This is a genomic window from Ascidiimonas meishanensis, assembly GCF_037782385.1.
GTDB lineage: Bacteria > Bacteroidota > Bacteroidia > Flavobacteriales > Flavobacteriaceae > Ascidiimonas > Ascidiimonas meishanensis.
The window spans coordinates 1-57671 of sequence record NZ_JBBEXD010000009.1 but is presented as its reverse complement, the minus strand read 5'-3'; the positions used below and the strand labels follow the sequence as shown (position 1 = coordinate 57671).

Below are 57671 nucleotides of genomic sequence, written 5' to 3'. Positions count from 1 at the left end.
GGAATTCTTAGAGCTGTTGCAATTTTAACCGGAATTGCACTATTAATAGTCTTTCTTTATAAAATTGGCATTGTATTAACTTATATCGCCATCGCTTTTGTAGTTTCTCTTATAGGAAGACCTATGGTGCTTTTTCTTAGGCGAAGAATTAAATTTTCAAATACGCTTGCAGTTGTTTTTACAATGATTCTCATGGTTGCTTTGCTCTTAGGAGTTATTTCACTTTTTATTCCTTTAGTTATTGAACAAGGAGAAAATTTATCCTTATTAGATATAGATGCGCTACAAATTAATATCAAAAATCTATATTATGAAATTTCAGACTATTTTAATATAACTCAAAAAGATATTGAAGCAGAAATTAAGGATACCATTAAAGAAGCCGGATGGTTTGGTAACATAGATTTTTCTGCAATACCAGACTTTCTAAATTCTATTGTTGCCTTTCTTGGAAACTTTAGTGCTGGTTTATTTTCAGTACTATTTATTTCTTTTTTCTTTCTTAAAGACAGTCGCCTTTTTATGGATGGTATAAAAATTTTTATTCCAGACTCTAAAGAAAATCAGCTGTCTGCTTCTTTTGATAAGATAAAGGATTTATTGTCTAGGTATTTCCTTGGATTGATCATTCAAATCTTAATTTTATTTGTTATTTACACCACAGTTTTACTGATTGTAGGCATTGAAAATGCGATAGTGATTGCTTTTCTCTGCGCTTTGCTAAATATCATCCCCTACATAGGTCCTTTAATTGGAGGAGCATTAATGATTTTACTTGTCATGACCAGTAATCTAGGAGCAGATTTTAGTACTTTTATTCTGCCAAAAACGCTTTATGTATTTCTTGGATTTGTAATTGGTCAGTTAATTGATAACTTCTTTAGCCAACCTTTTATTTTTTCAAATAGTGTAAAATCACATCCCTTGGAAATTTTTCTAATCATTATTATTGCAGGTATTCTTTTTGGCGTTGTAGGAATGATTATTGCTGTGCCGGGATACACAGTAGTAAAAGTGATTCTAAAAGAGTTTATCTCAGACAATAAAATTGTAAGGTCATTGACCCGAAGGCTTTAATGGTTTTAAATTGAAAAGTATACTTCTACAGCCAGAGATTCAAGACTATATTCAACATCATTTGGATACAGATCCAGATACTCTTGTGTTTAAAAAATCACCATTTCCTGAGGTTTCAATGCCACAACTGATTCAGCAAATAAAAGCAAAACAAAAAATAAAAAAGAAGTTGCCTACCTGGTTTGGCACTTCAAAAATTTATTATCCTGAAAAAATTTCATTAGAACAAACTTCATCAGAGAAAACAGCTACCTATAAAGCTTCTTTGATGAGCGGAAAATCTGTTATAGATCTTACAGGAGGTTTTGGTGTAGACTGCTTTTCTTTTGCTAAAAAATTTGAGCGTGTTACACATCTTGAAATAAACAAATCGCTCTCAGAAATTGCAGCCTCCAATTTTAAGCAACTAGGATTAACGAATATAGCTTGCGAAGCTACAGAAGCTATTTCATTTTTAAAAAGAACGACAGAACGTTATGACTGGATCTATGCAGATCCCTCCCGAAGGGATCACCAAAAAGGTAAAGTCTTTCTGTTGTCCGATTGTACTCCAGATATTCCTAAAAACCTTTCTTGGATTTGGAATAAAACCAATCAATTATTTTTAAAAACTGCTCCCCTATTAGATATTCAACAAGGAATAAATGAACTCCAAAATGTAAAAGAAGTGCATGTGGTAGCACTTAAGAATGAAGTGAAAGAATTAAACTGGATATTAAAAAAAGCATATGAGGGCCCCATTCTAATTACTTGTATTAATCTTGATAGTAAGAGTAAACTTCCATTTTCTTTTGAATATCATACTGAAAAAGATATGGATATCGCTTTTTCGAATCCGCTATCATATCTTTATGAACCTAATGCAGCCATTCTAAAAGCGGGCGCTTTTAAAACTATTGCCCATCAATATAACATAGCGAAAATAGCCAGACATTCTCATTTATATACCTCTATGAAAAACATAGCTTTTCCTGGGCGATCCTTTTTAATTAAAGAAGTACTTCCATTTCAAAAAAAAAGTATCAAAAAACGCTTAGCTAAGGTAAAGGCACACATAACTACACGTAATTTCCCATGGTCGGTAGCCAAACTGCGTAAAGAGTTCCAGATTCACGATGGTGGAGATCTTTTTATTTTTTTTACTACCAATCTAGAAGACAATTACATAGCTATTATTTGCAAAAAAACTATTTAATCTTTCAGGAGTTTTTAGCTTTTGATTGTTTTATTAGAACAAACACCTCTTAAAAACAATTAAAATGAAACTAATGAACAAGAATTTTTGGAACCTACTAGCACTAATAACCCTACTTTTCTCAATGAGTTGCTCTAATACTTCAAATGACGACATCAGCAGTGAAAGAGGTCGGTTGAATTTGGCAGCAAATGTAATTTACACAGATACCAATGCAGCAAGTATTAATAACAGATCTTTTAATGGTGAGGTAATCTTGTCTGAATTTAAAGTTAATCTTTCGGAAATTGAATTTGAAGTAGATGATGAATACTATGATAATTCTGATCATAAAAGTTCTGATGATGATTGGGATAATGATGGTAGCTATGATTCTGAGGATGACATAGAATTGGAAGGGCCTTTTGAATTAGACCTTTTAAGTGAACAGGTTACTTTTGCTCAGATAAGCTTGCCAAATGCAACTTACGAGGAAATTGAATTTGAATTTGATAAAAATGAAAATCCTTCAAGCGACCTATTCAATAAAACTGTACTGATTAAAGGTACTATTGGTGGAACTCCTTTTGAGTTTTGGACAGCATTTGAAGAAGAATTTGAATTGGATTATGAAGATGCAAGTAAAAATATTGTGGTGGATAGTAATTCCAGTACTATAGTAATCACATTTAATTTAGACCTACTTTTATCGGTAATTGATTTTTCAACTGCTGTAGATGGAAATCAAGACGGACTCATTGAGATTTACAACAACGATCCAGATAATAATGATGCCTTAGCAGACCAGATTAAAAATAAGCTCAAGGATTATATTGATCTTCTTGACGACTAACACCCATATACTATATACGAAGACAAGGAGCTCCTAAATTGGGAGCTCTTTTATTTTAAAGTCTCGCAATCCCATTTAAAATTAGCCACAGAATAATTAGAAGCGGCACTTAAATTATAATGCCACCACTCTGTCCTAATTGACCAAAAACCATATTTCTCCATCGTTTCTTTTAATAAAAGACGATTCTTTAAAATAGTTTCTGGATAATCTCTATAATCGTGATGTGCTTTTCTTCCGAAAAAATCAAAACCCGTACCCATATCCAATTCATTTCCTTCCATATCTACCAGCGTAATATCAACTGCTCCTCCTTTATTATGAATAGAGCCTTTTTCTGGATTGGCAACATATTGCGGATTTGGCACTAATTCCCACATTTTCCATTGTACAGAATTAGGGCGATAACAATCAAAAAACTTAATTCGGTATCCCTTCTTTAAAAGATCATTGTTAGCCGCAATCAAAGCTTTTGCAGTAACTGCTCTTGTATAACATTTTGCACATTCATAAACCGCTGCACTCAAAAAATTATCATCTGTAGCATACTTAAGATCATACTCAAAATCTTTGCTGTAATCTTTTAAATTAACAAAAATCGTATCGTTTAGTTCGCTCAAATTTAACAATACAGGAGCTTCCATACGAAGTATACCCTTATTTACAATAACTGAATCTTTGATTTCTATAGTGCCTTTGGTAGATGCATTTCTTACCGAATAGGAATCTGGATCTCTGCACCACTTGCAAGATATAATACACAGCATCAAGAGAATTAATAACAGATTCAGTAGTCTCATTAGCTAAAGTTACAAAATATTGCAGGTTTACGGTTAATTAAACTTCCAGATCAAAGAAGATTCTTTAATAATTGTGAATAGAAATTATTTTGTCCTTTAACCTGTCTTCAATCAAATACATTAATTTTCTGACTGTTTTTTTTAATAAATAATCCAATTACTTGAAATTTGCGGCAAACGTTCTGTACTTAAGTACTGCAACAAAGACAACGCCTCCAAGAGCGTTCCCAATTAATGCAGTAATCTGAAAGGAAAAATACGCACCAAATGAAATCTCTTCAGAAATTAGTAATCCGGCAAAAACCTCTATGTTGCCAACAATACTATGATGGAGACCTGCTAATCCTATAATAGTTGTAATAATATAAATAATGGTAATTTTACTTATGGTATCATCTGCCGAAGTTATTAACCAAGATAATAAGCCCATAAGCCATCCTGCAAGCACAGAACTGCCTAAAATAATGGGCATGCTATAATGAGAAACATGCTTTGCAATAGCTATAATACTCTCATTAGATATAACGGATAAGCTAGTACCTACCCATACTACTAATAATGCAATAATATAACCTCCAATTAAGTTACCAAGAATTACCAATCCCCACAAACCAGCCAGTTCTTTAAGAGAGCGTTTTTTATGCAACACGGGAAGCGCAAGAAGTGAGGTTTGCTCTGTAAACAAAATAGATCTTCCTAAAACCACTAGAATAAACCCTACGGGATAGGCAAAAGCGCCAATATAAGATAAACTTTCATCTTGTACTTTTCCCTTAAAAAAAGTATATACAATGGCAATTAATAAAAAACTAAAGCCTATTTCAAGACCGGCAGAAAGTGAACTAAGAAAGACTCTGCCAGACTTTTTTTCATATGTTTCCATCCCTTCACAAAGCTGTTCAACCAGTATTTCCTCCTGAGTTTTAGAAGAAGATGCATGCTTTTCTAGATTGTCTACTTCCTTTTCTATTTCTGTTTTTTTGTTTGTCATTCTAATTTTTTGAAACCTTATGAAGCCAGTATAATCCAATTACGGCTGATAAAAAAGATCCTGTTAATATCCCTGTTTTCGCAATTTCCAATAAGGTTTCGTCCTTTAATGCCAGTTCTGCTATAAACAGAGACATGGTAAATCCAATACCAGCCATCATTGCTGCACCTGCTATACTTTTCCACCGCACACCTTCCGGCAGGATTCCTAATTTAAGCATTACGGCTCCTTTAGAAAACAGCAGAATACCTATTAATTTACCAATAAGCAAACCTATAATTATTCCTAAACTCACAGGGTGTAGTACAATGTTAAAATAATCAGAGGTAATCACAACTCCTGCATTGGCCAAAGCAAATAAGGGTAGAATAAAATAATTTACAAATGGTTTGATATTTTCTTCCACCCGTTGAAGAGGCGTAAGGGCACGCTTACTGTCTTTAATAGTATTTTGAATTAACTTTACCTGATTATGCGTCAGAAGCTTATCATCTGTAAAACATGTTTTTTCAAATTCATCTTGTCTTCTAGAAATTCTTTCAAGATAGGCACGCTCAGATAATTTAGTTCTTGCTGGAATGGTTAATGCTGCTAAAACACCTGCTAGAGTTGCATGAATCCCAGAGAGTAAGATTGCTATCCATAAGCCAAAAATACCCAGAATAAGATAAAACCACATATTACGCACTCCAAGTAGATTTCCTGAAAGCATCAATATAAAATATGCGCCACCTACTGCAAGACTTATAAGTTGAATATCTGTTGTGAGAAAAATAGCAATTACCAAAATAGCTCCTATATCATCAGCAGTGGCTAACGCCGTTAAGAATGTTTTTAATGAACTGGAAATTTTACTCCCCAAAAGTGAAATCAAGCCAATAGCGAAGGCAATATCTGTTGCCATAGGTATACCCCATCCACTTGCACCTTCACCCCCAATTGTAATTAAAACATAAATACCTGCTGGAACCAACATTCCTCCTATCGCAGCAGTAATGGGTAGTGCAGCTTTTTTAAGAGAAGATAATTCCCCATTCATAAATTCTCGCTTTACTTCCAATCCAACCATAAAGAAGAAGTAGGACATTAATCCATCATTAATCCAATGGTGCAAAGTTTCTGTGATTGCGAAATTTTCAAATCCAATTGTTAGTTTTTGATTCCAAAGCCAATGGTAACTATGCCCCCAAGGAGAATTAATCCAAATCATAGCCACAAGAACCATTACAAAAAGAGTAATTCCTAGAGCCGACTGACTTCCAAAAACCCCTTTTACCATATTCACAAATTTATCATTTGGAGTATGTTTCATTTAAAGCTAAATTTGAATGAATGGCAATTTAAGAAATTATAAAGAATAAAATGTGCCTTATCAAATATGGTAATATTAGTAACAGATTATAGCATGCGTTAATACTAATAGGGATTACGTTAAAACCTTTCAGAATTTAATTGCATCTTTATTTCTAATTCTAAAAAATTGATAGTATATGCCTTTATTAACCATTATTCTTAGCTTACTTGTACCGCCGTTGGCAGTTTTTTTAAAACACGGGCTTGGAGGAGCTTTTCTTATAAACTTACTTCTCACTATCTTGGGATGGCTTCCAGGAGTTATTCATGCCTTCTATGTAAATAGATAATTAGATAGTAAATAAATCCCCTAGAAAATTATGCAGAAAAAAAGTAATGCAAAAAATTCCTTAAGATATTATTTTTAACAGGCGTCTGAATAAATTTTAATGCATTTATGACCAAAAAAAAACTTAAAACATCAATTTCAATAGTCATAGAAACCATTAAGTCTTGGAATGCAGATAATCCTTGGCGATTGAGTGCGGTGGTCGCTTTTTATGCTGTTTTATCTTTGCCCGCTTTATTGATTATTCTCATTAATGTAGTGGGTATTATATGGGGAACAGAGGCTGTACAGGGCAAGTTAACCAATGAATTTTCACAGGTATTGGGAATGGATTCTGCTAAATCAATTCAAACCATGATTGCCAGTGCTGAAAAATCAAATCAAAGTTATATGGCCACCGTTGTTGGAATTGGTACTTTGATCTTTGGAGCTACAGGTGTTTTCTATCAATTAAAAATTTCTCTAAACGAGATTTGGAAAATAAATCCCATTCCTAGAACTCAAATTATTAAAATTATAACAGACAGAGTGATTAGTTTTGGATTTATTTTAGTTATTGGCTTTCTTTTATTAGTTAGTTTGGTGCTTACCGCAGCTATTTCCTTGCTAAACGACTTTATAAGAGAATTGTTTCCAGATATTGTCTTATATATTGGTTATACTTTAGACGCTGTAATTTCTATGGGGATTATTACAGTTCTGTTTGCACTTATATTCAAGTATCTCCCAGACGCAAAAATTCAATGGAAAACCGTTTGGCGAGGTGCTACTGTTACTGCTTTTTTATTTGTTGCTGGAAAATTTCTTCTAGGAATTTATTTTGGACAAGCTTCACCTGATTCTACTTATGGAGCAGCTGGATCTATTATACTTATTTTACTTTGGGTCTTTTACTCTTGTCTCATTCTATTATTAGGAGCTAAATTTACAGCGGTGTATGCAGAAAAATATGGATTGGGAATAAAACCGGCTTCTAATGCAGAACTTAAAAAAAGTCCTTAGTTTTAGAATCATCTTATAAAGCGTACTTACTATTAATCTAATGAGGCAACTTCTTTTGTAACCTACCGTATACATAAGTACCTGCTAATGCAGAAACAATAACTATTAGTATAGGTAAATACCCTGCTCCAACAAGTGTAAACATAGGACCGGGGCATGCACCCGCAAGTGCCCATCCTAAACCAAAAATAATGCCTCCATAAAGGTAGCGACTGAAACTTTTTTGCTTTGGAGCAAAGACTATCTTTTCTCCATAAAACGATTTAATCCCAAATCTTTTTATGACCTGAATTATTAAAATCCCCGTAATTAATGCAGATCCCATGATGCCATACATATGAAATGCTTTAAATTGAAACATCTCATAAATTCTAAACCATGAAGCTGCCTCAGATTTAAACATTATGATCCCAAACAAGATACCTATAATCAAATAAAAAATTGATCTCATAATTAGAATATTAAAGGGAATATTAAATGAATCATCACTAAGCCACCTATAAAAAAACCTATTACCGCCAATAAGGAAGGTAGTTGTAAATTACTGAGTCCCGAAATTGCATGACCCGATGTACAACCACCTGCATAACGAGCACCAAAACCTACTAAAAAGCCTCCAATAATTAATATTGCCAGACTTTTTACATTGGTAAATGCTTCCATACTAAAAAGAATTTCGGGGAGATACGCTTTACCTGCACTTGTAAACCCTTTTTGCTTTAAGTCTGAAACTACAGCCTCATTTATAATTACGGCTTCACTGGTAGTTAAAAATTGAATCGCTATGAAGCCTCCAATAATAGCTCCTAAAACTACAATCAGATTCCAACGTTGCGCTTTCCAGTCAAATCTAAAAAAATCAGTGGTTTTATCCGCACCGCAAATGGTACAAAGTGTTCTCAGATTAGAAGACATTCCAAAATTTTTACCCATTAGTAAAAGTAAAAACATGACAAATGCAATCAAAGGCCCTGAAACATACCAAGGCCAAGTTTCCATTATCCATTTCATGATTGTAAATTTTTGGATAAAAATAAGCAGCTTTTTTATTAGATGTACTAACTTTTGTTAACTAAGCCCAACTTTTAATTATCTAGGTAAAAATCTTCCTGTTTTTTTGATATAATTTTCATAATCATGGAACTTATTTCTAAGAAGCTGTTCTTCATATCTTACCTTAACATCAAATAGTAGTAACAATAGAAATCCTATGCCTATTTTATATATTGAACCAAGATAAATAGCTATGCCAAAAACGGTGAAAAGAATACCCGTATAAATAGGGTGACGGATATGAGAATACAATCCATTTTTAATAAGCTTACTACCCTTTTTGGGTGTAGGAAAAGGAGAAAGGTTGGTGTTCAACTGCAAGAGTGCAGTACTTAACACAAAAAAACCAGAAAAGGCAATCACCAACCCTAATGTATTAATGATCCCCAAGTCTTCTACTTTAAATACTTTAAAATCTAAAAAGTAAAATACAAAAAACAATACTTGCAGCGCAACCAATGCTAAATCTCTCTTCTTAAGTTTCATAAGCCAAATATTAATAAAAACGAAAACTGTCTTTAAATATTTTATAATTTAAAAACTATTATTAGGTAACTAGCGTAACTCAACAAAAGACGCTAACAAAAATAAATACTAGCTTGATAACTCCTAAGAGCTTAAAAGAGCCTGTTTTAAATAAAAAAATAATTTAACCCAAGTGTTTTCTATTCATACAGTTTATATAAAAAACTTACAATGTGGTTGGGCAAATATAATCGGTAACAGTGATTCCCGCTTCTTTGATTGCCTTAAACCCTCCAGCTACATCTTTTAAATTATGAATACCTCTACTTTTCAAAATAGATGCTGCAATCATAGAGCGGTATCCTCCTGCACAGTGGATGAAGAAACTATCAGCATCGGGATAATCGCCTAAATACTCATTAATAAAGTCCAGAGGAGTATTTTGAGCATTTTCCATATGTTCAGAAATATACTCACCTTCTTTTCGTACATCAAAAACTGGTGTTTGATTATTCTTTTTAAGGATTGCTTTCAATTCTTCTGCAGCAACAGAAGTCACCGTATCGTATTCTTTTGATGCCTTTTTCCAAGCTTCAAATCCACCATCCAAATAACCTAATGTATTATCAAAACCAACTCTTGATAATCGCGTAATGGTTTCTACTTCACTGCCTTGGGGCGTAACCAGTAAAATAGGTTGCTTTACATCTGCAATCAATGCTCCAACCCAAGGAGCAAAACTTCCTTCAAGTCCTATAAAAATAGATCTTGGTATATGGCCTTTGGCAAAATCATCTTGGTTTCTTACATCCAAAACTACCGCACCGGTTTCATTGGCGACTTGCTCAAATGCTTCTGGTGATAACGCTTTGGTACCACGATCTAAAACCTCATCTATATCTTCGTAACCCTCTTTATTCATCTTGACATTAAGCGGAAAATATTGAGGGGGTGGTAATAAACCAGAGGTTACTTCTTTTACAAATTCCTCCTTTGTCATATCTGCTCGAAGTGCGTAATTCATTTTCTTTTGGTTTCCCAAGGTATCCACCGTTTCTTTCATCATATTCTTTCCACAGGCAGACCCTGCACCATGCGCAGGATATACAATTACATCATCAGCCAAGGGCATTATTTTGTTTCTAAGGCTGTCAAAAAGGGTCTCAGCCAGTTGCTCCTGTGTCATGTCTGCTGCCTTTTGCGCAAGATCTGGTCTTCCCACATCCCCTAAAAACAAAGTGTCTCCACTAAAGATTGCATGATCTTTTCCATTTTCATCTTTAAGCAAATACGTAGTACTTTCCATGGTATGCCCAGGTGTATGTATTGCCTTTATGGTGATTGATCCAACTTTAAACTCTTCTCCATCACTAGCAATTATAGCGTCAAATGAAGGATTCGCTTGAGGCCCAAAAACAATAGGAGCATTGGACTCTCTAGACAAGGTGATATGCCCACTCACAAAATCAGCATGAAAATGAGTTTCAAAAATATATTTAATAGTTGCATTATCTTTTTTGGCTTTTTCAAGATAAGGTTTAACTTCTCTTAAAGGGTCTACAATTGCCACTTCACCATCGCTTTCTATATAATACGCTCCTTGAGAAAGACAGCCCGTGTATATTTGTTCTATTTTCATCTTTTCATCTTTGTTTTGGTTTGTAAAATTAAGACTCCATCTTCAATTAATTGGTAACCTTAGTTACAAATAAAAGAGTTTGTTAATCTTTAATTCTGTGATTGCTGTGATACTTTTTGCTGTATAGGACTATGAACAGATCTACCTTCAAAACTCTCTACAGCCTCAAAAGTCCTCACAAAAAGGTTTTCACTCCCTACAAGTTCAATTAATTCACTTCTAAAGATAATATCCCTAGTGGGGCCTATGGCGCCAGCAATCATAAATCTTATCCCCTGTTTTTTTAAATCTTGTATTAACTGTATGAGCATTAAAGTTGCACTGCTATCCATATAATTAATAGCTTCTGCATTTAAAACAATTGCTTTGAGTGATGGCCCCTTGAGAGCGATTTGCTTTCGCAACTCTTTTTTAAAATAATCTTTGTTGCCAAAGAACAATTGGGCATCAAATCTTACCACTAAAATATCTTCACGAATTTCAATATCTTCATTAAATCGATTGATATTTTTATAATAATCAGTTCCAGCTATTCTGCCAAGAACAGCAATATGAGGTTTAGAAGTTCTGTACACTAGTAGTAGAAGAGATAATAAAACACCTAACAAAATTCCCTCCTTGATTCCCAAAATCAGGGTGATTAGGAATGTACAAATAAGTAAAATAAACTCATCCTTTCTTTTTCTATAAAGACGTATAGGGTATTTTATATCTATTAATCCATATACCGCTACCATTATAATTGCTCCTAAAATAGCCTTTGGCAAATAGTAAAATAAAGGGGTTAAAAAAATAAGCGTAATCCCTACCAAAAAAGCACTTATTAAAGATGCAACTGCTGTATTGGCACCTGCATCATCATTCAAGGCTGTTCTTGAAAAACTTCCTGTAACTGGAAAGGATTGAAAAAAACCTCCAATTAAATTTGCGCTGCCTATAGCTCTTAATTCCTGATTTGCATCTATCTCTCCATCTCTGTGTTTATCATCTAATGCTTTGGCTACAGAGACTGCTTCTAAAAAACCTATCAAAGCAAGTGTTATTGCAATGGGGGTTAAACTATAAATAGTATCCAGACTAAACTTGGGTATTTTTAAGGAAGGGAGTCCTTCTGGAATACTTCCAACAATGGCTACCCCTATTTGATCCCATCTCATAAAATAAATAAGACATATACCTAATATAACCACCAGTAAAGAACCTGGAATCTTTTTGTGGATTTTCTTTAAAAGTAAAATAACCAGAATAGCAGCCACACCAATTAACAGTGTTTTTAAATGGGTTTGGTCTAACGCTATAAAAATTTCTTTCAATAATTGATGCAACTGGCTACTCCCTTTAATCTCTAACCCAAATACATGTTTTAACTGACTCAATCCAATAATAATAGCTGCTGCCGAGGTAAAACCACTAATCACAGGTTTTGATAAAAAATTTACCATAAAACCCATATTGATAAATCCTAAGCCAAGCTGAATTACACCAATAAAAAGTGCAAGAAATGCCGCCATGGCTACATAAGATTCAATTCCAGAAATAGAGAGTGCTCCTAAACCAGATGCCACTAGCAAAGAATCCATAGCAACAGGTCCTACAGATAATCTACGGGAAGTACCTGTAATACTGTACACAATTGTAGGCAACAAGGCCGCATATAAACCATATATAGGGGGAAGACCTGCAATCATTGCATAAGCCATTCCTTGAGGAATAACCATTACCCCTACAGTGATCCCTGCAGTAATATCACCAGAGAGATAAGACTTCTTATACTGTGGTAACCAAGTTAAAATAGGGAAAAATCGCTTAAGCATCGGACACTATTTTTTATATAGTATTTATAAAAGTAAGCTAAGATTACTAATAATTTTAATTTAAATTAATTATTTTGATCTGGTTTCTATACAATTCAATATTACCTCTGGTTTCCAGTGTTTTCAATAAACGAGAAACTACCACTCTGGAGGTATGAAGATCATAAGCAATGTCCTGATGGGTATTGTTAATATAGTTGCTATTATTTATTCTTGCTTTTTCTTTTAAATATTTAAGTAAACGCGCATCCATATTCATAAATGCAATACCGTCTATAGTTTCTAGCATTTCATTGAGCCGTTGGTTGTAACTTTGCAACACAAACGTGCGCCAACTTTTATACTTCACCATCCAATCATCCATCTTTTGTACGGGGATCATCATTAACTCAGTATCCATCTCTGCAATGGCTCTTATTTCACTTTTGGTTTGCCCCATGCAACAGTTGAGTGTCATTGCACACGTTTCTCCACTTTCAAGAAAATACAACAGTAATTCATCTCCATCATCATCTTCCCTTAGTACTTTTATAGCACCCGAAATCACCAAAGGCATAAACCTGATATAATCACCTATCTCAATTAATTTATGACCTTCGTTAATTTCTTTAAAAGTTCCCGTTTCATTAATCTCATTTAATAGATTATTTTCAAAAAGATGGCCGTATTTTTTTTGAAGTGTTGTAATCATATTTCAAAGTTACTACATTTTAAAAAAGGAAATGATGAAATTAGTTCTTCAAAACTTAAGATTCTCAAAACCCATTTTGAAACTTTTCAAATCATTTACCACAATGCACACTTTAAAAATTACAAATAAAATATTTCTAGGGTTCGCATTTTAAGTTCCCAATTTAACTTTTGAAGGTATTCTGTAAAAAACTATCTTTATCTGGTAGTAAATTCTCCATTTAGATTTTCCTTAAAACTTATATTTGTGTTTCTAATACTAAACTTATAAGCCAATTGGTTGATATTTATATAATTTAAGAATATTTTGTAATCCCTTTGTCCTGCAATGCTTTTTAACTCCATTGACTTTGCCATATTTCTTCCCATCGTTTTTCTATGCTACTGGTTTGTTGTTGGAAAGCAATTGAAATGGCAAAACCTATTATTAGTAGCGGCAAGTTATCTGTTTTATGGATGGTGGGACTGGAGATTCTTGTCCTTAATCCTCTTTAGTACCTTGGTTGATTATTCCGTAGGTATTGCCTTAAAAAATCAAGAAAATCAACAAAAACGCACTGCTTTATTATGGATTAGCATTGTAGTCAATTTAGGGTTTCTTGGATTTTTTAAATACTACAATTTTTTCCTTGATAATTTTATTCAGGCATTCTCTTTTTTCGGAACCGATTTCCAAGCATCTTCGCTTCAAATAATTTTACCAGTAGGCATAAGCTTTTATACTTTTCAAACACTCAGTTATACCATAGATGTTTACAAGCAAAAACTAGCTCCCACTCAAAATTTTGTGGCATTCGCTGCCTTTGTAAGTTTCTTTCCACAGCTAGTTGCCGGACCTATTGAAAGAGCTACTAACCTGCTACCTCAATTCTATAAACAACGTACCTTCTGCTATACCAAAGCTGTAGACGGCTTGCAGCAAATTTTATGGGGATTGTTTAAAAAAATGGTAATTGCAGATAATTGTGCAAAATATGCCAATGAGATTTTTAATAATTCTGCTGATTATTCTGGAAGTACTTTGGCTTTAGGAGTATTCTTCTTTGCATTTCAGATTTATGGTGACTTTAGTGGCTATTCTGATATCGCTATAGGAACCTCCCGTTTATTTGGTTTTAATTTGATGAAAAATTTTGCTTTTCCTTATTTCTCTAGAGATATTGCAGAGTTCTGGCGTAGATGGCACATTTCACTTTCTACTTGGTTTAGAGACTATTTGTACATTCCCTTAGGCGGAAGCCGGGGCGGCACCCTCATGAAAGTACGCAATACTTTTATCATTTTTATAGTAAGTGGTTTTTGGCATGGTGCTAATTGGACTTTTATAGTTTGGGGAGCACTAAATGCTATCTATTTTCTACCCCTTTTGTTACTTAAGAAAAATAGAATTCATACAGATGTAATTGCTCAAGACAGATGGCTTCCATCCTTTACAGAATTTTTTAAAATGACACTCACTTTTTTGTTAACTATGGTAGCATGGATTTTTTTCCGAGCCCAAAACGTGCCACACGCATGGGACTATTTATATGGCGTATTTTCAGGGTCATTATTTAGTATTCCCCAAATATTTCCTCCTAACTTAATTCTTATGATTGTCTTCTTTTTAATAATTGAGTGGTTAGGTCGTGAAGAAGCCTACGCTATAGAAAAAGTGGCTACAAAGAAAAGCAGATCATTTAGATGGACTATTTATTTAGGGATTTGTTATCTTATTTTCTTATTTCAAGGTAGCCAACAAGAATTTATATATTTTCAATTTTAAATGAAAAATTTTTTAATTCATATAAGTCTATTTATCCTTTTATTCATTGGGGTAACAACTCTATTATTATATGGAACCAATTGGCTCATCGCTAAAAAAGCGAGCTTTACATTTGATGAAGATATCAAATATCTAGTCGTAGGTCATTCCCATCCACAATGCGCTATCAATGATTCTCTAATCCCTGAATTAAAAAATATTGCCAATGCTGGAGAAGCTTATTTTTATAATTATGTCAAACTAAAAAAAGTGTTAGCGCAAAATCCGCAGCTCACCACAATTTTCATAGAATTTTCCAACAATCATATAGATACCTTAATGAATAGATGGACTTGGGGTGATATGTACATAGTGCGATATAGCAATCTCACTCCTTTTATTTCTGCTGAAGACAAAAAACTTATCCTTAAACATAATTTAATAGGATATCAAAAAACACTTTCTCCTTCGCTCAAAGGCAATTTAATACGGATTGCAAAGAATGATTACGATCTTACAGATGAAATTGGCGGATATCGAAATCTAAAGAGAAATATCATTGATTCGCTGCTCAACAATCTGGGGAGAAAACCACTGGAAGCGGTAAAAACTGATTATCCGATTTCTAATTACAGTATCCAATATTTGCAAAAAATGATTGCCGAATGCCACAAATATGGGAAGGAAGTAATTCTAATGAGAAGTCCGCAACACCCTAAACTTGAAATACGTTTAAATGAAGCGCATTTTCAGCGAATTAGAACACAGTATTTTGCTGATTTAGTTTTTCTGGATTTTGATAATTTTCCTTTAACCAAAGAATCTTTTGGAGATCTGGAGCATCTCAATTACAAGGGAGCAAGTACTTTTTCATTGTGGTTTAAAGACTTACTAGATCAAGGTTTGCTAGAAGAAAAAGACAAAATTTCTTTTGTAAAAAACCGGTATCCAAATTAACGTATCCACTTTAATGCATTCTTACTTTAAGAACTATTTATCGCATAAAAGATAATATTTATCATTAAGTATTTCTCAAAAGTGAATACCTTTGCAGGAGTTTTTATTGGTATGAAAAAAGCAATTAGCTACCTACTCATAATACTTTTCGCAAATTCAATTCTTCGTCCTGCACTTCCGTACATGGAGTATTTTTTTAATTATGAGTACATTTCTACGATTCTTTGTATTAATAAAGAAGAGCCCACTTTAAATTGTGATGGTAAATGTTATTTAATGACTCAATTAGCAAAAGCCACCGAAGAAAAAAAACCAGAAAATCAAAGTATCCCATCTATTGAATTTGAAAAATTCCCTGTATTTATTCATTACCTGAACAAGATGGAAATCTCTCACAATCTTTTCCATACTAATACGAAAAATTGGAATTATAAAATTCTTGAAAAAAGTGATTTAGATAAGCCCAATACTCCCCCTCCAAAATTAATATGTACTTAAAATCTAAGTTTCTTTAGAGAGGCTATTTAATTACATTATTTAAAATCAAATATAACTATCGTGAATAAAAAAATATTTTCCCTTTTGGGAACCATACTGCTATGCCTTTATGGTAAAGCGCAAAACAACCATTGGACCTCTTCAAGACCAGATGGTCATGCTCCTATAAGTATAATGGGTGATCATTATCATAAAAAAGGCGAAATCATGATTTCTTATCGCTATATGAGGATGCAAATGGAGGGTAATTTATCAGGATCTGATGATATCAATAACGAGACTATTTTTCAAGATTTTGCTATCGCTCCCCAAGAAATGCAGATGAGTATGCATATGCTTGGTGCCATGTATGCGCCAACAAATAGACTTACTTTAATGCTTATGGGTACCTATATAAATAACTCCATGGATTTAAGAACGAGAATGGGAATTGATTTCAATACAGGATCTGGTGGTTTCGGAGACATTTCTATGGCAGGCCTAGTTAAAATTCTTAATAGGAATCGTCAATCATTGCATACTACAGTAGGGATATCAATACCTACGGGAAACATAGACCAACGAGACAATACGCCAACGGCAACGAATGCACCATTAGCATACCCTATGCAATTAGGTAGTGGCACTTTTGATCCGTTTTTAGGGGCAACTTATTTAGGCCAGTCTGATCTTTTTTCATGGGGAATTCAATCTACTTATAAATTAAGAATGGGAAATAACTCCGAGGGATATTCTTTTGGTAACCAATTTGATGCTTCAGGATGGGGGGCTATCAAAGTTTCAGATTATGTGAGTTTTTCAACTAGTCTTAACTATTTTGACCTAGAAAAAATAGACGGTGTAGATCCTGATTTTAATCCGATGATGATGCCATTGCTCAATACAGATAATTCTGGCAGAAGTCAATTAGATCTAGGAATAGGCTCTAACCTATTAGTTCCAAATGGTTCAATTAAAAATTTAAGACTCGCACTAGAAATAAAATTTCCTGTGACACAGAATACCTATGGAACTCAAATGAAAAATCAATGGATGGGAACTTTTGGAATTCAATACAGTATTGGACATCATAAAAAGCATATAGAAGAAGAATAATCATAAGATGATAGGAAAAAAACACTCAACAGATTCTTGCTTCCAGAAATAAAACCCCTTAAATAGACAGTGTCTAAAATAAAGGTATGGGTAATGCAAAAAGAACTCAATGCTGTTGGTGAATTTCATGAATTAAAGCCCTTTCATTCCTAAATAATCATTCTTCAAAAGCGGTTCAGATATTTATCTAAGCCGCTTTTTACCACTAATAATAGTGCATGCTAGCTGGATTATTTTAGTTTGAAAGTGTGAACACAATTTTACACAATTAAAATCTTAACATTTCACCGTAATTATTTCTCCTAAACTTGGTATTGTGGCTTCCCAACCATATACATCTTTTATTTTTACACGAAAAGCATCAGCACTACCTGGTTCTCCATGAGTCAAAAATATTTTTTGGGGTGCTGCCCTTAATTCAGACATCCATTCTAATAATTCTTTTTGATCTGCGTGTGCGGACAAAGAATGCAAATGTTTAACCTGTGCGTTTATCTCTACATACTTTCCAAAAATATATAGCTCCCTAATTCCTTCTTGTAGCTGACGACCCCGAGTTCCTTCGGCCTGATATCCCACTAACAAAATAGTGGTGCTTTCTTTTTTGCCTAATTGTTTAATATAGGTTAGTACCCTTCCACCAGTAACCATGCCACTTCCAGCAATAATAATCTTAGGTCTGGGATCGTCAATTATTTCCCAGGTTTCTCTGTAAGAAGATACCAGATTAACATGCTGATGCATGGATTGGTATTCATAATTACTTAATTGATGCCAATTACTATAGGTCTCAAATACGTCTAATACATCAATTCCCATTGGAGTATCAACAATAACAGGAATATTAGGTATTTTGTTTTTATTATAAAGCTTCCAAAGTGTATAGATCAACATTTGCGCTCGTTCTACTGCAAAGCTGGGTATAATAAGATTACCTCGTTTATGAATGATTTCATTAACAAGAGAAATTAAAATAGTTTCTAAATCTTCTTTCGGATGCAGCCGGTCTCCATAGGTAGATTCTATAAATAAAAAATCTGCTTTTTTTGGTCTCTCGGGTGCCAAAAGTAACGGATCTTTTTGACGACCTAAATCTCCTGAAAAAACAAAATTTTTAGTAAACAACTTCATTTCTATATAACTTGAACCTAAAATATGTCCGTTTTGCCGAAAACAAAAAGAAATATTTGCTGAAAGTTCAATGTCATAATCTTTAGGCTGTACTTCAAAAAGTGAGATTGTATTCGCAACATCTTTCTCTGAATACAAAGGTAGCGCTGGATGATGTTTAGAGTAGCCTTCCTTATTGGCGTTATCCGCTTCTTCTTCCTGTATTTTAGCACTATCCTCCAAAATAATCCGGGCTATAGCTAAGGTAGGTCCTGTGCCTATTATTTTCCCATTAAAACCTTGTTTTACTAAACAGGGTAAATAGCCCACATGGTCTAAATGTCCATGTGTTAACAAAACCATATCAATATTTTTAGCAGGAAAAGGCAGCTCTTTCCAGTTTAAAACTCTTAACTGTTTTATCCCTTGAAAAAGTCCACAATCTATCATATAATTGCCTTCTGGTGTTTCTAGTAGATATTTAGAACCCGTAACTGTGCCAGCACCTCCCAGAAAATGTATCCTAATTTTAGTGTCCATAATTGGTAAATTCGCATAATTGCGTTGTTTCTAATAAAATTTTTTCTTTTCGTTTATCAGAAATACCCAAATGATCCAGTAAAAATGCCTGCTCTTTAAGTTCCCTACAAAGTACGATCCCTTTATCTAGTAAAAATTGTTTTTCCCTTTGAGTTAGTAAAGTAGAAGACGTTAGTGGATGCAATCCTAAACGGTCTATGCGCTCTCGAATACTATCTCCTTTTGGTTTATCCCAACTAAGTAAATAAAGGCCTGCACAATTGCCGTATTGAACAGCGTCTTTGGTAAAACGCGTATTAGTGGCTACCCAGCACTCTTCTAATCTTTTGTGAGTATTTTTAAGATTCCAATGTGCTTTTATATCACCATACCTACTGTTAATATATAAGGGAACTTTTACATTGCATTTTCTACCCTGATCACTATGAAACTTACATTCAATCATAACCGTATGCTCATTCTTATGCGCCAGTATATCTACTTCGTGAGTTACACATACTCCGGGGATCAACTCACCTACTTTGGTTTTATATCCTGAATATTTTAACAGCGAGGCAATAAACTTTTCAAACGGAAAACCAGTAGGTCCCAGTTCATAGATTGCCTTTTTAAGCTTATACTTAGAAGCGAAAATGGGGCGTTTCTTTTTCAACAAGGCAAAAGCACGATTGTAGATTTCTTTGGTGGAAATACCTTGATAAAGCTCATCACGAACCACATCTAAAATTTGATTTACAATCTTCGTTTCTGCTCCGCTTCTTAATAATGATGCCCTCAACTTATTCATAGAAAACTTCACTTTATCTCCAGAAGACTTGATGATTTCTATGGAAGGCTCCAACCGGTTATTATGCTCATTCATTTTGCTCAAAATAACTTCTAATTAAGGCTTTTGTTTGATTAAGGGTCATACTATCTGCCTTTTCAACCCCGATAATTCTGGCAGCTATACTTTTATGATTCTGATGAAGTTCTTCAGCAAGTTTTGAATTTGTACTAGCTGGGCCAAAAATGGCAATAACATCTGCCTCCCTTACTTTTTCGGCAATTTTTCTGAAGTAGTTTTTGAACTGGTGTTTTTCACGTTCTGTATACTTACTATCTTGAACTACATCTTGTGGTCCCCACCTAACCTTACTCCTTGCACCTCCGGAAGGTTTGTAATTTTCAATTTCTGAATGTAGTGTTTCTATCTGCTCTTTTCCATCTTGCAAAGTTACAAGATGTGCTTTCTCCTTATCGATCCAAATACCTGTTTTTTTCATTGGTTATTTTTTTTTAAAATTTATTAAAGTAATTGAGTTAAACCCTATGCATAACTAACATGGGTACATTGGTATGGTACCCAACTTCACGTAATACTGGTTTTTTAAAAAGTGTTCTTAGAAAATTATGTTTTTTACTTATCATGGCAATCATATCAATATCTCTGCTCTCTACAAAACAACGAATAGCAGTCTCAGGATCCATATTTGTAAGCGTGTGAAAACTATACCTTATTCCTTCCAAGGCCTCAGAAAAAATTTCTTTATGGTTTTGTTGATCTGCGGTCAGTTGATCTTCCTCAGAAATGTGCATTATTCTTATAATACTATCAAATTTTCTAGCAATCTCTAGTAACGGCTGTAATTGCCTTTTTCTATATAAGTGTTTGAAAGAATTTGGGAAAATGATCTCTTTGGGGGTATCTGGTTTTGCGTTTTCTGGAATAGCCATAACCGGACATTGAACTACATGCTCCATCACAGAAACCGCATTGCTTCCAAACCATACTTCCCTAGCTCCAGTTGCTCCCTTTGTGCCCATAATCACCATATAAATATCATTCTTTGCAATCAGATCTTTAACAGCATCGGTAAGAAAGTTGTACGCTGCTTTCATTTCAAAATTATGACCTTCATGAACTTTTGATGTATTTAAAATATCATAAAGTCCTTTTAATCTCTTTTGTGATTTTATCAATGCCGAATCAAAAGCCGGATTACCAGCCTCAAGCACCATGAGATTGGAAGTTGTATAACCTTCAGCACCAAAAGTGTTCAATAAGATAAATTCGCATGGTTCATCTTTAAATAGTTGTATGGCATAATCAATTGCGTTTCTCGCATTCGATGAAAAATCTGTGGGTAAAATAATTTTTTTCATGATCTTACTGTTTAAGTTGAATCTATTTTTAATCAATTATACACAACTCCGGACTTCTATTTAAACAGCCTTTACCTTGAATTTATTCTTGTATTTCGGGTAAGACTAAAAAAGGTACATCTGTTTTAAAGGCCACCTTCTTAACCACTGCCTCTCTAAGTTGTTTCTCAATAAAACTGTGCTTATTGTTTACCATAGCCACCATACCAATATATTTTTGATTTGCATATTTCATAATTGCTTTGGCAATACTTCCTTTATGATTTAAAAGTTCTTCTTCTATAAATGGAATGCCTACAAGCAATTGCTCCAAAATAAACTTGTTTTTTTTCTGCGCAGTATTGAGTGTTCCCATGTTAATATGTAAAATACGTAAAGTTGTGTTCCATAGTAAGGCGATATCTTTCAGAGGTTTTATCTCCGCCTTTTCAAAGTATCTTTTAAAATCAGTAGCAAAAAGAATTTCATCTGGCAAATCATAAACATATTTACCCGGCACTGCCACTACAGAGCAATAGTCTATATTCTTAATTACTGCAACGGTAGAACTTCCCATGAATATTTCTTTTGCAGCAGTTGAACCCTTGGTCCCCATAAATATGTAATCAATTTTTTTGCTTGTAGTGAAGTGAAAAATGATTTGTACAAGATTTCCCGGTTTACAATATGTTTTTATGCGATGATTGCTACTCAAATTTTTATTTTCTAAAGCCGTGCGAAGCTTTTTCATTTTGTAAATAGATTCTTCTTCTGTAATTTCAAAAAGCCTCGTATGTCTTTCCTGGTTAATCTTACTGCTTAATGGAGATGGACTCACTTGATATGCATTTAAGAGATAAAAAACACAATCTTCTTTCTCAAAAAGATACAGGGCATACTTAATAGCGTTTAAAGCATTGTCTGAAAAATCTGTTGGAAGAAGAATTCGTTTCATAAGCAGTTGGTTTTGTGATCTTATAGTTAAATTCTTTATAATTCTGGTAATACCAAAAATGGAACATCAATATGAAATGCTATTTTTTTAATAATTGGTTCACGCATTAATTTCTCAAAGAAACCGTGTCTGTATTTTATTAAAGCAATCAAATCTGCATGGTTGGTGTTCATAAAATGGCTAAGCGTATTTTCTATAGACCCCTTAACGGGTATTTTGCGAAAAATACATGCTACCTTTTGCAAATAATTTTTTAATAATTCTTTATGATACTTCTGCAAATCTGTTAGCTTATTTGATTCATCTATGTGCACTATGCTAATAGTGGCTTGCCATAATTCTGCAAGCTCAATTAACGGTTCTAATTCTATAATATCTATGAGTCTTGTATAATCCGTAGCAAAAACAACATGTTTTAATTCTTTAAAATCTTTTCCTTTTGGTACTAAAAGAATTGGACATTTTTTGATACCTTTTACAATCCTTGCAGCATTGCTCCCTATAAAAATTTCTTTGGATCCAGTAGCACCAGTGGTACCCATTGCAACCATATCAATACTTTTTTCATCAATGATCGTTTTTGTAGCATTTACAAAATCGTCTAATCTTGAAAGCGCCTGAAAACTATGCCTTTTGTTATGAGTGTTTTTTTTAAGATAGCTCAATGCATTTGCCAGTGCTTCTTTTGAATTCTTATCTGCCTGCTCTAACAATGTTATTTTTTCATTACTCTCAAGAGGAGCCGCAAAACTGAAAGATTCATCCTGGAACGTATTTAACAAATAAAAACAGCAGTCTACATCCTTATACATTTTTAAAGCGCCAAAAATTGCATTCCAAGAATTTTCAGAAAAGTCTGTGGGTAATAATATGTGTTTCATACGTTGTTCTTAATCAGTTATTCTTGAAGTATCTGGAAGTACTAAAAACGGAATGTCAATATGAAAACCTATATCGTCTACATTTTGTTTCAACAATACTCGTTCCAGAAAAGAATGTTTACGATTCATCATGGCTAACATTTGATAATCATTCACACTCAAATAATCATAAACTGCCTGAGGCATTAGCTGCTTATACAACTCTTTACATTTACATTCTACTCCTTCAAGAAAGTCCTTCAAAGCCTCGCGATGCCTTTTCTGAGCTTCTGTTAGTTCTCCTTCTGAAGTTACATGCAATGAAGTAATAGAGGCATGATGGCTTTTAGCCAAGTTTACCAAAACCTTAAGCTCTCTGCGCTTATAAAGTGTTCTATAATCTGAAGGAAAAAGAATTTGCTTGATTCCTTTGTAATGATAATTTTCAGGTATTACCAAAACCGGTACTTTTGCCTTTCGCAATACAAAGACTGTATTGGTTCCTAAAAAAATTTGTTTAGCCCCAGTAGCTCCCTGAGTTCCCATAACAATGAAATCTATATTTTCCCGTTCTGTTACCTCATTTACCTCATCACTTAACATATTGAATGAAGCAATTTTTTTAAAAGTATGTTTCTCGTTAGGAAATTCTTCTTGAACATCTTTCAGCGTTTTATCTAAACCTGTAAGGGAAATATCAAGCATTGCATCTGGGAGACCACTAAATGCAGGACCGCCAACCATATAATCCATCCTGTAAAATGGAGGTACATAAGTGTGTAAAAAATAGAAAGTACATTCCTCGTCTTTTAACAATTGTAGCGCATACGAAATAGCATTCCAAGCATTTGCTGAAAAGTCTGTTGGCAATAATACTTTTTTCATGATTGTGATTTTAGTTCTCATAAAACTAACGCAAACACGCTTTATAAACTATGACAATTATCAGACACAAAAATCCCGTTTTAATCTTTAAGGAATTCTTAACAAGATGTACCCTTTATATTTAGTATCTTATCAATAAAAATGAAAACTTCAGCTATATTTTGGGTAGGTATTACTACTATTTTACTTGTTTTGGTCACTTGTCTGGCTACTTTAAATGTTTCATTCAGTTGGGTGTTTTACATTACCGTTATTGGTCAACTAGCAGTATTAATAATGGTATATAAAGTTCTTACAGATAATTATAAAACAGATAAAACTTTTGATGATTTTTATGAAGATTATCCTATTGGAAAAGATCATTTTAAATCTTCTTAAAAATCCAAATTTCTTTTTTAGGATAGTTGTTTAGCTAACATCAATAATTAATTTAAATTATTTGTATCTCTTATGCTCTAATTTGGATAACTGACTTTCGTCATATTTTTTAAAGCTTTGCTATAGCACCTTTGTAACAGGTATTAATGAGCAAATAAACATATGTCTGAATGTTATCATTGCGGTATTGCATGTAACCAAAAAGAAATTGTATTTGAGGAAAAGAAATTTTGTTGTACTGGATGCAAAACGGTTTATGAAATACTTGCGTCAAATGGACTTACCTCTTATTACGATCTGGAAAACACTCCCGGAATTTCTCCAAAAAGTATTTCCGACAAGTTTGATTTTTTAGAGAATGATGAAATCATTGAAAAACTGGTAGAATTTGATGATGAACATACACAAGTAGTTATACTATCCATTCCTTCAATTCATTGCAGTTCTTGTATTTGGATACTTGAAAATCTTCATCAGTTAGCTGTTGATATAGTTACCTCGCAGGTAGATTTCCCCAAGAAAACAGTTAGAATTACCTATCATAAAAATAAAATTCATCTAAAAAATCTGGTAAAACTATTAAGTAGTATAGGTTATGAACCCTATCTATCTCTTAACGATGTTCAAAAAAATAAAAAAAGTATTAACCGCGGTCTTATTTATAAACTAGGAATTGCCGGGTTTGCCTTTGGTAATGTAATGTTCCTTAGTTTTCCTGAGTATTTTGAGGTAGAAGAATTCTGGCTAGAACAGTACAAACATGTATTTAGGTGGCTTATGTTTTCTTTTTCGCTTCCGGTGATCTTTTATGCAGCATCAGATTATTTTGTCGCGGCGTGGAAAGGGCTTCGGCATAAAATTTTAAATATTGATGTGCCTATTGCCATTGGTATAATGGTCCTATTTATAAGAAGTACTACAGATATAATTCTCAATAGTGGTTCTGGTTTTTTTGATAGTCTTACAGGGCTGGTTTTCTTCTTGCTCCTAGGGCGGTTTTTCCAACAAAAAACATATAATTATCTCTCCTTTGAACGTGATTATAAATCTTATTTCCCCATTGCGGTTACCCGATTGAATTCTAAAAATAAAAAGGAAGAAAGTGTTCAGGTAAATGATCTTGTCAAAGGAGATCATATCCTTATTAGAAATGAAGAGTTGATTCCTACAGATGGAATTCTGTTGAAGGGTAATGCTTTAATTGATTATAGTTTTGTAACCGGCGAATCACAAGTAGTGGAAAAAGAAAAAGGCGATTACCTCTATGCTGGTGGAAGACAGGTTTCTGGTCTTATTGAACTAGAAGTACTTAAAGAGGTATCTCAAAGTTATTTGACACAACTTTGGAGTAATGATATTTTTCAAAAAGATAAAATAGCAACTTTTCAAAACCTCACTAATTCTATTAGTAAACGGTTTACCATCACAGTACTTTCAATAGCAACCATTGCAACCATATTTTGGTTATTCAAAGACAGTTCTATGGCACTCAATGTATTTACTGCGGTGCTCATTATTGCATGTCCATGTGCCATTGCACTGGCTGCGCCCTTTACCCTTGGCAATATGCTACGGATTTTTGGAAAACATAAATTTTATCTAAAAAATGCAAGTGTTATAGAACGTCTGGCAGCTATTAATTCTATTGTATTTGATAAGACGGGTACTATTACAACCCATCATAAAAATGACATAAGTTATAAAGGCATACCACTTACCAATGAAGAATGCAGTCTTCTAAAAAGTACGCTTAGAGGGTCTGGGCATCCTTTAAGTAGACAACTTTATAACATTCTTAATGCAAACGAAATAATTACATTAGATGAATACCATGAAGCTACAGGGCAGGGGTTGGAAGGCTCTGTAAATAAACATTCTGTTAGAGTTGGCAATGCACTTTATGTAGGTGCCAAGGAGGAAAAAAGAGAAGAAACCAGTGTTTATGTTAGTACAGACAATGCCTATAAGGGAAAATACATATTTCACAATATTTATAGAGATAAGGTATCCAGTGTGTTTCAAGAATTGGCAATTAATAATTCGCTAACTATTCTGTCTGGAGATAATGAAGGTGAGAAAGAAAGATTAACACATATTTTGCCTTCTGTAACTAATTTACATTTCCATCAAAAACCCAAAGATAAATTAAACCACATTAAAAAATTACAGAAGGAAAACAGGCATGTTATGATGGTTGGCGATGGATTAAATGATGCAGGAGCACTTGCTCAAAGTACTGTAGGTATTGCTATTTCAGAAGACGTGAATGTTTTCTCTCCTGCATGTGATGCTATTTTAGACGCTTCCAGTTTTCAAATGCTTCCGGCTTTCATGAAAGCATCTTCTTATGCAATCAGAGTAATTAAATGGAGCTTTCTGCTTTCTATTATTTATAATATAACAGGACTTTATTTTGCAGTGACCGGTCAATTACAACCAGTAATTGCGGCAATTTTAATGCCCTTAAGCTCCATCAGCATAGTGATTTTCACCACAATTGCAACTAATTATTACGAAAGAAAATTAAAATCAATTCAAACCTGATATATGTCATTTTATAAGAATCTCGTCACAAATACTTTTACATCAACTTTCAAATAGGTATGAGCGTTATTTACATTTTACTTTCTGTAAGCATTCTGGTTGCTATAGGCTTTTTTATTGCTTTTGTTCTTTCTGTAAAGAACGGCCAATATGATGATACTTATACACCTTCTGTAAGAATGCTTTTTGAAGACGAACTCGTCAAAGAACCCTTGGAAAAAAAACAAACAACAACTTCAGATAAACAAGAATAAATTATGGAAGTACAACAGTTTTATTACGATAATAAAATCGTTAAAAAATTCATCTATGCAACCCTTATTTGGGGTATTGTAGGCATGAGTGTTGGCCTGTTGCTAGCATTCATGTTTCTATTTCCCAATGTAACCGATGGTATCTCATGGCTTAGCTTTGGAAGATTAAGACCACTGCATACCAATGCAGTTATCTTTGCCTTTGTGGGAAATGCGATTTTTGCAGGGGTCTATTACTCATTACAACGCCTTTTGAAAGCAAGAATGTTCAATGATGCCTTAAGCAATATCAACTTTTGGGGTTGGCAACTCATTATTGTAGCAGCAGCACTTACCTTGCCATTAGGATATACAACTTCCAAAGAATATGCCGAGTTAGAATGGCCAATAGATATTGCTATAGCACTTATCTGGGTAGTTTTTGGTTGGAATATGATAGGAACTATTCTCAAAAGAAGACAACGGCATCTTTATGTGGCAGTTTGGTTTTATCTAGCCACTTTTGTAACTGTTGCAGTACTTCATATCTTTAATAGTTTTGAACTACCCGTAAACATGCTAAAGAGTTACTCTGCTTATGCAGGTGTTCAGGACGCATTGGTGCAATGGTGGTACGGCCATAATGCGGTAGCTTTCTTTTTAACTACCCCTTTTTTGGGGCTAATGTACTATTTTGTTCCAAAGGCTGCTAACAGACCTGTATACTCATACAGACTCTCTATTGTTCACTTTTGGTCACTGATATTTATTTATATCTGGGCAGGCCCCCACCACCTACTCTATTCCTCTTTACCAGATTGGGCTCAAAATCTTGGAGTAGCATTTTCTGTAATGCTTATTGCACCTTCATGGGGAGGTATGATTAATGGTCTCTTAACATTAAGAGGTGCCTGGGATAAGGTGAGAACAGATCCTGTGTTAAAATTTATGGTAGTTGCTATTACAGGCTATGGTATGGCCACGTTTGAAGGTCCAATGCTTTCTTTAAAAAATGTAAATGCCATTGCTCATTTTAGTGATTGGGTAATTGCTCACGTACATGTAGGCGCTTTGGCATGGAATGGTTTCTTTGCATTTGGTATGATCTATTGGTTAGTTCCAAAACTTTTTAAAACCAGACTTTGGTCTCTAGGTCTTGCCAATGTACATTTCTGGGTAGGGACTCTGGGAATCATTATGTATGCTTTGCCCATGTATGTAGCTGGGTTTACACAAGCTTCTATGTGGAAACAATTTAATCCTGATGGTACCTTAGTGTATGGTAACTTTCTAGAAACGGTTACACAAATCATTCCCATGTACTGGATGCGTGCCATTGGTGGTACCCTATACATAGTTGGTGCATTGGTGATGCTTTATAATATGGTTATGACTATAAGAACTGGTAGTAAAGTAGCTGACGAATTGGCTGAGGCAGCTCCTTTACAAAGAGTAACCAGTAAAAGAGTTGCCGGAGAAGGGTATCACACTTGGCTAGAAAGAAGACCTGTAAAACTAACTATTTTTGCTACTGTAGCTATTTTGATTGGTGGAGCTGTACAAATTATCCCTACCCTATTAGTAAAATCTAATATCCCAACCATAACGAGTGTTACTCCTTATACTCCTCTGGAACTGGAAGGACGTGATATCTACATCAGAGAAGGCTGTGTTTCCTGTCATTCCCAAATGATTAGACCATTCCGAAGTGAAGTAGAACGCTATGGCGAGTATTCTAAAGCTGGAGAATATGTATACGATCATCCATTTTTATGGGGTAGTAAACGAACAGGACCAGACTTAATGCGTATTGGCGGTAAATATTCAGATAACTGGCATCTAAATCATTTCTACGATCCGCAAACTACCTCGTACGGTTCTATCATGCCTTCCTATAAATGGCTTATTGAAAGTCCTTTAGACAAATCTGAGACCGAAACAAAGATGGAAGTTATGGTGAGTCTTGGAGTTCCCTACACACCAGAAGACATTAAAAAAGCACAGTTATCAATGACACAGCAGGGAGAACGTATTGAAAAGAGTCTATACAGTGATCCCGATTTTGTGAGTGCGTATGAAGCTGACAAGAAATATGCTGTAGAAAACGGAATCCCGTTTACAGATATGAAAGATCGCGAAGTAGTAGCACTTATTGCTTATTTGCAAAGGTTGGGCACCGATATTAAGATCAAAAATAATTCTAATTTAACTGTTGAAAACAAATAAATATGTTGAAGTTTATTAAACATCATATGACAACTATAGACGGGATAGAAATCTATCCTATCATTTCGCTGATTATCTTCTTTTTATTCTTTGCCGGACTTTATTGGTGGGTATTTACTGCCAAAAAATCGTATCTGAATGAAGTAAGCCAGCTACCCCTAGAGAAAGACGAACCAAACAACTCCATTTTATGAGAACAATAGCATCCTATCTAAGAATTACTTTCTTTTTAATCATCGCCTTTTTCTTGATGGAGTTTATGGTAGATTCCGGAGATCAAATGGCTATTCAAAAATACCCAGTAATCTGGGTGATACTTGGTATTGTATTACTATTTATGATTGCCATTGAAATAAGTATAGAATCTCTTAATTCAATTTTATACCGAAGTATGAAACCAGAAGCACAACAAAAATACAATGTAAGTCTGGCTCATGAAAAAGAAGCACAATTTAAAGGTCTTAAGCGTTTTTATAAGAAAATGCTGGGTAGCAAACCTATTGAAGAAGAACAAGAAATTATTCTGGATCATAACTATGATGGCATTAAAGAGCTAGATAATGACCTTCCGCCATGGTGGGTATGGGGCTTTTATGCTACCATTTTATTTGCGGTAGTTTACCTAGCTCGTTTTCATGTCTTTAATGGAGTAGATCAAGCGATGGAATACGAACAAGAAGTAGCAGAAGCTCAATTAGCCATAGAAGAATACAAAAAAACTGCTAAAGATCTGGTAGATATAAATACGGTTGTTTTGCTTACTGAAGTAGATGACTTAAAAGCTGGGAAATTAGTATTTGAACTAAATTGCGTAGTATGTCATAAAGCAGATGGCGGTGGTGGGATTGGTCCAAACCTCACCGATAAAAACTGGATTTTAGGCGGAGGAATTAAGAATGTATTCAAAACAATTTCTGAAGGTGGACGCGACGGTAAAGGTATGATTGCTTGGAAACAAAGCCTTAAACCAGCTGAAATGGCTCAGGTGGCAAGTTATGTACTTTCTCTTCAAGGAACCACTCCTGCAGAACCAAAAGCAGCTGAAGGTGATATTTGGATAGACCCTGATACGCCCGAAGTAGTTCCCGGCACAAATGATCTCATAGAAAAATCAACAGATTCTTTATCGGTTACCATGAATTAATATAAAACAATGAGTACACCCCCACTAGATCAAAAATTTAGAGATTCTATAGGTACTATTACTGAAGAAGGTAAACGTGCTTGGCTGTATCCCAAAAAACCTGTCGGAAAGTATTACGAGTATCGAAAGCTTGTGAGCTATGGTTTACTAATATTTTTGTTTACAGCTCCCTTCATAAAGATTAGTGGAAATCAGTTTTTAATGTTTAATGTACTGGAAAGGCGTTTTAATATTTTTGGAGCCCCTTTTTGGCCACAAGATTTTCATCTGTTTGTAATCATGATGATTATTGGAGTAGTATTCGTCGTTTTCTTTACGGTAGCTTTTGGAAGAATTTTTTGTGGATGGATGTGTCCGCAAACTATTTTTATGGAAATGGTTTTTAGGCGTATTGAATATTGGATTGAAGGAGATAGAGGGAAACAGATACGGTTGGACAAACAAAAATGGGATGGAGAAAAAATCAGAAAACGCAGTCTTAAATGGTTCGTTTTTTTTGTGATCTCTTTTTTGATAGCCAATGTATTTCTTGCGTATTTAATTGGTAGCGACAGGCTGATACAATATATCACTGAAGGACCTACTGCGAATATGAGTACCTTAATTTCATTACTCATTTTCACAGGTGTCTTTTACTTTGTTTTTGCTTGGTTCAGAGAACAAGTATGTATTATTGCTTGTCCGTATGGTCGTTTGCAGGGTGTACTGCTTGATAATAAATCTGTAGTAGTAGCTTATGATTATAAAAGAGGTGAAAAAGAGGAAGGAAGAGCCAAATTTAAAAAAAATGAAAACCGTATAGAAACAGGAAAAGGTGATTGTATAGACTGTTTTCAATGTGTGCATGTATGCCCTACCGGAATTGATATTCGCAATGGTACTCAATTAGAATGCGTAAACTGTACAGCCTGTATAGATGCCTGTGACCACATGATGGAAAGTGTAAATCTACCAAAAGGACTTATAAGATATGCCAGTATTGATAATATTGAAAAAAAGGCTAAATTTAGTTTTTCACCACGTCTTAAAGGATATACAGCCGTTCTTGGTATACTTATTAGTGTTTTTATTGGGATGTTATTCTTGAGAAATGATGTAGAAGCAAATATATTAAGGTTACCAGGACAATTATATGAACGAAAAGGTGAAAACCTAATCAGTAATGTCTATACTTATAAAATACTGAATAAAACTACCTTTGATATTAAAGATGTACAGTTTAAACTCCTTTCTCACAACGGAAAAATAGAAAATGTAACGCACCAAAATTTTGAAGTATCCGCTCAACAATTAGCAGAAGGCACTCTTTTTATCATCATTAATCAAGGAGCATTAAAAGGTGATAAAGATAGAATTAAAATTGGAGTTTACAGTGGAGAAGAACTTATAGAAACTACTTCTACAGCTTTCTTAGGACCTAGAAGTTACCGCTAAAATAGTATTAAAAAATAACAGCAAATTGCTCAACTGGAAAGAATAAGCAATAACAAAAACTAAAGAAAATGAAATTTAACTGGGGAACAGGAATCGTAATATGCTTTATTTTATTTATAAGCTTCATCATGTACTTTGTAATTAACATGGCTACAGATAAGCAATATAAACATGAATTAGTCACAAAAGACTATTACAAACAAGAACTCGCATTCCAAGACGAGATTAACATGGAACAGAAAAGCGCAGATGATAAAATGCAACTCACTGTTACAAAAACCAAGAACGGACTTAAGGTGTTTTTCCCCGAAGCCTTAAACCCAGAAAAAATTTCTGGAAATATATTCCTTTACAGGCCATCTAACGAGCGGCTGGATTTCACCTATTCAATAGGTACTTCCAGTACGCATTTGCTCATACCTGACAAACGCTTGTTGGATGGCCGATGGAATATAAAAGTACTTTGGAAATATCAAGGAAAATCTTATTTATATAAAAAAGAAATAACCTATTGAAATGCTCATAACGGCTTTACTTTTAGGATTACTAGGAAGTTTTCACTGCATTGGTATGTGCGGTCCTATTGCTTTTATGCTCCCTGTTCATAAGGCCTCAAACAAAGACAAACTTATAAGAGTAGGTACCTACCACCTGGGCAGACTTATTTCTTATGCTTTAATTGGTTTGCTTTTTGGACTGCTTGGAAGAGGAATTTACCTGTTTGGCATGCAACAAAAGCTGTCTATAGCAATAGGATTGATGATGATAGTTTTGATACTTTTACCTGTTTTTTCTACGAAGAAATTTAATCTTAGTGGTCCTTTGTACGGTATCATTAGTAAAATGAAATCCGCTTTAGGAAGAGAACTGGCCAAATCAAGGACTGATACCTTTTTAAGTCTTGGCTTGCTCAATGGTTTTTTGCCATGCGGTCTTGTTTATATGGCTGTTATGGGAGCTATTGCTTCTGGTGATGTATGGCAAGGTGGGTTATATATGCTTTTATTTGGGATGGGCACTATCCCTATGATGACCTTGGCAGTATTTGCTGCTCATAGAATAAATACCACCACAAGAAAACAACTCACCAAAGTGATTCCTATATTTGTAGTGGTTTTAGGTGTTTTATTTATTCTTAGAGGAATGGGATTAGGTATTCCTTACCTTTCACCAGAACCGGTAGTTGAGTTAGTAGAAGCTACCATTGAATGTCATTAATTGAGTAATAAATAGATATACTATGAAAAGTAGTTTTCAAAAAATTATAGATTCTGAAGTACCAGTTCTTGTAGACTTCTATGCAGACTGGTGTGGTCCATGTAAAACATTGGCGCCCATACTTAAAGAAGTAAAACACGAATTAGGTGACCATATTAAAGTGGTTAAGATTGATATTGACAAAAACCAAAAGCTTGCAGCTCGATTTCAGGTGAGAGGCGTTCCTACCATGATGCTTTTTCAAAATAAAGAGCAACTATGGAGGCAATCTGGAGTTTTACCCAAACACGAAATCATTAAAATTATAAATTCAAAAACTACTCATGTTTAAAGAACCGGAGATTACCTCTGCTGAGAAAGCGGTTTCTATTGTTAAATCGGGAGACCGAGTTTTTTTTCAGGGGGCAGCCATGACACCTAACCTATTAATTGATGCCTTATGTGACCGTCATAAAGAGTTAAAAGAGGTTGAAATTGTACAAATTCATACAGTAGGACCAGCGCGCTATATGACGGAACCTTATCGTGAATCTTTCAGACTAATTAGCTGCTTTGTGGGAAGCAATGTTCGGAAGGCAGTAAATGAAAATGGCGGGGATTATATTCCCATTTTTTTAAGTGAAATTCATTTACTGTTCCGAAGAAATATTCTTCCAATTGATGTAGCATTTGTACAAGTATCACCACCAGATAAACACGGGTATTGCTCGTTAGGTGTTTCAGTAGACATTACATTACCTGCCGTACAAACAGCAAAAAAAGTAATTGCACTAATTAATCCTCAGGTTCCCCGTACTCATGGTGATGGCATTATCCATATAGGTCAAATAGACAAGGCGGTAGAAGTAGATATCCCAATTCACACCGCACCAATGAATAGCCTAAGTGAGTTAGAAAAGAAAATAGGAGCCAATGTAGCTGAACTTATTGAAGACGGTGCTACGCTACAAATGGGAATTGGAAATATACCTAATGCTATTCTAACAAATTTAACCAATCACAAACGCCTGGGCGTACACACCGAAATGTTTGCGGATGGCTTATTGCCTTTGGTACATAGTGGTGTAATTACCGGAGAAGAAAAGCAAATTAAAACAGGAAAAATTGTAACTTGTTTTGCTGCTGGCACACAGCAATTATATGATTTTATAGATGACAATCCTATTGTACATTTTAAGGAAGCTGCGTATACAAATGATACGGCTATTATAAGACAAAATCCTAAAGTAACTGCTATTAATAGCGCCATTGAAATTGATCTTACCGGCCAGATTTGTGCAGATACCATTGGAAATTATCAATATTCTGGGGTGGGTGGACAGATGGACTTTATAAGAGGGGCGTCTTTATCTGAAGGCGGCAAAGCCATCATTGCACTTCCATCTACAACCAGCAAGGGATTGTCTAAAATCACTCCTTTTTTAAAAGAAGGTGCTGGAGTGACTACTACCAGAGCCCATGTACATTATGTGGCAACAGAATATGGGGTGGTAGATTTATTTGGAAAAGGATTGGAGCAACGTGCCCGCGCATTAATTTCTATAGCACATCCAGATCATAGAGAAAGGTTACATAAAAAAGCTTTTGAACGTTTTAACCGGATTATTTAATTTGTTTTAAAACCATACGCTATACTTATTGCCATTTTTAATGGCTTTTATAAGATCTAATCGCCATGAGTTTACACATAGAAGCGAAAAAGGGAGAAATTGCAGAAACCGTTTTAATGCCGGGTGACCCTTTGCGCGCCAAATGGATTGCAGAGTCTTACTTAACCAATGTTAACTGCTACAATAAAGTAAGAGGCATGTTAGGATTTACCGGAATGTATAAAGGTAAACGCATTTCAGTCCAGGGAAGTGGTATGGGAGTTGCTTCTGCTATGATCTACTACCACGAACTTTTCCAAGATTACAATGTTAAAAATATTATTCGAGTGGGCTCGGCTGGTTCTTATCAGCTAGATGTAAAGTTGCGTGACATTGTAATTGCAATAGCAGCATCTACTACTTCTAATTTTAATAACTTACGGTTTAATCAAGCAAATTTTGCCCCTGCCGCAGATTTTGGGTTGCTTATGAAAGCGGCTAATTTTGCAAAGGAAAATCATATTCCTATTAAAGCGGGAAATATACTTACGGCAGATGAATTTTATCCAGACAATCTTGAAGACTACAAGTTATGGGCAGCTTACGGCATACTATGTGTAGAAATGGAAACAGCAGGTCTGTACACAGTAGCCGCCAAATATAAGGCTCAAGCGCTCTCCATATTAACCATTTCAGACTCTTTGGTTACTGGTGAAAAAACTACAAGTAAAGAAAGAGAAACCACTTTTAAAGAAATGATTGAGATTGCACTTAATATCGTCTAAAGAAATATACTATCGGTTTTTTAACCTAATTTTTAGTTCTATATAGTTTTGGATTTAATCAAAAACCACAAAACAAGTGACTTTTATTCATTTCATAGTTAAAATCTAAATTTAGAAAATTCTAATTTTAAGTTGTCCTATTTTAGAGAAGGCTACAACATCTTTAAGAACAAGGCACTTATATATCAAGTAGACCATATATTTTACGGCTACTAAGGAAAACCATAGCGTAATTTCATGAAGTTTATTAAAGTTTATAAACATTCAGCTGATTAAATAACTACTGTTTAAATTATTTTGGGTTTAATAAGATATTTATATAGATTTGAAAGAAAATATAACATTTATGATAAGTTTATTAGTTAATTCATAGTTTTTTACTGCTTATTTCATGGCTTAAAAAATTTTGTTACTTTTTAAATAGAAATGGTTAAAAAGGAATAATTTTCTTAGAAGAAATAAGTGGTTTAGTTGTAGCCTTCCAGTATATATTAAAAATATCCTGTTATTAAAAACAACTTAAAACAGCAAAAAATGAAAAAAATTAGTTTTACTACCATTATGCTATTCATATTATTTGCCTGTACGAATCAAGATAATAGTAAAGATAATATTCAGAATACAGAATCAGAATTAGAATTAGATAATTTTCCAACCATTACCAAAAATGCCAGTGTAAGTGGCATTATTTTACCTGATGGCTCTCAAATAGAAAAAATAAACAACTCAACCATAAAAATAAATTTACCCAAAGGTTATTACATTGCAAATACTTCAGGACGTTTGTTAGAATTAACTTCTGGTGGCGGATCTTATACATGTACCTGTTCTGGTTCAAATGGTTGTAATGTTTTCTATGTAAAAGGTAATTATGGATGTAGTCATGGAAGTTGTACAGGAAATTGCACAGGTAGCTTCTCTGATAGGAATGGCAAAGAAATTGACATTGAAAATATATTCATAATTAACGAGGAAGATGTCTTAGCACCTGCAACAGAAGACGAATTTGAAAGTTTACCATACATGCCTAAAAACTTGATTCTAAGTCTGAGAAATGAATTCAAGTCTTACGCTACAACTTTATATGGAAATAAGTCCTTGGAAGCACTAGAGTATGTAGATCGTAAGAATGTACAAAGATCTGATATAAATGATATTATGTTGGTTAAAATGAAAATGTATGGCTACAAGTTTATTTATTCGGTAAACACTAGCCTGTTAAAACCTGAAATATTTAAATCTAATAAATTTTTAGTGCTTGATTATGATGGCGGGGGTCATTCCTGCAATTGCGACAGTGGTCAAAGTGGTTGTTCTCCAGATTCTTCTTGGGGTGTGAAATACTGCGAGGGTGGTGCTTGTACAAATTGTACAATGACTGTTAGTTGATAAAAACCCTTACTAAGGAACTAAAAAAAGAGATCTCTACGATCTCTTTTTTTAGTTTTTAGTCTAATACTTATTTTGATTAGGAAGTTCTGAAAGTCATAACAGGTATGGAAGCATGATTTACGAGATCTTCTCCAAGACTTCCATAAAAGAAATGTGCCAAACCTCTTCTTCCGTGCGTTGGTATCGCAATTAGATCTGCACCTATTTTTTCTCCGTATTTGAAAATACCACTTTCTGCGGTATAATCATTTCTAATGACCACATCTTTCAATGCATTTGTGTTACCATCTGCTCTAGTTAAAAATTCAGTAATACGATGTTCAATTTCATTGGTACTTTTAAAACTTTCATTAGGAAGGTTTATATATAAAAGATGTAATTTAGATCCAAACTTTTTGAATAATGTAGAGGCATTTACATAAGGTTTAATACTATCTGGTTTAAAATCACAAGCAAATACAACATTATCCAATTTTAGATTAGAAATATGTTGTTTAATTACTAAAACAGGAATCTTTGAAGTTCTAACCACTTTTTCGGCATTAGATCCAATAAATATTTCATTAATCCCTCCACCAGTTCCGTGAGATCCCATTACAATAAGATCTATTTCCTGCTCCATGGCAGCCTCATTGATCTCGCTAAAAACTTTATAATTTTGAACCAATTCTTTAATCTTTATTCCTTTTAAATACGCTTTATCTAAAAAAGAATCAAATCGCTGCTTTGCCAACTTCATATAATATACTGCTTCAGACAAACCAGACGCCTCTTCTCGGGAAAGCACAGCTTCAGATAATCCAAGCATATGAAGTACTGTAATTTCTGCGTTGTATTTTTTTGCGATGGTAGCAGCTACTTCCAAAGCATATTCAGAATGTTCTGAGAAGTCTACGGGAACTAGAATTTTTTTCATAATAATTGATTTACATTAGGTAAAATATAGGGTTAATTAATTAGCTACACCGTCATAGAAAATAATTGAGACTTGGGATTTTTTCGTCGCAATAAGACATCAAAAGCCATACATACATTTCTAATAAATGGAATTCCTTTGGCGGTTACCTCTATACGATTTTCAAAAACTTTGAGTAAACCATCTTTCTCCATTTCAGCCAGTCGTTCTAAAACCAAGGGTAATTCATCAAAAAATAGGCTTTTTTGTTCCCAATTAGTTTCAAAATTACACATCAAGTTTAAAATATGGGTTCTAATCTTTAGGTCTTCATCGTTAAGGATATGCCCTCTAAATACTGGAATAATATTACTTTGTAGTAATGCCTGATACTCTCCTACACCTTTCACATTTTGTGCAAAACCATACCAACTGTCACTTATTGCAGAAACGCCTAAACCTACCATTAATTGTGTTTTAGAAGCTGTATATCCCATAAAATTACGATGTAATTCTTTTTTTTCTACAGATTTGTATAACGAATCTGAAGGCAATGCAAAATGATCCATTCCTATTTCTACATATCCTTTTTCCTTAAGTAAACTTTTGCCTAATTGATACATCTCGCGTTTTTCTGCGGCATCAGGTAAATGAGTTTCATCAAAACCTCTTTGCCCATTCCCTTTTATCCAAGGTACATGGGCATAACTATAAAAAGCAATCCGTTCAGGCATTAATTTTAATGTTTGTTGTATCGTATTCTTAACGTCTTCAAGCGTTTGAAAGGGAAGTCCAAAAATAAGATCATGTCCTACTGAGTTAAAACCCAATGCCCTTGCCTGTAAGGTAACACGCGCCACATTTTCAAATGGTTGGATTCTATGAATTGCTTTCTGCACGGTGCGATTATAATCTTGAACTCCATAACTAACTCTGGTAAAACCTAGCCAACTCAATACCTCTAAATGCGCTGGAGTTGTGTTATTAGGATGACCTTCAAAACTAAATTCATAATTTTCGGCAAGATCAGCATGTCGTAAAATACCTTTCAGTAAATAATCAAGATTTTTAGGACTAAAAAAAGTGGGCGTTCCACCTCCAAGATGTAATTCTTTTATTTTAGGCTTGCTCCCAAATAAATCTCTATACAAATGCCATTCTTTGAGTACCGCTTTTATATATGGAATTTCAACTTCATGCCTTTTGGTAATACGTTTATTACATCCACAAAAAGTACACATTTGTTCACAAAAAGGTAAGTGAATGTAAAGGCTTATTCCCTCCTCTTTATTAGATTGAACAAAACTTTTTTGAAGTGATCTTTGCCATTGTTGTAATGAAAATGTATTAATATCCCAATAAGGCACCGTTGGATAACTTGTGTATCTTGGACCAGGTACATTATACTTTTCAAGCAAATCTTTTGAAGTCATAGATTATAATTTATTGACCCAAATATAATCTGGGTAGTCTAGTTAAAACATGACATATGTCATTTACATATCTATCTGATTTTAATACCTTTTTATTCCTTAAAAAAGCCTTGAAATCATGAAAAATATAATTTTAGTTTGCTTACTGTTTTTATTACCATCAAGCATTATCGCCCAAGAACATTCTTCATTGGAAACCATTGGGGAATTTTCAGACAGCCTCATTGCAATTAAGAAAGCAGACAAATGGGGATTTGTAGATATACATAATGAAATAATGATTAATTACAGAAATGATATTAATTCTGAGGAATATAATGGCAGAGACGATGCAAAAAAACCCATTTTCAAAAACGGATTATGCATTATAACACAATATAAAGAAGGGATTCCCTACTATGGCTTTATTAATAAATTGGAAGAAATTGTTATTCCTCCTACTTTTTTAAACGTTACCAATTTTCACAATGAATATGCGTTGGCCATCATCCCAGAAAAAAAGAATAGAGGTAGAAATGAATACCTTGATAAAGATATTATTGCCTATACTTTCTATGAGGCAGTTATAGATCGTAAAGGTAAAGTGATAAAAGATCTTGGAGATGTTCCTCACATTATTATGAGCAAGAAAACATATAAAAAACCTTATTCCCATAGTTATTTTGTAAGTCCTTTGCAGGTAGCAATTAAAACAGAAAAAGGAAAATGGCAGTTAATATCCATTAATCAAAATCAATAATCATGGCACTAAATTTTAACAAATATGCACGTGAAGGCAATACCTTCTTAAAAGAATATACCAAAGAACTTAATCTTGGTAACGAAACCGATATGGGTGGAAGAATTTTATCTTCTATTTTACATGCCTTGAGAGATTTAATCTCCGTAGAGGAATCACTTCAACTTATTGCGCAATTTCCCATGTTCTTAAAGGCAGTATATGTAAATGGTTGGTCACCAAAAGCGCACCGTGACAAAATTAAAACTCGGGTTGATTTTATAGATCTGGTTAGAAAATATAATGGTGTTACCTCTGTACATGACTTTGGATCAGACGAGAAGGCAAGTCGCTATATAGATACTACTTTTATTGTTCTTAGAAAATATATCTCTTTGGGAGAATTAGAAGATATTCGTACAGAGTTACCGAAAGATCTAAAGGATATGGTTTATCATAATATCATGTTCTAGATACAATCTTGTGCGCTTCAAAGCTACAATTAATTACTAGAAACTGTGAATTTAACAGGAAACGCTCCCATTTAAGTTACACTTTTGCAATACTTGTGACACTTTGCTTTTGTCTCTGTATACAGTAATCCCTTTTAAGCCAGATTTCCATGCAGTAAGATAAATACTAGCAATATCTTTTTGAGAGCTGTTTTGAGGAAGGTTGATTGTTTTAGATACGGCATTGTCTGTATAATTTTGAAAGGCAAGTTGATGTTGTAAGTGATACTCCCAAGGTATTTCCAAACTAGTCTGAAAATATCTCTTAACATTTTTTGGAACCTTTCTGTTATCCTGAATACTTCCTGAAGCTAAGATTTCGTTTTTTAAAGACTCATTCCAAAGATTGAGGCTCTTCATTTTATTAACAAAAATATGATTAAATACCTGTTGCTTTTTTCCTCCTAAAATTCCCACACGGTTATATGCCAATGCATAAAGGGGCTCTATAGAATATGAAGTGTTAGCAATTACAGAAATTGTTCCTGTAGGGGCGATGCTATTACAAGTTGCATTTCTTCTATTTTTATTTCTATAAAATCCTCCTCTTTCCTTTGCTAGATTCTCTGAAGCAGCATAACTTTTTTCCTTGATAAATTTCATAAGCTTCCCCGCTAACAAAACGGCTTCTTCCGAGGCATAAGGTATTTCTAGTAACATTAACATCTCAGCCCAGCCCATCACACCAAGACCAATTTTTCGGTTCATTTTTGTTTTTTCATCAATTTCAGGAAGCAAATAATGATTCTTAATAATTACGTTATCTAAAAAACGAATTGCAATCTTTACCATATCTTCTAATTGACTCCAGTTAATAGTTGCTTTCCCTTTCTTATATTCCAAAACTTTCACCAGATTTAGAGAACCTAAATTACAACTTTCGTAATCTAAAAGGGGTACTTCTCCACAGGGGTTGGTACTGGAAATAGCTCCTAAATATGGAGTAGGGTTGTTTTTATTTATGGCATCAAGAAAAATAAGTCCTGGATCTCCAGTTTTCCACGCTTCCTTTATGATCATTTCCCAAAGTGAAATGGCAGGTATTTGCTTTTGTACTTTTCCATTATGGGGGTTGATAAGTGGCCATAACTTATTTTTTGAAACCGCATTCATGAAATGATCACTAATTCCAACAGAAATATTAAAATTAGATAGGGTTAAACCAGATGTTTTGGCAATAATGAAGGCTTCAATATCTGGATGATTAATATTTAAAATACCCATATTTGCACCTCTTCTCTTGCCTCCTTGTTTGACATACTCTGTAGCAGCATCAAAAATTTTCATAAAGGCTACGGGACCAGAAGAGGTTCCTCCAGCACCGGTCACTAAATCTCCTTCCGGTCTTAATTTTGAAAAATTATAACCAGTTCCGCCACCACTTTGATGAATTAAGGCAGCATTCTTAAGCGTTGTAAAAATACTTTCAAGACTATCTTCTATCGGCAAAACAAAACAGGCACTTAACTGTCCTTTCGGTAAGCCTGCATTCATTAATGTGGGAGAGTTGGGTAAGAACTTAAGATTCTTCATAAGGTCATAATAGCAGCTTAGCCAGTATTTTTCATCCTTATCTTCGGCAGAAGCAATATGTTTAGCTACCCTCTGAAAAAGTGCTTCAGGTGTTTCAATAATAGTTCCCTTAAGATCTCTAAGTAGATACCTATCCTTAAGTATTTCGATAGCATTGCTGCTTAAGGTGGTCATACCTTCAAATGATTTATAACCCATTTTAAACGCTCACTTACCTCTATTGCAATTTCATTGAGTTTATTATTTTGAACCGCCTGCATAGATGCTAATGGGTTCACAGCTGAAACCTCTACAATTCCAAGTTCTTTTTCTTGAATGATTACATTGCAAGGTAAAAGGGTCCCAATTTTATCTTCTACTTGAAGAGCTTGGTAGGCAAATGAAGGATTACAGGCTTCTAATATTACGTATGGGTAAAAATCAACATCGAGTTTACTTTTAAGTGTAGCCTGCATATCAATCACATTAAGGATTCCAAAACCTACCTGTTTTAGCATTTCTTCTGTTGATGACATCACCATATTAATAGTAGTATCCAGTAGCTTTTTATTGAAGTAATATTCCATTTGACAGTAAATTATGAGTAGTTGAAACAGTTGTAAACAAAAACAGGAAGCCGAGGCCTCCTGTTTTCGATGATGGGATTCTTCAATGTATAATTTCACAAACACTATTACTATTCTATCGCTAAAACACCGCTAGCAATTGCTTCCTTACCAAATTTCAATCTCATCATTAACGCCAATAAAACCCCGCAAAGAATTTTAATGACCTATATTTTACATGAATAAAAATAAAGACAGGGATACTCAGGTTATCCCTGTCTTTTTGTATCATATTGAAACCACTTCTAAAACACTTCATAGTTTTCTCAATCCATTCATCGCTAAATAAACCTTGAAAATTACAGGTTCTAAACATACTTTCAATACCTACATTAAAGACTTTATTGGAAATACATCCAATAAACATCTTTATTTTTTTATTCAGTCAAAGAACGTTTTTTAATTACTATATAAAGATACGGTATACATACAGTTTAAAAAATGACATTTATCAGTTTTGAATATAAATTTTATTGTTACTTCCATTAAATCATATTTACCAACAAAATTCATTTACTGTAGTATTGGTGAGAACATCATACAACACATTGTTAATTAATTTGTTGGTTTTCTTACAATGGAAAACCCATTTTAGCAGTTAAAATTTGTTTGAGCTCCTCAGTTGTAGAGGCATCTATCAAGTTAAGTGGTTTTACTTTGCAAAGCGTTTCAACCATGTCTCTTCCTGCAAGTGTATTGGTTGCAACTCCGGTAACAATATCCGGTACTATATTAAACGCTTTCATAAGACCAAAAACAGCATATGGGTCTGAAGCGCTCAATATGATACATTTTATCTGGCTTCTTATTTCCTCTATAGCAGTATCTCCATTGTAGGGTTCTAAGGGGGAAGCACCAATCTCTATGACTGCAACATCTGCTTTTTGTTTTTCAATTCTATTGAGTAGTTCTTTTAGCCTTTTTTTATAACCATTTTGTACATAAATAGAAGAGGGAAGCCCCACATCCACAAAATCCATTACCATATCTGCACCAACATCCTTCATTGCAAGAATATCTTTATATCTACCCGCTCCTGTTAGCTTTGCCCCTACCACTTTAAGTCCTGCACTTTTAAAAAGATTTGTTACTATTCTTGCCGAAGTAGTTTTGCCAGCAGACATTGATGTTCCTGTAAACAAGACTACTGGTGTTTTGAACGGTATCGGTTCAGAATAGGAAACAAATTGATCCATCGTTATTTTTTTATGCTTACGAACTGTATGTCCTACATATTTAATTTCTATCATTTGAGGAATAAAAGCAGATTTGGAGGTAAGCTTGCCAAAAAGACCTGCACCGGTAAGTACATGCATTTTCAAATCTTTTTTTATTGCGCTCCAATTACCGGTAGCTTCTAAAGTAGCATACCTTTCTCCTAGCGCACCAATGAGATATTCATTGCCAATAATTCCTCTCATTCGTCCATTAGGCAATTCAATAGATAATTTATTACTTCCAGGATCTGTAATCTGTCCAACTACATAATCACCAGTTTGCCAATGATTAGTTGTTATTTTTTCTATCTGAAATGGATTCATGGAAAGATCTGAAATTCTGGTTAACGAAGTAAAAATATATTTGTAATTCATGACATCACATTTAGGGGTTTTTGCATAAGTAGAAGTGTAAGCAGCGCTGTTCTTTCTACAAGTTTATTTCGTTTAATAAATTCATGGGAAGCGTGAGCACCGTCTCCAGGGGTTCCTAAACCATCTAATGTTGCGGTATACAAACTAGTTGTATTTCCATCTGAGCCACCACCGGCAGTTGCCTCTTGAAGTTCAAGCCCCAACAACCATCCTTGCGATTCTGCAATTTCCCAAAGCATTTGGTTTGCAGGAGTTTTTTCCATTGGAGGTCTTCCAATAGCCCCATCTACATGTAATTCAACATCTGGGAGATAAGGTTTAAGGTTAAGGATCTTATTTGCTATTTGAATTCCATCTTTTTCAGTGAGTACACGTACATCTACCACCGCTTTACTTACGGGCGCTACTACATTAGGAGAGATTCCGCCTTCTATAATACCTATATTTACGCTAATTCCACGATCCAGATTGTTCATCTCGTGAAGTTTTTGAATCTGATACGAAAGCTCTACAATGGCATTAACTCCCTTAGCCGGATCTAGTCCTGCATGTGCAGCTTTGCCTTTAACAGATACGGTAAAGCGACCAATCCCTTTTCTAGCGGTTTTTAATCTGCCCTCTAAACCTAGTGGTGGTTCCAAAATATAAGCTCTATTAGAAATTCTCGCCAGTCTTTTTATTATTACAGTAGACTCTTTGCTACCAATTTCTTCGTCCGAATTAATTAATATAATTGGGGTTACCTGGAGTGATATATTAAGCTCTTTAATTGCTTTTAATGCAAAAACAATTTGTGTAAGACCTGCTTTCATATCATATATACCAGGACCTGATATTCGATCATGTTTTTTCTTCCATGGCATTTCAAGAAGTGTTTTTTCTGGCCAAACGGTATCACAATGTCCAACTAATAGCTGTAAAGGTTTGTATTTGGTTCTATTCTGAGGTCTTGCATACAAATACCCTCCAGTTTTTTTGCCGGCTTTGTAAGAAACAAATAATCCGGTTTTTTCTAATTCATTAGCGAGTATACGGAGTATTTTCTGTTGCAAAGCTTTCTTGTGAGAAGGTGATTCTAAGGAGACCAATATTTTTAGAAAAGATTCCATTTCTGGTTTCTTAAGGGTAAGAAAACCTTGAATATCGTTCACGGTAGTTGTAAAATCTTTCATTTCATGAAGTCTTTAGGAAAAGGGAAATTAAAAGTCTCAGATACTTTTGCGAATCTTCCATCTGCTACATATACCAATAAAGGATGCTTATAAAGCTGTTCTTGTTCGTCTAAATCAGACATTCTTAAATAATTTGAATTCACGAATGCCGCACTTATTTTACCCGTAATGATACTGTTGTCATCAAAACCATCTATAATCTTGAATAAGGAGCATTCTAAGCGGAGATAAGAATCTTCTAAAAACAACGTATCGGTTACCGAGGCTTGTACTGTAGGTAATACGGAAATTGTGCTTTCAAATTTAGATAACTCTTTTTTACGGGGACTTGCGCTTAAGGAGGTAAGCACTTCCTGACCAGGTTTTGGAAAACTTACGGAGAATTCCTGATTATTCTGAATGTTTGAATAAGTAGAATGCCTTGGAGTACACACAAATCCGAAATAATTGTGAAAGCCAACTGGAAAAGCCAGATGCTTTGGAGCCATATCATAACCAACTCCTTCCTTTGTTCCAATAATAACCAAGGGAGCAATGGTGAAAAAATGATCCCATATTGGACGAGAAAGATCCAATTCAATAAAATCAGTTGTTTTTTGCATAGTAAAAAAGTTACTCATGAAGGTACAAAAGGAGCTTGTCAAAATAACTGATTAATATCAGTCTAAGTAAGATTAATATTCAAGAGTTTTTTTTAGTCTCTAAATACCTACAAGCAGCTACTCGATTTTTTATGCATTAATAATTTACACCTATTTTTCTTACATGTATATTTTAATGAAACAAATGCGAATGGCCTATAGCTTGCATACTTTAAGGCTATCTGATCTTATATTTAAAAGTAAATGACACGAACTTCTTATATACATTTATACGCTCTGAAGCCATAGTGAAAACCCCTTTGAATAAAGTAAATTTCTTGAACAAAAATAGAATTATCTGATCTTTTTTATAGAGGTTTTTTTGATAAAAAAATAATGATTATCAAAGACTTAAAGATAAAATTTTGATTAATATGTTGGGGGTTTATCCTTCCAAAAAATACCTATAAATAAGTCAAAATATGTAAGAACCGTTTAAAATCAATTTAGTATGATGAATAATGAAAGACCGCAAGATAGAGAAGACAGTTCCGATTTACAAGCTATTTACATATTTATGAGTATCGCAATAGTTGGAATATCTGTTCCAATCTTAATGAAAGGTAGTACAGGAGCTATATTAATGGGTACATTTTTGAATATGATACCTGCTGTAATTCTAACACGTGCAGCGTTTTCAAAAGTAACAAAAACGGTAGCGAAAATTAAAGCACAAAAAAAGAACAAAGCGAGAGCATCATTTATAGAAATAGGTTATGATAACCATCTGTCTCAGGAAATGGCAAATTTTGGACTTACCAAAGCGCATATTGAATCTTCAGGTTACTCTGAAACTACTAGATATCTAATGAACACTTTAATGAATGCTGGAATTTCTAAAAACGGCCCTAAAATCTATAAATTAGTTATAGATATGCCTGAATATCAAGTACGGGGTTTGCGAAACGGATTTACGTTAGAACAAATGGGAATTCAAAAGAATTGGTGGGGTGGTATAGCTAAGCCATCTAATAATGCTTTTGCAGGTTTTACTATTGATGCCCTTGAGTATTTTAACGACAGGAATAATAGAAATCAATTCAATATTCCTATGGATGATAGAGTAGAAATTGCGCTTTCACTAAATTCTAGACAGGTTTTAGGCATGATTGAATTTGGTCTTACGTTAGAACAAATAAATTCTCCCTTTTTTTTAACTAATCCAAATATATTAGGAGAGCTCGCATTCACTTTAAGGGAATCTTCTAATATAGAGAATTATGAACTTTATCTACCTCTTCCTGCTAGTGAGAAAGCAAGATCCAGTGCTATTTTTGATAGGATATCTATTAATGCAGAAGATCAAGTTTCCTTGGAAGATTTAAATTCTCCGTTATCAAGAAATATTTCCTTCGATACTGCAGATATAGAAACAGGCAAATTAGATAAAAATCTAGATTACGATGTACCTGCTACCTTACATGAATTAACCCTCCCTCAAGATTCAGAAGATAACATAAAAATTGATAATCTTAAGAAAATCAAAAGTTTAGAAGAAAGAATTTCAAATTTACCAAAAACAATTGAACGTCTAAACAGCAGCGAAAGGGAGACCGAAAACAGTACAAAGAAAAAAGCTAGAAAAAAAGCACCACCATTATAACAATTTATCTAACTAACGTGAATTCGATCTAATTTCAGTTTTATTTTTAAGCTTAAATAGCGTCTTTGAATTATTAAAGTTGTTGTATATAAGTTACTTACGTTCTTGTTCTTTGCTTCTCCACCCTGCGACATCGCTCAGGGTTCAAAAAACGATTTCTATTTTCTTCAAAGGAGTTCATGAATTTACATTTCTCCCTCGAACGGTTGGGGCTTCGAAAATTCTTAACGGAAAACCTTGTTATACTGCGTAAAAAGACAATTTTGAACTCGATTTTAATTCTTATTTACATCGAACTGAAGTTATTTACGTAGAACTCCCGTTAATTATTACCAAAAAAACCAAATTTAACCTGTCAATGGATAACTAACAGATATCATTTGAGAACTGGACTGATTTATTAATACTACAGAATAAATTATTGAATTCTAACCTAGGATTAAGAAAACTTAATACCAAGAAGCTTCTTTATAATCCATATTTCTTGAAGCTGCCTCCCTGTTCTTTACGATTAAGTGATTCTTATTTAATGTTTTGCTTCTATATCCCATTAAATGAAAAAACTGCTTGGCAAAGAAACGAGCTATTTTTCGATTCACTAATAGGGTGTCTTTTTTTTGAGACTGCCAACGCACTCCCGGCAAAAGAGGTAACATCGTGTCAAACTTTAAATTGCGTAGTACTTTTGAAATTTCCAAAAAATAATAAGGTATTTGTCTAATAAGAAAAAAGCCGTCATCACCCATTTGCTGATACAATGGCATAAATATTCTTCCTTTTCTAGGGGCAGGAACTTTAATCCCATTTTCAATTGCAAGCTCTTGATTCTTTTGGATCTTTTGAAAATTTTCAAACCCTGACTTCATAATAAAATTACTATTGTTTGCAATTTTATGCTCATAAAATATCTCATAAAACTTATCAAATCCTTTTCCTGCATCGGCAAGTCTTTTGAAATGTTTTTTGAACAAAGCTTCATTTTTCCAGATATCTAAAAAATACAAGGTTAAAAAAATGAATGATTCATGATAATCTATTGCTTGTTTACTATCGTGTTGTCCGCTCTCATATCCAAAAGCAACATAACCCAGTTCATTGATGTAACTTAAAAAAGGGCCTATTAAATATTCTTCTATACCCAAAACCAGTGGTATAGGATATTGCATGGTAAATTTTCTATTCAATAAACTGTCATTAAGAATTGCAAAAGGTATCGTTTTTCCAGAAGTAGTATGCAGATCTATAAAATAAAATGGTCCTAATTCTACCGTTAAAATATGCTGCACCGCTTTAAACAATTCCAATTGTTCCTGCTCATCTTCACCAGAAGGTTTAAAATTATCCTGTTCTAATAGATTGGTATATTCTGGTGTCCATATCCTGTTAAGATCCTTCTCATTATAGCGTTCACCATTTTTTAATGCGCTTAAATTACCGCTTAAGGCATATATGCTGCCATTAAATATGGACTCTTGTGGTTTTAAAAAATCTAAAACTCTTTGAAGTGCAAATACCCCCGCAGATTCATTACCGTGAATCCCTCCTGTGAAAATTACTACCGGACCTGAATTTTTTCCTGAAATTTTTCCAATAATTCTATTAACCTCAATGGTTTTATGAAGAGCCTTGCTATATACTTCACTCATCTTTAATAGTACTTAGATCCATAAGCGTTATAATACCTACCAATTGTTCTTTATATACAACAGGAAGACAGCCTATTTCTAGCGATTTCATTGTCAAAACAGCTTCATTTATAGAGGTATCTGGTGAAACGGTGATCACTTCTTTGATCATTATCTCAGAAACATTTTTGTGTTCAAATTCTTTTATGTTTTTTTGAAAATTTTCTATATGAGACCAGGTAAGTAATCCAACAAGTTTATCCATATTATTTCTAATAGGTATATGATGGATATTTTTCCATTGCATAATTTGCACTCCCAAACTTGCCAGATCATTTTCATTTAACGTATAGAGCTGTGTAGACATGATATGCCTTACTAAAGTAGCTGATTTTGAGTGATTTATATTCTTATTAACATCTGGCCACTTATGTACCGGCAATGATGATTGTTGATTCTCATACATTTGCTGTGTAAGTGTTACTAAAGCATCATCTTTTTTCATGGTGTTGCGCAACTTCCTATAATTACTTACCGACCATGACGCTCCAGAATTTCCTGCTACTCTTTCCTCTATAATTCCAAGTAATCGCTCCATATCGCTTTTATCAATCTCACATTTTTCAAGTCCGTTATAAGCAATAGGCAGCAACTCTTTCAAAATTAAGTCGTTCACAGTAAGATATTTATCATCCCACTTTAAAATAGATTCTTTTCCTGTTCTGGCTGCTTTTATAAAATTTTCTTTAGCATCTCTAAAATCCATTATGGATGGCATATCATCATATTTTATGGGTCTTCCTTTCATAAGTCCTACCCAAAAAGCAAAATTGGCCATTTCATCTGCTATAGTAGGGCCTGCAGGGATATATCTATTTTCTATTCTCATATGTGGCTTACCCCCACCTACTCCATAACAGGCCCTATTCCAACGATAAATAGTTCCATTATGAAGATTAAGTGCAGAAAGTTTTGGAATTCTCCCTTGCTCAAGTTCTTGAATGGCATTTGTATCAATATCTTTTACTAAAATTACGGGATAACTAGCTATATTGTGTTTATAAATATTCACTATAGACCCAGATTCCCAATTTTGCCCAAATGAAACGCGAGCTTCTTTATCTTTAAGTGCATAAGAAGAAGACCTTGTATCTATACTTTGCTGAAATAAGGCGATACGGGTTTCATTCCATAGTTCTCGACCTAATAGCAAGGGAGAATTAACAGCACATCCTAATACTGGGGCTGAAATTGCTTGTGCCCAGTTATAACTAGCAATAAAATCATCTGGTGCTATTTGCAAGTGAAGTTGAAAACTAGTATTGCAAGCTTCGTACAATACAGAATCGTGTTTTACACTTAATTCATCTACTCCACGAAGATTTAATTGGAAATTAGTGCCTCTTAGACTTTTAATGGCATCATTAAGCGCAGCATATCTAGGGTTTGGAGTCATGTAATCCAATGACAATTGACCATTGCTTATAGTAGGCAAAATACCAGTTAATAATACTTTAGTATCCTTCTTGGCGGCAGTCTCCATAGCAAGACTTAGCAATGATTTTAACTGTTGTTCAATAATCGAAAAACTTTTACCTTTTAACTCTACAGGATCAAGATTTATTTCTAAATTATAGAGTGCTAATTCTGTTGTGAAGTTTTTATTATTGATAAGGTTTAGAATTTCTATGGCTTGATTAGATGGCCGCCAGTGTGCATCTACTAAACAAAACTCCTGTTCTGCTCCAATCCTTACAATATCATCTTCAAAGAGATTATTAGCAAGCATATACTCTAAAGCCTTAATATCATTCAATAAGTGGCTTATAAACTTTGTGCGTGTATCTATAGTAACTTCCGTACTTACTTTATGTTCTCCCATTATTACTTTAAAATTAAAAATAATTAAACAGTCACCATCAAAAATAAAACTTTGGTTTTATAGAAAGCTTAATTCTTTTATCAATATAACATGTTTTCAGAAAATCTATTCGTGCAGTACAAGAAAGGGAATTTCTGTATGATAACTAATCGTCTCTACTGCTGGTCTAAAAAATATTTGTTGAAAAAAGTTGAGATTTTTACCCACCATTGCAATAAGATTTATATTTCTGCTTTCTACAAAGCACTGGATGGCATCTTCAAGTTTATGATTTGTAAGCCTGTAAAAGCTAAGTTCACGTTCTTTCAAATAGCCTTCTAATAGTTGTTTGTTTGCCTGTTGCTCTTCATTCAATGCTTCTTCCTTCTTACTCACATGTAATACTCTGATAGCCGCATTGTGAATTTCAGAAATTTCCAATAAATCATCTAGAATTCGCGCATTGTAAAGAATATTGAAATCAGTAGGAAAAGCAATTTCTCTAATAGGTGTGTAAACACTATCTTCTGGTATCACTAATTCTGGGCATTTAACTCTGGTAATAGTATCTCCAGTATTGCTGCCTAGAATTATTTTCTTTAAACCGGATGCTCCTTTGGTACCCATTACTATCATATCTATTTTTTTCTCGTCAATGATTTTTCTCAAACCATTTACTAAAAAATCAAAGGAAACCAAAGTGACAAAGTTGTGTTTAGAATTATAGGTTAGTTGATTAATTTTCTTTAATAAATCAGTCATTCTTTCTTTAGACTCTGCTACCACACTTTTTTCCAACACATCTGCGGATGGAATATAAATCATTTCTTTCTCTAAAATAGTATTGGAGTTACATGCGTGGTATAAATAAAAATTACAACGACTATTTTTAAAAAAAGAGAGTGCATACTTTATCGCATTCCAAGAGTTGGACGAAAAATCGGTAGGTAATAAAATATTCTTCATTTTAATGACACTTACTAGCTAATAAAACAAAAATAGTTTGCAATGCATCTGGAAAAAATGAGGAATATCAGTTAATGAAGTTTAAAAAGGCGCTCTTTTATTCTACAATTGTCAAGCCATCTTCATCTAAAACCTTAATAGTTCTTCCTTCAATTTCAATAAGACCTTCTTTTTTAAGGGAAGATAAAGCTCTTATTAAGCTCTCTGTGGCAATACCTGCAACTCCTGCCAGATCGCTTCTGGAAATTCTGATGCCATCTTGTTGACGATCTTTCAATTTATCTACAAATTTTAAAATAGTATTCGCAGTTTTTTTTCTTACTGAGCTATATGCCATTTGAAGAAGTTGGTCTTTAGCATCTGAAAGGGTATCTGTAATATAATTGATGAGCTCTAGAGTAACGTTGTGATTTTCTTCTAGTATTGATTTAATTCTATCCTTAGATACTTTTAAAATTCCAGAGAACTCCATGGCCGTAGCAGCTTCGGGATTTGGTGAATTATAGGCAAAAGAAGTATACCCAAAAAAATCTCCTTTGTTGTAAAGTCCTGTTATTAGTTCTTTACCATGTTCATCTAATCGATGATTTTTCACTACCCCTTTCTCTACTAGATACAGGTAATTAGAATTGGTTGTTTCCGAATAAATTTCTTCTCCTGGTTCATACTCTTGAAAATCACCTTCTTTATCAAAGAAGGTTCTGAGATCATTAAGGCTTTTTAAATGGTCTTCGTGACTATTAAAATGTATCTGATTAACCTCTACAGATCTTTGATGGTCTTCTAAAATAGCTGCTTTGGCAATTCTACTTTCAATGGCATTAATGAGTTCTTCTTCTTCAAAGGGTTTCGTAAGGTAATCATCTGCCCCTAAATCCATTCCTTTTCTAACATCTTTATGTTCCGTCTTAGCAGACAGAAAAATAAAGGGTATGAATTTAGCTTTCTCATGCCGTGACAAACCCTGCAATACACCATACCCATCTAACTCAGGCATCATTATATCGCAAATAATAACATCAGGCAATATTTCTATGGCTCTAGACAAACCAGTTTTACCATTGGCTGCTGTTTCCACATCATAATTAGCCAATTCAAGTAATTCCGCAGTATTTTCTCTTAATACGGGATCATCTTCTATTAACAACACTTTTTTTATCATGATAGCAATGCAGATTTTATGGGTATTTCAATGGTAAATTTACTTCCTATATTTTCTTTACTCGAAAAATAAATCGACCCTCCTAAACTTTCTAAATGTCCTTTTACTATATTTAAACCAATACCTGTGCCCTGATCTAAAGATGCATTCTGAGCGCGGAAATAGCGTTCAAAAATATGCTTTTGATCTTTTTCAGGGATTCCAATTCCTTCATCTGTTACTGTGAAAATTAATTTACTGTCTTTTTCTTCTACGGTTAAATCTATCGTAGTATTTTCTGGTGAATATTTAATGGCATTTCTAATTAGGTTAAAGAGTAACAGCTCTAAAATTTTTTGGTCAAAATATAAGGTGAAGTCATCTGTATTTTCCGGATAATTAATAGACTGCCCGCTCTTGAGCAACATATTTGAATCATAAACCACCTCATTAAGTACCTTACTCAATTCAAAATGCGTAAAATGGTATTTAATTTTACCAGATTCAAATCTTTCTACAGAGAGAAAGTCATTTAAAATATCATTTAGGTAATGTACTTTATTTGCAATGGTATTTAAATGCTTTTGTTGTTTTTCTACATTACCCGTTTCAATGTACTTAGTTGCTAATCTGGTAGATGTCAATATTCCGGTTAATGGGGTTTTAAATTCATGAGAAACCATAGAAAGAAATTTTGTTTTTAATTCATTTAGTTCCCTTTCTGCTTTTAAACTCTCTAAAGCTTGCGCCTCTGCTTTTTTTCTTTTTTCAACCTCAATCTCCAATTCAGCTATGGTTTCATGTAATTCTGAAGTTCTTATTTTGATCTTATCTTCAAGACGCTCATTGAGTTCCAGAATCTTACTTTCTGTTTCTTTTCTCTGCGTTATATCTACCAACAAAGCCAATACAAAACTTTTGCCATAAATGGTAAAGGGAGCAAGACCCACTTCTATAGGAAATTCTTTACCAGATCTTTTGAGTCCAAATAATTCACGTCCTTCACCCATTTGCCGTCTTTCACTATTGTGAAAAAAACCTTTAAAATGACCTCCGTGATTGGCATGGTATCTATTAGGAATAAGAATACTTAATTTTTGATTGATAAGTGCTTCACGAGCATAACCAAAGATTTTTAGACAGGCAGAATTTACTGAAACAATATTTTGATTATCATCTACCATCAAAAGTCCTTCTGGTATGGCTTCTGATAGTATATTAAAAATATCTTGTCCTGACTCGAACATATTATTGCTTGACAAATTGGTGGTTATCAAATGTTATGGAAATTCTTCTTTTTCAGGCAAATCAAAAATACGAAAATTACGGCAATTACAATAAAGAGGATGACTATTATCATTTGTTAATAAATAACATGTTCCTACATTAGAAAAAACTCATATAATGAAGGGCATTCTTAAATTGGGCAAGGTTTCAGACATTAGGATAGAAGTACACTGGACTTTTATTTTCTTAATAGTATGGATTGTTTTTTTAGAACTTAACAGAGGAGGTACCATCCATACTATTCTTACTAACATTCTTTTTATTCTTATTTTATTTACATGTGTTGTACTACATGAATTAGGACATGCATTAACAGCAAAGAATTTTAATATTAAGACAGAAAAAATCACCCTTCTCCCTATTGGTGGAGTTGCCAGCCTTGAAAAAATGCCTGAAAAGCCATCCGAAGAACTAAAAGTTGCCATCGCAGGTCCATTAGTGAATCTTGCCATTGCACTGGTATTGCTGATTGTATTTCCCATTGAAAAGTATTTTAACCTTTCACCAGACAAACTCATAGAATTTGTAAGTTCGGGTAGTTTTGATAGCTTTATTTTTAACATGCTATTGGCTAATTTGGTTTTGATAGTATTCAATCTCATACCTGCTTTTCCTATGGATGGTGGTAGAGTTTTAAGAGCATTATTAGCGATGCGAATGAAGCGTTCTAAAGCTACAGAAATTGCAGCGGGACTGGGACAAATACTCGCTGTTTTATTTTTTATTCTGGGAATTCTATACAATCCTTTTTTGGTATTAATAGCGCTTTTTATTTTTATGGGAGCTTTTCAAGAAAATAAGATTGAACAACAGCTTTCTGTGGTTAAAGATTACAAAGTGAAGGATGCCATGCTTACCCATTTCACCTTAGTAAATCAAACACATACAGTTGAATATATGATTTCTCTTATATTAGCTGGTACCGAAAAACATTTTATGGTAGTTGACGATCAAGATAGTTTAATTGGAGTTATTCACTTTAAAGATATTTTAAAGCATGCGAACCAACCTGATTTGCAAATTAGAGATCTTTTTCATAAAAACTTTAAAACCATTCATCCTGAAGACGCGTTACCGGAGGTTTTAAGACTTATCACTGCTACAAAAGAAAACTTTTTCCCGGTACTTGATAAAAATACTATTTTGGGTGCGCTAGACCCTACCAATCTTAATGAGTTTATTTTATTGACTGCTAAAATTAATGATGGATCATCTTCATGATTCTGAAAGAATCTCATTTTAGTAAGGTGATGAATATCATTTTAAATATGATATTTCTGTTTTATCTTATTCTATTCATTAATCCTAAAAAATAAAATAGTATGTCAGTTTTAAAAGTTATAGAAATTCTTGGAAATTCTACGGTTAGTTTTGAAGATGCTCTTCAAAATGTCGTAAAAGAAGCTTCAAAAAGTGTGAAAAATATTAAATCGGTCTACATACAAGATATGCAGGTAACCGTTAATGATAATGTCATTAACCAATACAGGGTTAATACTAAGGTTTGTTTTGGAATTCAAGAAGACACCAATTAGAGCTTCCGGTAAAATTAGTTGATGCGTTTTAGGCAGGTTTACCCCTCGTATTATTCGTCAACTAATTTATTGATTGGCTTCTTGCGGTTTCTAATAAGCTGACTTTTATCTAATGATTTAGCACAATAGTTGTAAAATGCCAAAGCTCCTATGTCTTGAATGCGCTGTCTGAGCAATGTTTTTTATTTGATCATTATAGTTTCTAGTACAGATTTTTTTCTGAGCAGTATTTTATCTCTCATAGCCATGAATACATTTTTCAAGTTGTTTCTAATATTGGCAGTTAAATAGAATTCTTGATCAAATAATACGGTCATAGTTACCATCTCACTTGAAAATATCTTAACTGTTGAATTCTTAGTCTTTCTACCCATTGTCATTCGCACTAGAACAAAATATTCTAGTAATTTTGGTTTTAGAAAACATAGACAGAATACATTTATTTATTGGAATTCAGTAGTTTTATATTAGGGGAAATCTTCTTTTTCAATACATAATTTTAATAGGTTCTTCTTCACTTTTAGTTTTGGAGCTCCTGATAATTTGGATTTGTAAGTAATGATTTCAAAAAAACAGTCATGATATAACAATGGGAAATATAGTAGAAGCAGAGAAAAGAATTCAAAAGGCAATTGAAAATAAAGAAAGAATATTACAGCTAGATACACTTTCTTTAAACAGTGATGATCTTTTAAAATTAATGCCAAAGATTATCGAAGGACTGCCAGCACTTGAAGGTCTTGATTTAGGTGGTAACCAACTTACTTCTTTACCTCAGGAAATAGGGAATCTTAAAATGCTTGGAAGGCTTGATTTAGGTGGTAACCAACTTACTTCTTTACCTAAGGAAATAGGGAATCTTGAAAATCTTGAGTATCTTTATTTAAATCATAATCAACTTACTTCTATACCTCAGGAAATAGGGAATCTTAAAGTGCTTGAAAGTCTTGATTTAAGTAGTAACCAACTTACTGCGTTACCCCAGGAAATCGGGAATCTTGGAAGTCTTGAAAGTCTTGATTTAGCGGAAAACCAAATGATTACGATACCTGAGGAAATAGGGAATCTTCGAAATCTTAGCGAGTTTTATTTAAGAAATAACAAGCTTACTGAGGTACCCCGAGAAATAGGGAATCTTAAAAACCTTTTAAGTCTTAATTTAAGTAATAACCAACTTACTACACTACCCCAAGAAATAGGGAACCTTGTAGCGCTTGAAAGTATTTATTTAGCGGGTAACCAACTTACTACGCTACCACAAGAAATAGGAAACCTTGAAAATCTTAATCATCTTTTTTTAAATAATAATCAACTTATTAACGTACCTCAAGAAATAGAGAATCTTGAAAATCTTATGCTTTATTTAACAGACAATCCCTTATCAGAAGATACCATAGCTTTCTTAGATGCTATAGCAGCGGAGCGTAATATTCATGTTAGATACAATATGGCTGCTTTTGATGTGGCTTCTGATTATAAAGAGGTTTTGGCAAAACTCTATAGCGAGGAGCAAAGTGAATCCTTGGCTTCTAAAATAGGAGCATTAGACACTTCATGGTCTTTCGTTAATGGGAGTGAAAAGGTAATTGAAGCGCAAAAAGAATTACGTGAAATGGAGTCTCATAGTGTTGTGAGCCCTGT

Annotated in this window: 56 protein-coding genes and 1 pseudogene (1 of these 57 running past the window's edge); 28 read left to right on the top strand and 29 right to left on the bottom strand. The window is 33.8% G+C overall.

Annotated elements, in window-relative coordinates:
- From WBG07_RS14930 to WBG07_RS14920, 3 genes are all read left to right on the top strand, one after another.
- Nucleotides 1–1077 carry the 3' portion of an AI-2E family transporter gene (locus WBG07_RS14930; protein WP_340202327.1) on the top strand. Its footprint begins 24 nt before the window's first position, so 1077 of the gene's 1101 nt are visible here — the last part of the coding sequence; the start codon falls outside the window, past its left edge; it ends in the stop codon at nucleotides 1075–1077.
- A 10-nt stretch (nucleotides 1078–1087) separates the two neighbouring features.
- The gene (locus tag WBG07_RS14925; protein WP_340202326.1) at nucleotides 1088–2272 is read left to right on the top strand and encodes a THUMP-like domain-containing protein; all 1185 of its coding nucleotides are present in this window, start codon (nucleotides 1088–1090) and stop codon (nucleotides 2270–2272) included.
- A gap of 73 nt (nucleotides 2273–2345) precedes the next feature.
- Nucleotides 2346–3104: a hypothetical protein gene (locus WBG07_RS14920; RefSeq protein ID WP_340202325.1), complete on the top strand. Its 759-nt coding sequence runs from the start codon at nucleotides 2346–2348 to the stop codon at nucleotides 3102–3104.
- Between the two features lie 50 nt (nucleotides 3105–3154).
- Here the strand turns inward: WBG07_RS14920 and ddpX are convergent, their stop codons facing one another.
- The 3 genes from ddpX to nhaA form a co-directional block, all read right to left on the bottom strand.
- Entirely contained in the window at nucleotides 3155–3904 is a 750-nt protein-coding gene (gene ddpX, locus WBG07_RS14915; protein ID WP_340202324.1) for a D-alanyl-D-alanine dipeptidase, read from the bottom strand.
- A 157-nt stretch (nucleotides 3905–4061) separates the two neighbouring features.
- Nucleotides 4062–4895 carry a formate/nitrite transporter family protein gene (locus tag WBG07_RS14910; protein WP_340202323.1) on the bottom strand — a complete coding sequence of 278 codons (834 nt, stop codon included), beginning with the start codon at nucleotides 4893–4895 and terminating at the stop codon, nucleotides 4062–4064.
- Nucleotide 4896: 1 nt separating this feature from the next.
- Nucleotides 4897–6207 carry a Na+/H+ antiporter NhaA gene (nhaA, locus tag WBG07_RS14905; protein ID WP_340202322.1) on the bottom strand — a complete coding sequence of 437 codons (1311 nt, stop codon included), beginning with the start codon at nucleotides 6205–6207 and terminating at the stop codon, nucleotides 4897–4899.
- A 178-nt stretch (nucleotides 6208–6385) separates the two neighbouring features.
- Between nhaA and WBG07_RS14900 the strand changes: the two genes are divergently transcribed.
- Both WBG07_RS14900 and WBG07_RS14895 read left to right on the top strand, forming a co-directional pair.
- The gene (locus WBG07_RS14900) at nucleotides 6386–6538 is read left to right on the top strand and encodes a YqaE/Pmp3 family membrane protein (protein ID WP_340202321.1); all 153 of its coding nucleotides are present in this window, start codon (nucleotides 6386–6388) and stop codon (nucleotides 6536–6538) included.
- Nucleotides 6539–6645: 107 nt separating this feature from the next.
- Entirely contained in the window at nucleotides 6646–7539 is an 894-nt protein-coding gene (locus WBG07_RS14895; RefSeq protein WP_340202320.1) for a YihY/virulence factor BrkB family protein, read from the top strand.
- A gap of 37 nt (nucleotides 7540–7576) precedes the next feature.
- Here WBG07_RS14895 and WBG07_RS14890 read toward each other — a convergent pair whose 3' ends face one another.
- The 6 genes from WBG07_RS14890 to WBG07_RS14865 all read right to left on the bottom strand — a co-directional run bounded on the left by WBG07_RS14890 (nucleotide 7577) and on the right by WBG07_RS14865 (nucleotide 13201).
- Nucleotides 7577–7990, bottom strand: a complete 414-nt coding sequence (locus WBG07_RS14890; protein WP_340202319.1) for a DUF6691 family protein — start codon at nucleotides 7988–7990, stop codon at nucleotides 7577–7579.
- Between the two features lie 2 nt (nucleotides 7991–7992).
- The gene (locus WBG07_RS14885; protein WP_340202318.1) at nucleotides 7993–8550 is read right to left on the bottom strand and encodes a YeeE/YedE family protein; all 558 of its coding nucleotides are present in this window, start codon (nucleotides 8548–8550) and stop codon (nucleotides 7993–7995) included.
- A 78-nt stretch (nucleotides 8551–8628) separates the two neighbouring features.
- Nucleotides 8629–9078, bottom strand: a complete 450-nt coding sequence (locus WBG07_RS14880) for a methyltransferase family protein (protein WP_340202317.1) — start codon at nucleotides 9076–9078, stop codon at nucleotides 8629–8631.
- Nucleotides 9079–9283: 205 nt separating this feature from the next.
- Nucleotides 9284–10696 (bottom strand): MBL fold metallo-hydrolase, encoded by a 1413-nt coding sequence (locus tag WBG07_RS14875; protein ID WP_340202316.1) that lies wholly within the window; start codon nucleotides 10694–10696, stop codon nucleotides 9284–9286.
- An 89-nt stretch (nucleotides 10697–10785) separates the two neighbouring features.
- Nucleotides 10786–12510, bottom strand: a complete 1725-nt coding sequence (locus WBG07_RS14870) for a SulP family inorganic anion transporter (protein WP_340202315.1) — start codon at nucleotides 12508–12510, stop codon at nucleotides 10786–10788.
- Between the two features lie 55 nt (nucleotides 12511–12565).
- Nucleotides 12566–13201 (bottom strand): Crp/Fnr family transcriptional regulator, encoded by a 636-nt coding sequence (locus WBG07_RS14865; RefSeq protein WP_340202314.1) that lies wholly within the window; start codon nucleotides 13199–13201, stop codon nucleotides 12566–12568.
- 327 nt (nucleotides 13202–13528) lie between these two features.
- On the opposite strand from WBG07_RS14865, the gene WBG07_RS14860 reads away from it, so the two are divergent.
- From WBG07_RS14860 to WBG07_RS14845, 4 genes are all read left to right on the top strand, one after another.
- Nucleotides 13529–14965 carry an MBOAT family O-acyltransferase gene (locus WBG07_RS14860; protein WP_340202313.1) on the top strand — a complete coding sequence of 479 codons (1437 nt, stop codon included), beginning with the start codon at nucleotides 13529–13531 and terminating at the stop codon, nucleotides 14963–14965.
- Nucleotides 14966–15901 carry a hypothetical protein gene (locus WBG07_RS14855; RefSeq protein WP_340202312.1) on the top strand — a complete coding sequence of 312 codons (936 nt, stop codon included), beginning with the start codon at nucleotides 14966–14968 and terminating at the stop codon, nucleotides 15899–15901.
- Nucleotides 15902–15982: 81 nt separating this feature from the next.
- Nucleotides 15983–16399, top strand: coding sequence for a hypothetical protein (locus WBG07_RS14850; RefSeq protein WP_340202311.1), 417 nt, complete (start codon nucleotides 15983–15985; stop codon nucleotides 16397–16399).
- 60 nt (nucleotides 16400–16459) lie between these two features.
- Nucleotides 16460–17494 carry a transporter family protein gene (locus WBG07_RS14845; RefSeq protein ID WP_340202310.1) on the top strand — a complete coding sequence of 345 codons (1035 nt, stop codon included), beginning with the start codon at nucleotides 16460–16462 and terminating at the stop codon, nucleotides 17492–17494.
- 276 nt (nucleotides 17495–17770) lie between these two features.
- On the opposite strand, the gene WBG07_RS14840 is transcribed toward WBG07_RS14845, so the two are convergent.
- From WBG07_RS14840 to WBG07_RS14810, 7 genes are all read right to left on the bottom strand, one after another.
- The gene (locus WBG07_RS14840) at nucleotides 17771–19144 is read right to left on the bottom strand and encodes an MBL fold metallo-hydrolase RNA specificity domain-containing protein (protein WP_340202309.1); all 1374 of its coding nucleotides are present in this window, start codon (nucleotides 19142–19144) and stop codon (nucleotides 17771–17773) included.
- Entirely contained in the window at nucleotides 19134–20006 is an 873-nt protein-coding gene (locus WBG07_RS14835) for an ATP cone domain-containing protein (protein WP_340202484.1), read from the bottom strand. The genes WBG07_RS14840 and WBG07_RS14835 overlap by 11 nt, the downstream gene beginning before the upstream one ends.
- Nucleotides 19999–20409 (bottom strand): hypothetical protein, encoded by a 411-nt coding sequence (locus tag WBG07_RS14830; RefSeq protein ID WP_340202308.1) that lies wholly within the window; start codon nucleotides 20407–20409, stop codon nucleotides 19999–20001. The genes WBG07_RS14835 and WBG07_RS14830 overlap by 8 nt, the downstream gene beginning before the upstream one ends.
- Nucleotides 20410–20446: 37 nt before the next feature.
- Nucleotides 20447–21289, bottom strand: a complete 843-nt coding sequence (locus tag WBG07_RS14825) for a universal stress protein (protein WP_340202307.1) — start codon at nucleotides 21287–21289, stop codon at nucleotides 20447–20449.
- Nucleotides 21290–21371: 82 nt separating this feature from the next.
- On the bottom strand, nucleotides 21372–22223 hold the full coding sequence (locus WBG07_RS14820) for a universal stress protein (RefSeq protein ID WP_340202306.1): 852 nt from the start codon (nucleotides 22221–22223) through the stop codon (nucleotides 21372–21374).
- 35 nt (nucleotides 22224–22258) lie between these two features.
- Entirely contained in the window at nucleotides 22259–23104 is an 846-nt protein-coding gene (locus WBG07_RS14815; RefSeq protein WP_340202305.1) for a universal stress protein, read from the bottom strand.
- Nucleotides 23105–23113: 9 nt separating this feature from the next.
- On the bottom strand, nucleotides 23114–23968 hold the full coding sequence (locus WBG07_RS14810; RefSeq protein ID WP_340202304.1) for a universal stress protein: 855 nt from the start codon (nucleotides 23966–23968) through the stop codon (nucleotides 23114–23116).
- 141 nt (nucleotides 23969–24109) lie between these two features.
- Here WBG07_RS14810 and WBG07_RS14805 point away from each other — a divergent pair, with 141 nt between their 5' ends.
- The 13 genes from WBG07_RS14805 to WBG07_RS14745 all read left to right on the top strand — a co-directional run bounded on the left by WBG07_RS14805 (nucleotide 24110) and on the right by WBG07_RS14745 (nucleotide 36908).
- Complete coding sequence (locus tag WBG07_RS14805) at nucleotides 24110–24346, top strand: hypothetical protein (protein WP_340202303.1); 237 nt, start codon at nucleotides 24110–24112, stop codon at nucleotides 24344–24346.
- Between the two features lie 162 nt (nucleotides 24347–24508).
- A complete protein-coding gene (locus WBG07_RS14800) occupies nucleotides 24509–26890 on the top strand; it encodes a heavy metal translocating P-type ATPase (protein ID WP_340202302.1) in 2382 nt (793 codons plus the stop codon).
- A 59-nt stretch (nucleotides 26891–26949) separates the two neighbouring features.
- Complete coding sequence (ccoS, locus tag WBG07_RS14795; RefSeq protein WP_340202301.1) at nucleotides 26950–27144, top strand: cbb3-type cytochrome oxidase assembly protein CcoS; 195 nt, start codon at nucleotides 26950–26952, stop codon at nucleotides 27142–27144.
- Between the two features lie 3 nt (nucleotides 27145–27147).
- The gene (gene ccoN, locus WBG07_RS14790; protein ID WP_340202300.1) at nucleotides 27148–29349 is read left to right on the top strand and encodes a cytochrome-c oxidase, cbb3-type subunit I; all 2202 of its coding nucleotides are present in this window, start codon (nucleotides 27148–27150) and stop codon (nucleotides 29347–29349) included.
- 2 nt (nucleotides 29350–29351) lie between these two features.
- On the top strand, nucleotides 29352–29543 hold the full coding sequence (locus WBG07_RS14785) for a CcoQ/FixQ family Cbb3-type cytochrome c oxidase assembly chaperone (RefSeq protein ID WP_340202299.1): 192 nt from the start codon (nucleotides 29352–29354) through the stop codon (nucleotides 29541–29543).
- Entirely contained in the window at nucleotides 29540–30493 is a 954-nt protein-coding gene (locus tag WBG07_RS14780; RefSeq protein WP_340202298.1) for a cbb3-type cytochrome c oxidase N-terminal domain-containing protein, read from the top strand. Before WBG07_RS14785 ends, WBG07_RS14780 begins: the two co-directional genes overlap by 4 nt.
- Before the next feature lie 9 nt (nucleotides 30494–30502).
- Nucleotides 30503–31927 (top strand): cytochrome c oxidase accessory protein CcoG, encoded by a 1425-nt coding sequence (ccoG, locus tag WBG07_RS14775; RefSeq protein ID WP_340202297.1) that lies wholly within the window; start codon nucleotides 30503–30505, stop codon nucleotides 31925–31927.
- Nucleotides 31928–31995: 68 nt separating this feature from the next.
- Nucleotides 31996–32442 carry a FixH family protein gene (locus WBG07_RS14770; RefSeq protein ID WP_340202296.1) on the top strand — a complete coding sequence of 149 codons (447 nt, stop codon included), beginning with the start codon at nucleotides 31996–31998 and terminating at the stop codon, nucleotides 32440–32442.
- A gap of 1 nt (nucleotide 32443) precedes the next feature.
- Nucleotides 32444–33145 (top strand): sulfite exporter TauE/SafE family protein, encoded by a 702-nt coding sequence (locus WBG07_RS14765; protein ID WP_340202295.1) that lies wholly within the window; start codon nucleotides 32444–32446, stop codon nucleotides 33143–33145.
- Between the two features lie 22 nt (nucleotides 33146–33167).
- On the top strand, nucleotides 33168–33476 hold the full coding sequence (gene trxA, locus WBG07_RS14760) for a thioredoxin (RefSeq protein ID WP_340202294.1): 309 nt from the start codon (nucleotides 33168–33170) through the stop codon (nucleotides 33474–33476).
- Entirely contained in the window at nucleotides 33469–34755 is a 1287-nt protein-coding gene (locus WBG07_RS14755; protein ID WP_340202293.1) for an acetyl-CoA hydrolase/transferase family protein, read from the top strand. The genes trxA and WBG07_RS14755 overlap by 8 nt, the downstream gene beginning before the upstream one ends.
- Before the next feature lie 65 nt (nucleotides 34756–34820).
- The gene (gene deoD / locus WBG07_RS14750; protein ID WP_340202292.1) at nucleotides 34821–35519 is read left to right on the top strand and encodes a purine-nucleoside phosphorylase; all 699 of its coding nucleotides are present in this window, start codon (nucleotides 34821–34823) and stop codon (nucleotides 35517–35519) included.
- A 534-nt stretch (nucleotides 35520–36053) separates the two neighbouring features.
- Nucleotides 36054–36908 carry a hypothetical protein gene (locus WBG07_RS14745; protein ID WP_340202291.1) on the top strand — a complete coding sequence of 285 codons (855 nt, stop codon included), beginning with the start codon at nucleotides 36054–36056 and terminating at the stop codon, nucleotides 36906–36908.
- A gap of 79 nt (nucleotides 36909–36987) precedes the next feature.
- Here the strand turns inward: WBG07_RS14745 and WBG07_RS14740 are convergent, their stop codons facing one another.
- Together WBG07_RS14740 and hemN are read right to left on the bottom strand one after the other, a co-directional pair.
- Entirely contained in the window at nucleotides 36988–37827 is an 840-nt protein-coding gene (locus WBG07_RS14740) for a universal stress protein (protein WP_340202290.1), read from the bottom strand.
- Between the two features lie 44 nt (nucleotides 37828–37871).
- Nucleotides 37872–39239 carry an oxygen-independent coproporphyrinogen III oxidase gene (gene hemN, locus WBG07_RS14735; RefSeq protein ID WP_340202289.1) on the bottom strand — a complete coding sequence of 456 codons (1368 nt, stop codon included), beginning with the start codon at nucleotides 39237–39239 and terminating at the stop codon, nucleotides 37872–37874.
- 118 nt (nucleotides 39240–39357) lie between these two features.
- On the opposite strand from hemN, the gene WBG07_RS14730 reads away from it, so the two are divergent.
- Nucleotides 39358–39978 (top strand): WG repeat-containing protein, encoded by a 621-nt coding sequence (locus WBG07_RS14730; protein ID WP_340202288.1) that lies wholly within the window; start codon nucleotides 39358–39360, stop codon nucleotides 39976–39978.
- A 2-nt stretch (nucleotides 39979–39980) separates the two neighbouring features.
- On the top strand, nucleotides 39981–40430 hold the full coding sequence (locus tag WBG07_RS14725) for a DUF2267 domain-containing protein (RefSeq protein WP_340202287.1): 450 nt from the start codon (nucleotides 39981–39983) through the stop codon (nucleotides 40428–40430).
- Between the two features lie 51 nt (nucleotides 40431–40481).
- Here the strand turns inward: WBG07_RS14725 and WBG07_RS14720 are convergent, their stop codons facing one another.
- The 5 genes from WBG07_RS14720 to WBG07_RS14700 all read right to left on the bottom strand — a co-directional run bounded on the left by WBG07_RS14720 (nucleotide 40482) and on the right by WBG07_RS14700 (nucleotide 45973).
- The gene (locus WBG07_RS14720) at nucleotides 40482–42176 is read right to left on the bottom strand and encodes an adenosylcobalamin-dependent ribonucleoside-diphosphate reductase (protein WP_340202286.1); all 1695 of its coding nucleotides are present in this window, start codon (nucleotides 42174–42176) and stop codon (nucleotides 40482–40484) included.
- Nucleotides 42173–42568 carry a DUF302 domain-containing protein gene (locus WBG07_RS14715; RefSeq protein ID WP_340202285.1) on the bottom strand — a complete coding sequence of 132 codons (396 nt, stop codon included), beginning with the start codon at nucleotides 42566–42568 and terminating at the stop codon, nucleotides 42173–42175. The genes WBG07_RS14720 and WBG07_RS14715 overlap by 4 nt, the downstream gene beginning before the upstream one ends.
- A 611-nt stretch (nucleotides 42569–43179) precedes the next feature.
- Entirely contained in the window at nucleotides 43180–44199 is a 1020-nt protein-coding gene (locus WBG07_RS14710; protein WP_340202284.1) for a hypothetical protein, read from the bottom strand.
- Nucleotides 44196–45371 (bottom strand): M20 family metallopeptidase, encoded by a 1176-nt coding sequence (locus WBG07_RS14705; RefSeq protein ID WP_340202283.1) that lies wholly within the window; start codon nucleotides 45369–45371, stop codon nucleotides 44196–44198. The genes WBG07_RS14710 and WBG07_RS14705 overlap by 4 nt, the downstream gene beginning before the upstream one ends.
- The gene (locus WBG07_RS14700) at nucleotides 45368–45973 is read right to left on the bottom strand and encodes a flavin reductase (protein ID WP_340202282.1); all 606 of its coding nucleotides are present in this window, start codon (nucleotides 45971–45973) and stop codon (nucleotides 45368–45370) included. Before WBG07_RS14700 ends, WBG07_RS14705 begins: the two co-directional genes overlap by 4 nt.
- Nucleotides 45974–46463: 490 nt before the next feature.
- Here WBG07_RS14700 and WBG07_RS14695 point away from each other — a divergent pair, with 490 nt between their 5' ends.
- Nucleotides 46464–47615, top strand: a complete 1152-nt coding sequence (locus WBG07_RS14695; RefSeq protein WP_340202281.1) for a hypothetical protein — start codon at nucleotides 46464–46466, stop codon at nucleotides 47613–47615.
- Between the two features lie 449 nt (nucleotides 47616–48064).
- Here the strand turns inward: WBG07_RS14695 and WBG07_RS14690 are convergent, their stop codons facing one another.
- The 5 genes from WBG07_RS14690 to WBG07_RS14670 all read right to left on the bottom strand — a co-directional run bounded on the left by WBG07_RS14690 (nucleotide 48065) and on the right by WBG07_RS14670 (nucleotide 54455).
- A complete protein-coding gene (locus tag WBG07_RS14690) occupies nucleotides 48065–49261 on the bottom strand; it encodes a succinylglutamate desuccinylase/aspartoacylase domain-containing protein (RefSeq protein ID WP_340202280.1) in 1197 nt (398 codons plus the stop codon).
- Entirely contained in the window at nucleotides 49254–51122 is a 1869-nt protein-coding gene (locus tag WBG07_RS14685) for a CBS domain-containing protein (RefSeq protein WP_340202279.1), read from the bottom strand. Before WBG07_RS14685 ends, WBG07_RS14690 begins: the two co-directional genes overlap by 8 nt.
- 105 nt (nucleotides 51123–51227) lie before the next feature.
- Nucleotides 51228–52067, bottom strand: a complete 840-nt coding sequence (locus WBG07_RS14680) for a universal stress protein (protein WP_340202278.1) — start codon at nucleotides 52065–52067, stop codon at nucleotides 51228–51230.
- 97 nt (nucleotides 52068–52164) lie between these two features.
- On the bottom strand, nucleotides 52165–53229 hold the full coding sequence (locus tag WBG07_RS14675) for a response regulator (RefSeq protein ID WP_340202277.1): 1065 nt from the start codon (nucleotides 53227–53229) through the stop codon (nucleotides 52165–52167).
- Nucleotides 53226–54455, bottom strand: a complete 1230-nt coding sequence (locus WBG07_RS14670; protein ID WP_340202276.1) for a PAS domain-containing sensor histidine kinase — start codon at nucleotides 54453–54455, stop codon at nucleotides 53226–53228. Before WBG07_RS14670 ends, WBG07_RS14675 begins: the two co-directional genes overlap by 4 nt.
- Before the next feature lie 157 nt (nucleotides 54456–54612).
- Here WBG07_RS14670 and WBG07_RS14665 point away from each other — a divergent pair, with 157 nt between their 5' ends.
- Both WBG07_RS14665 and WBG07_RS14660 read left to right on the top strand, forming a co-directional pair.
- Nucleotides 54613–55716: a site-2 protease family protein gene (locus WBG07_RS14665; RefSeq protein WP_340202275.1), complete on the top strand. Its 1104-nt coding sequence runs from the start codon at nucleotides 54613–54615 to the stop codon at nucleotides 55714–55716.
- A gap of 101 nt (nucleotides 55717–55817) precedes the next feature.
- Nucleotides 55818–56030 carry a dodecin family protein gene (locus tag WBG07_RS14660; protein ID WP_340202274.1) on the top strand — a complete coding sequence of 71 codons (213 nt, stop codon included), beginning with the start codon at nucleotides 55818–55820 and terminating at the stop codon, nucleotides 56028–56030.
- 138 nt (nucleotides 56031–56168) lie between these two features.
- Here WBG07_RS14660 and WBG07_RS14655 read toward each other — a convergent pair.
- Nucleotides 56169–56341: pseudogene (locus WBG07_RS14655) on the bottom strand (transposase); the annotation flags it as partial.
- Between the two features lie 278 nt (nucleotides 56342–56619).
- On the opposite strand from WBG07_RS14655, the gene WBG07_RS14650 reads away from it, so the two are divergent.
- Nucleotides 56620–57671, top strand: a 1052-nt coding sequence (locus WBG07_RS14650; RefSeq protein ID WP_340202273.1) for a leucine-rich repeat domain-containing protein, incomplete at its 3' end; no start/stop codon positions are given.

Excerpts from the sequence above, each read along its gene's own strand:
- WBG07_RS14825 (WP_340202307.1), bottom strand. The coding sequence starts at position 21,289 with ATGAAAAAAATTATTTTACCCACAGATTTTTCATCGAATGCGAGAAAC.
- WBG07_RS14680 (WP_340202278.1), bottom strand. The coding sequence starts at position 52,067 with ATGAAGAATATTTTATTACCTACCGATTTTTCGTCCAACTCTTGGAAT.
- WBG07_RS14875 (WP_340202316.1), bottom strand. The coding sequence starts at position 10,696 with ATGAAAATAGAACAAATATACACGGGCTGTCTTTCTCAAGGAGCGTAT.
- WBG07_RS14840 (WP_340202309.1), bottom strand. The coding sequence starts at position 19,144 with ATGGACACTAAAATTAGGATACATTTTCTGGGAGGTGCTGGCACAGTT.
- WBG07_RS14830 (WP_340202308.1), bottom strand. The coding sequence starts at position 20,409 with ATGAAAAAAACAGGTATTTGGATCGATAAGGAGAAAGCACATCTTGTA.
- WBG07_RS14870 (WP_340202315.1), bottom strand. The coding sequence starts at position 12,510 with ATGCTTAAGCGATTTTTCCCTATTTTAACTTGGTTACCACAGTATAAG.
- WBG07_RS14685 (WP_340202279.1), bottom strand. The coding sequence starts at position 51,122 with ATGGGAGAACATAAAGTAAGTACGGAAGTTACTATAGATACACGCACA.
- WBG07_RS14690 (WP_340202280.1), bottom strand. The coding sequence starts at position 49,261 with ATGAGTGAAGTATATAGCAAGGCTCTTCATAAAACCATTGAGGTTAAT.
- WBG07_RS14755 (WP_340202293.1), top strand. The coding sequence starts at position 33,469 with ATGTTTAAAGAACCGGAGATTACCTCTGCTGAGAAAGCGGTTTCTATT.
- WBG07_RS14740 (WP_340202290.1), bottom strand. The coding sequence starts at position 37,827 with ATGAAAAAAATTCTAGTTCCCGTAGACTTCTCAGAACATTCTGAATAT.
- WBG07_RS14730 (WP_340202288.1), top strand. The coding sequence starts at position 39,358 with ATGAAAAATATAATTTTAGTTTGCTTACTGTTTTTATTACCATCAAGC.
- WBG07_RS14860 (WP_340202313.1), top strand. The coding sequence starts at position 13,529 with ATGCTTTTTAACTCCATTGACTTTGCCATATTTCTTCCCATCGTTTTT.
- WBG07_RS14695 (WP_340202281.1), top strand. The coding sequence starts at position 46,464 with ATGATGAATAATGAAAGACCGCAAGATAGAGAAGACAGTTCCGATTTA.
- WBG07_RS14670 (WP_340202276.1), bottom strand. The coding sequence starts at position 54,455 with ATGTTCGAGTCAGGACAAGATATTTTTAATATACTATCAGAAGCCATA.
- WBG07_RS14725 (WP_340202287.1), top strand. The coding sequence starts at position 39,981 with ATGGCACTAAATTTTAACAAATATGCACGTGAAGGCAATACCTTCTTA.
- trxA (WP_340202294.1), top strand. The coding sequence starts at position 33,168 with ATGAAAAGTAGTTTTCAAAAAATTATAGATTCTGAAGTACCAGTTCTT.
- WBG07_RS14770 (WP_340202296.1), top strand. The coding sequence starts at position 31,996 with ATGAAATTTAACTGGGGAACAGGAATCGTAATATGCTTTATTTTATTT.
- WBG07_RS14800 (WP_340202302.1), top strand. The coding sequence starts at position 24,509 with ATGTCTGAATGTTATCATTGCGGTATTGCATGTAACCAAAAAGAAATT.
- WBG07_RS14710 (WP_340202284.1), bottom strand. The coding sequence starts at position 44,199 with ATGAATTACAAATATATTTTTACTTCGTTAACCAGAATTTCAGATCTT.
- WBG07_RS14785 (WP_340202299.1), top strand. The coding sequence starts at position 29,352 with ATGTTGAAGTTTATTAAACATCATATGACAACTATAGACGGGATAGAA.
- WBG07_RS14865 (WP_340202314.1), bottom strand. The coding sequence starts at position 13,201 with ATGATTACAACACTTCAAAAAAAATACGGCCATCTTTTTGAAAATAAT.
- WBG07_RS14660 (WP_340202274.1), top strand. The coding sequence starts at position 55,818 with ATGTCAGTTTTAAAAGTTATAGAAATTCTTGGAAATTCTACGGTTAGT.
- ddpX (WP_340202324.1), bottom strand. The coding sequence starts at position 3,904 with ATGAGACTACTGAATCTGTTATTAATTCTCTTGATGCTGTGTATTATA.
- WBG07_RS14705 (WP_340202283.1), bottom strand. The coding sequence starts at position 45,371 with ATGAAAGATTTTACAACTACCGTGAACGATATTCAAGGTTTTCTTACC.
- ccoG (WP_340202297.1), top strand. The coding sequence starts at position 30,503 with ATGAGTACACCCCCACTAGATCAAAAATTTAGAGATTCTATAGGTACT.
- WBG07_RS14835 (WP_340202484.1), bottom strand. The coding sequence starts at position 20,006 with ATGAATGAGCATAATAACCGGTTGGAGCCTTCCATAGAAATCATCAAG.
- ccoS (WP_340202301.1), top strand. The coding sequence starts at position 26,950 with ATGAGCGTTATTTACATTTTACTTTCTGTAAGCATTCTGGTTGCTATA.
- WBG07_RS14910 (WP_340202323.1), bottom strand. The coding sequence starts at position 4,895 with ATGACAAACAAAAAAACAGAAATAGAAAAGGAAGTAGACAATCTAGAA.
- WBG07_RS14675 (WP_340202277.1), bottom strand. The coding sequence starts at position 53,229 with ATGATAAAAAAAGTGTTGTTAATAGAAGATGATCCCGTATTAAGAGAA.
- WBG07_RS14715 (WP_340202285.1), bottom strand. The coding sequence starts at position 42,568 with ATGGAATATTACTTCAATAAAAAGCTACTGGATACTACTATTAATATG.
- nhaA (WP_340202322.1), bottom strand. The coding sequence starts at position 6,207 with ATGAAACATACTCCAAATGATAAATTTGTGAATATGGTAAAAGGGGTT.
- WBG07_RS14820 (WP_340202306.1), bottom strand. The coding sequence starts at position 22,223 with ATGAAACGAATTCTTCTTCCAACAGATTTTTCAGACAATGCTTTAAAC.
- WBG07_RS14700 (WP_340202282.1), bottom strand. The coding sequence starts at position 45,973 with ATGCAAAAAACAACTGATTTTATTGAATTGGATCTTTCTCGTCCAATA.
- WBG07_RS14885 (WP_340202318.1), bottom strand. The coding sequence starts at position 8,550 with ATGAAATGGATAATGGAAACTTGGCCTTGGTATGTTTCAGGGCCTTTG.
- WBG07_RS14720 (WP_340202286.1), bottom strand. The coding sequence starts at position 42,176 with ATGACCACCTTAAGCAGCAATGCTATCGAAATACTTAAGGATAGGTAT.
- WBG07_RS14765 (WP_340202295.1), top strand. The coding sequence starts at position 32,444 with ATGCTCATAACGGCTTTACTTTTAGGATTACTAGGAAGTTTTCACTGC.
- WBG07_RS14665 (WP_340202275.1), top strand. The coding sequence starts at position 54,613 with ATGAAGGGCATTCTTAAATTGGGCAAGGTTTCAGACATTAGGATAGAA.
- WBG07_RS14920 (WP_340202325.1), top strand. The coding sequence starts at position 2,346 with ATGAACAAGAATTTTTGGAACCTACTAGCACTAATAACCCTACTTTTC.
- WBG07_RS14805 (WP_340202303.1), top strand. The coding sequence starts at position 24,110 with ATGAAAACTTCAGCTATATTTTGGGTAGGTATTACTACTATTTTACTT.
- ccoN (WP_340202300.1), top strand. The coding sequence starts at position 27,148 with ATGGAAGTACAACAGTTTTATTACGATAATAAAATCGTTAAAAAATTC.
- WBG07_RS14745 (WP_340202291.1), top strand. The coding sequence starts at position 36,054 with ATGAAAAAAATTAGTTTTACTACCATTATGCTATTCATATTATTTGCC.
- WBG07_RS14810 (WP_340202304.1), bottom strand. The coding sequence starts at position 23,968 with ATGAAAAAAGTATTATTGCCAACAGACTTTTCAGCAAATGCTTGGAAT.
- WBG07_RS14815 (WP_340202305.1), bottom strand. The coding sequence starts at position 23,104 with ATGAAACACATATTATTACCCACAGACTTTTCTGAAAATTCTTGGAAT.
- WBG07_RS14890 (WP_340202319.1), bottom strand. The coding sequence starts at position 7,990 with ATGAGATCAATTTTTTATTTGATTATAGGTATCTTGTTTGGGATCATA.
- WBG07_RS14780 (WP_340202298.1), top strand. The coding sequence starts at position 29,540 with ATGAGAACAATAGCATCCTATCTAAGAATTACTTTCTTTTTAATCATC.
- WBG07_RS14855 (WP_340202312.1), top strand. The coding sequence starts at position 14,966 with ATGAAAAATTTTTTAATTCATATAAGTCTATTTATCCTTTTATTCATT.
- WBG07_RS14895 (WP_340202320.1), top strand. The coding sequence starts at position 6,646 with ATGACCAAAAAAAAACTTAAAACATCAATTTCAATAGTCATAGAAACC.
- WBG07_RS14900 (WP_340202321.1), top strand. The coding sequence starts at position 6,386 with ATGCCTTTATTAACCATTATTCTTAGCTTACTTGTACCGCCGTTGGCA.
- hemN (WP_340202289.1), bottom strand. The coding sequence starts at position 39,239 with ATGACTTCAAAAGATTTGCTTGAAAAGTATAATGTACCTGGTCCAAGA.
- WBG07_RS14880 (WP_340202317.1), bottom strand. The coding sequence starts at position 9,078 with ATGAAACTTAAGAAGAGAGATTTAGCATTGGTTGCGCTGCAAGTATTG.
- deoD (WP_340202292.1), top strand. The coding sequence starts at position 34,821 with ATGAGTTTACACATAGAAGCGAAAAAGGGAGAAATTGCAGAAACCGTT.